Source organism: Rhodococcus sp. MS16, assembly GCF_013277795.1.
In the GTDB taxonomy this organism is placed as follows: Bacteria; Actinomycetota; Actinomycetes; order Mycobacteriales; family Mycobacteriaceae; genus Rhodococcus_F; species Rhodococcus_F globerula.
On the sequence record NZ_VBTM01000001.1, the window covers coordinates 286,052 to 343,722 of the forward strand.

49 protein-coding genes, 7 tRNA genes and 1 pseudogene (1 of these 57 cut by a window edge) are annotated in these 57,671 nt (G+C 61.6%); 42 read left to right on the top strand and 15 right to left on the bottom strand.

Features of this window, described 5'->3' with window-relative positions:
* The 11 genes in view from FEZ60_RS01325 to FEZ60_RS01375 are tightly spaced (at most 43 nt apart) and all read left to right on the top strand, a layout consistent with a single transcriptional unit that may run on beyond the window.
* A protein-coding gene (locus tag FEZ60_RS01325) for an ABC transporter permease (RefSeq protein ID WP_095887814.1) crosses the window boundary here: on the top strand, positions 1-206 show its 3' end. Its footprint begins 859 nt before the window's first position; the window shows 206 of its 1,065 coding nt (coding positions 860-1,065); the start codon falls outside the window, past its left edge; its stop codon occupies positions 204-206.
* Entirely contained in the window at positions 203-1,117 is a 915-nt protein-coding gene (locus FEZ60_RS01330; protein ID WP_095886097.1) for an ABC transporter permease, read from the top strand. The genes FEZ60_RS01325 and FEZ60_RS01330 overlap by 4 nt, the downstream gene beginning before the upstream one ends.
* Positions 1,114-2,730: an ABC transporter ATP-binding protein gene (locus tag FEZ60_RS01335; protein ID WP_172935359.1), complete on the top strand. Its 1,617-nt coding sequence runs from the start codon at positions 1,114-1,116 to the stop codon at positions 2,728-2,730. The genes FEZ60_RS01330 and FEZ60_RS01335 overlap by 4 nt, the downstream gene beginning before the upstream one ends.
* Positions 2,727-3,977, top strand: a complete 1,251-nt coding sequence (locus tag FEZ60_RS01340) for an acyl-CoA dehydrogenase family protein (protein WP_172935360.1) — start codon at positions 2,727-2,729, stop codon at positions 3,975-3,977. The genes FEZ60_RS01335 and FEZ60_RS01340 overlap by 4 nt, the downstream gene beginning before the upstream one ends.
* On the top strand, positions 3,974-5,218 hold the full coding sequence (locus tag FEZ60_RS01345) for an LLM class flavin-dependent oxidoreductase (RefSeq protein WP_172935361.1): 1,245 nt from the start codon (positions 3,974-3,976) through the stop codon (positions 5,216-5,218). Before FEZ60_RS01340 ends, FEZ60_RS01345 begins: the two co-directional genes overlap by 4 nt.
* Positions 5,219-5,228: 10 nt before the next feature.
* Complete coding sequence (locus FEZ60_RS01350) at positions 5,229-6,149, top strand: LLM class flavin-dependent oxidoreductase (RefSeq protein WP_172935362.1); 921 nt, start codon at positions 5,229-5,231, stop codon at positions 6,147-6,149.
* A complete protein-coding gene (locus tag FEZ60_RS01355; RefSeq protein ID WP_116104037.1) occupies positions 6,146-7,384 on the top strand; it encodes an acyl-CoA dehydrogenase family protein in 1,239 nt (412 codons plus the stop codon). The genes FEZ60_RS01350 and FEZ60_RS01355 overlap by 4 nt, the downstream gene beginning before the upstream one ends.
* Positions 7,385-7,425: 41 nt before the next feature.
* Positions 7,426-8,457 carry an aldo/keto reductase gene (locus FEZ60_RS01360; protein ID WP_172935363.1) on the top strand — a complete coding sequence of 344 codons (1,032 nt, stop codon included), beginning with the start codon at positions 7,426-7,428 and terminating at the stop codon, positions 8,455-8,457.
* Positions 8,458-8,500: 43 nt separating this feature from the next.
* Entirely contained in the window at positions 8,501-9,532 is a 1,032-nt protein-coding gene (locus FEZ60_RS01365; RefSeq protein ID WP_033234740.1) for an aldo/keto reductase, read from the top strand.
* 1 nt (position 9,533) lies between these two features.
* Positions 9,534-10,607: an LLM class flavin-dependent oxidoreductase gene (locus FEZ60_RS01370; RefSeq protein WP_172935364.1), complete on the top strand. Its 1,074-nt coding sequence runs from the start codon at positions 9,534-9,536 to the stop codon at positions 10,605-10,607.
* A 21-nt stretch (positions 10,608-10,628) separates the two neighbouring features.
* Positions 10,629-11,990, top strand: a complete 1,362-nt coding sequence (locus FEZ60_RS01375; protein ID WP_172935365.1) for an NtaA/DmoA family FMN-dependent monooxygenase — start codon at positions 10,629-10,631, stop codon at positions 11,988-11,990.
* Positions 11,991-12,083: 93 nt separating this feature from the next.
* On the opposite strand, the gene FEZ60_RS01380 is transcribed toward FEZ60_RS01375, so the two are convergent.
* Positions 12,084-12,157 (bottom strand) — tRNA-Cys (locus tag FEZ60_RS01380).
* 234 nt (positions 12,158-12,391) lie between these two features.
* Between FEZ60_RS01380 and FEZ60_RS01385 the strand changes: the two genes are divergently transcribed.
* The 13 genes from FEZ60_RS01385 (at position 12,392) to FEZ60_RS01445 (ending at position 29,221) form a co-directional block, all read left to right on the top strand.
* The gene (locus FEZ60_RS01385) at positions 12,392-12,763 is read left to right on the top strand and encodes a rhodanese-like domain-containing protein (RefSeq protein WP_095886105.1); all 372 of its coding nucleotides are present in this window, start codon (positions 12,392-12,394) and stop codon (positions 12,761-12,763) included.
* Positions 12,764-12,774: 11 nt separating this feature from the next.
* Positions 12,775-14,643: an ABC transporter ATP-binding protein gene (locus FEZ60_RS01390; protein ID WP_172935366.1), complete on the top strand. Its 1,869-nt coding sequence runs from the start codon at positions 12,775-12,777 to the stop codon at positions 14,641-14,643.
* Positions 14,640-16,412 (top strand): ABC transporter ATP-binding protein, encoded by a 1,773-nt coding sequence (locus FEZ60_RS01395; protein WP_172935367.1) that lies wholly within the window; start codon positions 14,640-14,642, stop codon positions 16,410-16,412. The genes FEZ60_RS01390 and FEZ60_RS01395 overlap by 4 nt, the downstream gene beginning before the upstream one ends.
* A gap of 403 nt (positions 16,413-16,815) precedes the next feature.
* On the top strand, positions 16,816-18,459 hold the full coding sequence (locus FEZ60_RS01400; protein ID WP_172935368.1) for an ABC transporter substrate-binding protein: 1,644 nt from the start codon (positions 16,816-16,818) through the stop codon (positions 18,457-18,459).
* A gap of 3 nt (positions 18,460-18,462) precedes the next feature.
* Complete coding sequence (locus FEZ60_RS01405) at positions 18,463-19,479, top strand: ABC transporter permease (RefSeq protein WP_172935369.1); 1,017 nt, start codon at positions 18,463-18,465, stop codon at positions 19,477-19,479.
* Complete coding sequence (locus FEZ60_RS01410; RefSeq protein WP_172935370.1) at positions 19,476-20,357, top strand: ABC transporter permease; 882 nt, start codon at positions 19,476-19,478, stop codon at positions 20,355-20,357. Before FEZ60_RS01405 ends, FEZ60_RS01410 begins: the two co-directional genes overlap by 4 nt.
* Positions 20,354-22,099, top strand: coding sequence for an ABC transporter ATP-binding protein (locus tag FEZ60_RS01415; protein WP_172935371.1), 1,746 nt, complete (start codon positions 20,354-20,356; stop codon positions 22,097-22,099). Before FEZ60_RS01410 ends, FEZ60_RS01415 begins: the two co-directional genes overlap by 4 nt.
* On the top strand, positions 22,096-23,334 hold the full coding sequence (locus FEZ60_RS33035) for an acyl-CoA dehydrogenase family protein (protein ID WP_172935372.1): 1,239 nt from the start codon (positions 22,096-22,098) through the stop codon (positions 23,332-23,334). The genes FEZ60_RS01415 and FEZ60_RS33035 overlap by 4 nt, the downstream gene beginning before the upstream one ends.
* Before the next feature lie 168 nt (positions 23,335-23,502).
* Entirely contained in the window at positions 23,503-24,408 is a 906-nt protein-coding gene (locus tag FEZ60_RS01425; protein ID WP_033234734.1) for a LysR family transcriptional regulator, read from the top strand.
* Positions 24,409-24,483: 75 nt separating this feature from the next.
* Positions 24,484-25,830 (top strand): LLM class flavin-dependent oxidoreductase, encoded by a 1,347-nt coding sequence (locus FEZ60_RS01430; RefSeq protein ID WP_172935373.1) that lies wholly within the window; start codon positions 24,484-24,486, stop codon positions 25,828-25,830.
* Complete coding sequence (locus FEZ60_RS01435) at positions 25,830-27,149, top strand: NtaA/DmoA family FMN-dependent monooxygenase (RefSeq protein ID WP_172935374.1); 1,320 nt, start codon at positions 25,830-25,832, stop codon at positions 27,147-27,149. Before FEZ60_RS01430 ends, FEZ60_RS01435 begins: the two co-directional genes overlap by 1 nt.
* A gap of 162 nt (positions 27,150-27,311) precedes the next feature.
* Positions 27,312-28,901, top strand: a complete 1,590-nt coding sequence (locus FEZ60_RS01440) for an FAD-dependent oxidoreductase (protein ID WP_172935375.1) — start codon at positions 27,312-27,314, stop codon at positions 28,899-28,901.
* Entirely contained in the window at positions 28,898-29,221 is a 324-nt protein-coding gene (locus tag FEZ60_RS01445) for a ferredoxin family protein (RefSeq protein WP_095886115.1), read from the top strand. The genes FEZ60_RS01440 and FEZ60_RS01445 overlap by 4 nt, the downstream gene beginning before the upstream one ends.
* A 118-nt stretch (positions 29,222-29,339) precedes the next feature.
* Here FEZ60_RS01445 and FEZ60_RS01450 read toward each other — a convergent pair whose 3' ends face one another.
* A complete protein-coding gene (locus FEZ60_RS01450; RefSeq protein WP_172935376.1) occupies positions 29,340-29,855 on the bottom strand; it encodes a GNAT family N-acetyltransferase in 516 nt (171 codons plus the stop codon).
* 489 nt (positions 29,856-30,344) lie between these two features.
* On the bottom strand, positions 30,345-31,025 hold the full coding sequence (locus tag FEZ60_RS01455; protein ID WP_141485931.1) for a helix-turn-helix domain-containing protein: 681 nt from the start codon (positions 31,023-31,025) through the stop codon (positions 30,345-30,347).
* A gap of 233 nt (positions 31,026-31,258) precedes the next feature.
* Here FEZ60_RS01455 and FEZ60_RS01460 point away from each other — a divergent pair, with 233 nt between their 5' ends.
* From FEZ60_RS01460 to FEZ60_RS01485, 6 genes are all read left to right on the top strand, one after another.
* A complete protein-coding gene (locus tag FEZ60_RS01460; RefSeq protein WP_095886129.1) occupies positions 31,259-32,068 on the top strand; it encodes a TauD/TfdA family dioxygenase in 810 nt (269 codons plus the stop codon).
* A gap of 120 nt (positions 32,069-32,188) precedes the next feature.
* A complete protein-coding gene (locus FEZ60_RS01465) occupies positions 32,189-33,754 on the top strand; it encodes an ABC transporter substrate-binding protein (RefSeq protein WP_033234726.1) in 1,566 nt (521 codons plus the stop codon).
* 6 nt (positions 33,755-33,760) lie between these two features.
* Positions 33,761-34,720 (top strand): ABC transporter permease, encoded by a 960-nt coding sequence (locus FEZ60_RS01470; RefSeq protein WP_116104512.1) that lies wholly within the window; start codon positions 33,761-33,763, stop codon positions 34,718-34,720.
* A 2-nt stretch (positions 34,721-34,722) separates the two neighbouring features.
* Positions 34,723-35,577 carry an ABC transporter permease gene (locus FEZ60_RS01475; RefSeq protein WP_172935612.1) on the top strand — a complete coding sequence of 285 codons (855 nt, stop codon included), beginning with the start codon at positions 34,723-34,725 and terminating at the stop codon, positions 35,575-35,577.
* 30 nt (positions 35,578-35,607) lie between these two features.
* On the top strand, positions 35,608-37,245 hold the full coding sequence (locus tag FEZ60_RS01480; RefSeq protein WP_172935377.1) for a dipeptide ABC transporter ATP-binding protein: 1,638 nt from the start codon (positions 35,608-35,610) through the stop codon (positions 37,243-37,245).
* 653 nt (positions 37,246-37,898) lie between these two features.
* Complete coding sequence (locus tag FEZ60_RS01485) at positions 37,899-38,624, top strand: hypothetical protein (protein ID WP_172935378.1); 726 nt, start codon at positions 37,899-37,901, stop codon at positions 38,622-38,624.
* 226 nt (positions 38,625-38,850) lie between these two features.
* Here the strand turns inward: FEZ60_RS01485 and FEZ60_RS01490 are convergent, their stop codons facing one another.
* Positions 38,851-39,342: a DUF6301 family protein gene (locus FEZ60_RS01490; RefSeq protein ID WP_172935379.1), complete on the bottom strand. Its 492-nt coding sequence runs from the start codon at positions 39,340-39,342 to the stop codon at positions 38,851-38,853.
* Positions 39,343-39,608: 266 nt separating this feature from the next.
* On the opposite strand from FEZ60_RS01490, the pseudogene FEZ60_RS01495 reads away from it, so the two are divergent.
* Positions 39,609-40,131: pseudogene (locus tag FEZ60_RS01495) on the top strand (recombinase family protein).
* A 237-nt stretch (positions 40,132-40,368) separates the two neighbouring features.
* Here the strand turns inward: FEZ60_RS01495 and msrB are convergent.
* The 4 genes from msrB to FEZ60_RS01515 form a co-directional block, all read right to left on the bottom strand.
* Entirely contained in the window at positions 40,369-40,788 is a 420-nt protein-coding gene (gene msrB, locus FEZ60_RS01500) for a peptide-methionine (R)-S-oxide reductase MsrB (protein WP_033234722.1), read from the bottom strand.
* 9 nt (positions 40,789-40,797) lie between these two features.
* Entirely contained in the window at positions 40,798-42,081 is a 1,284-nt protein-coding gene (locus FEZ60_RS01505) for a glycosyltransferase family 87 protein (RefSeq protein WP_033234721.1), read from the bottom strand.
* 61 nt (positions 42,082-42,142) lie between these two features.
* Positions 42,143-43,699 carry an alpha/beta hydrolase gene (locus FEZ60_RS01510; protein ID WP_033234720.1) on the bottom strand — a complete coding sequence of 519 codons (1,557 nt, stop codon included), beginning with the start codon at positions 43,697-43,699 and terminating at the stop codon, positions 42,143-42,145.
* Positions 43,700-43,718: 19 nt separating this feature from the next.
* On the bottom strand, positions 43,719-44,477 hold the full coding sequence (locus tag FEZ60_RS01515) for a pyrimidine reductase family protein (RefSeq protein ID WP_172935613.1): 759 nt from the start codon (positions 44,475-44,477) through the stop codon (positions 43,719-43,721).
* A 34-nt stretch (positions 44,478-44,511) separates the two neighbouring features.
* Here FEZ60_RS01515 and zapE point away from each other — a divergent pair, with 34 nt between their 5' ends.
* Positions 44,512-45,528, top strand: a complete 1,017-nt coding sequence (gene zapE, locus FEZ60_RS01520) for a cell division protein ZapE (RefSeq protein ID WP_033234718.1) — start codon at positions 44,512-44,514, stop codon at positions 45,526-45,528.
* On the opposite strand, the gene FEZ60_RS01525 is transcribed toward zapE, so the two are convergent.
* Entirely contained in the window at positions 45,525-46,058 is a 534-nt protein-coding gene (locus tag FEZ60_RS01525; protein ID WP_172935380.1) for a GNAT family N-acetyltransferase, read from the bottom strand. The two genes, zapE and FEZ60_RS01525, sit on opposite strands and share 4 nt — an antisense overlap.
* Positions 46,059-46,124: 66 nt before the next feature.
* Entirely contained in the window at positions 46,125-47,321 is a 1,197-nt protein-coding gene (locus tag FEZ60_RS01530) for an MFS transporter (RefSeq protein ID WP_172935381.1), read from the bottom strand.
* A 118-nt stretch (positions 47,322-47,439) separates the two neighbouring features.
* Here FEZ60_RS01530 and FEZ60_RS01535 point away from each other — a divergent pair, with 118 nt between their 5' ends.
* Complete coding sequence (locus FEZ60_RS01535; protein ID WP_172935382.1) at positions 47,440-48,825, top strand: GH1 family beta-glucosidase; 1,386 nt, start codon at positions 47,440-47,442, stop codon at positions 48,823-48,825.
* Between the two features lie 161 nt (positions 48,826-48,986).
* Positions 48,987-49,469, top strand: coding sequence for an alpha-isopropylmalate synthase regulatory domain-containing protein (locus FEZ60_RS01540; RefSeq protein WP_172935383.1), 483 nt, complete (start codon positions 48,987-48,989; stop codon positions 49,467-49,469).
* A 141-nt stretch (positions 49,470-49,610) separates the two neighbouring features.
* Here FEZ60_RS01540 and FEZ60_RS01545 read toward each other — a convergent pair.
* The 5 genes from FEZ60_RS01545 to FEZ60_RS01565 form a co-directional block, all read right to left on the bottom strand.
* Positions 49,611-49,685, bottom strand: a tRNA-Val gene (locus FEZ60_RS01545).
* 17 nt (positions 49,686-49,702) lie between these two features.
* A tRNA-Gly gene (locus FEZ60_RS01550) sits at positions 49,703-49,778 on the bottom strand.
* Between the two features lie 92 nt (positions 49,779-49,870).
* Positions 49,871-49,945: transfer RNA gene (locus FEZ60_RS01555), tRNA-Val, on the bottom strand.
* Position 49,946: 1 nt separating this feature from the next.
* Positions 49,947-50,017, bottom strand: a tRNA-Cys gene (locus FEZ60_RS01560).
* Between the two features lie 25 nt (positions 50,018-50,042).
* Positions 50,043-50,115, bottom strand: a tRNA-Gly gene (locus tag FEZ60_RS01565).
* A 285-nt stretch (positions 50,116-50,400) separates the two neighbouring features.
* On the opposite strand from FEZ60_RS01565, the gene FEZ60_RS01570 reads away from it, so the two are divergent.
* The 8 genes from FEZ60_RS01570 to FEZ60_RS01605 all read left to right on the top strand — a co-directional run bounded on the left by FEZ60_RS01570 (position 50,401) and on the right by FEZ60_RS01605 (position 57,590).
* Positions 50,401-50,472: transfer RNA gene (locus tag FEZ60_RS01570), tRNA-Val, on the top strand.
* Positions 50,473-50,686: 214 nt separating this feature from the next.
* Entirely contained in the window at positions 50,687-51,088 is a 402-nt protein-coding gene (locus tag FEZ60_RS01575; RefSeq protein WP_165826376.1) for a TIGR02611 family protein, read from the top strand.
* A gap of 131 nt (positions 51,089-51,219) precedes the next feature.
* Entirely contained in the window at positions 51,220-53,277 is a 2,058-nt protein-coding gene (thrS, locus tag FEZ60_RS01580; protein WP_033234712.1) for a threonine--tRNA ligase, read from the top strand.
* Complete coding sequence (locus FEZ60_RS01585; RefSeq protein ID WP_080711748.1) at positions 53,274-53,828, top strand: HIT domain-containing protein; 555 nt, start codon at positions 53,274-53,276, stop codon at positions 53,826-53,828. The genes thrS and FEZ60_RS01585 overlap by 4 nt, the downstream gene beginning before the upstream one ends.
* A gap of 60 nt (positions 53,829-53,888) precedes the next feature.
* The gene (gene pgsA / locus FEZ60_RS01590) at positions 53,889-54,548 is read left to right on the top strand and encodes a phosphatidylinositol phosphate synthase (RefSeq protein ID WP_033234710.1); all 660 of its coding nucleotides are present in this window, start codon (positions 53,889-53,891) and stop codon (positions 54,546-54,548) included.
* Positions 54,545-55,447: a phosphatidylinositol mannoside acyltransferase gene (locus FEZ60_RS01595; protein WP_033234709.1), complete on the top strand. Its 903-nt coding sequence runs from the start codon at positions 54,545-54,547 to the stop codon at positions 55,445-55,447. Before pgsA ends, FEZ60_RS01595 begins: the two co-directional genes overlap by 4 nt.
* Positions 55,444-56,571, top strand: coding sequence for a glycosyltransferase family 4 protein (locus tag FEZ60_RS01600; protein ID WP_045067477.1), 1,128 nt, complete (start codon positions 55,444-55,446; stop codon positions 56,569-56,571). Before FEZ60_RS01595 ends, FEZ60_RS01600 begins: the two co-directional genes overlap by 4 nt.
* Positions 56,568-57,590: an NUDIX domain-containing protein gene (locus tag FEZ60_RS01605; protein ID WP_141485917.1), complete on the top strand. Its 1,023-nt coding sequence runs from the start codon at positions 56,568-56,570 to the stop codon at positions 57,588-57,590. The genes FEZ60_RS01600 and FEZ60_RS01605 overlap by 4 nt, the downstream gene beginning before the upstream one ends.
* Positions 57,591-57,671: the final 81 nt, after the last annotated feature.

The following is a 57,671-nucleotide window of genomic DNA, read 5'->3' on the forward strand; positions in this document are numbered from 1 at the left end:
CATACGTGGCAGTCAACCTCGCGGTCGACCTGGCGTACCCGTACATCGACCCGCGGGTTCTTGTCGACGGGCAAAACTCACGCGTCACCGCTCGTAGAACCCGAACGAAGCTGGTACTTCCCGGATTCGGCGTCAAGGCAACTGGCGTCGCCCCTGTACCCGTTTCGGTTCAGCGCCGGCTGCCGGCGGAGGTGTCGATGCCATGACCGTCATCATCGAGGACACAACGGTGCAGAATGCACCGCCGACGAGCGGTGCAGAGCCAGAAGCAACTGCGTCGATCGTTCGAGAAACGGTGCGATGGGCTGCCCGGAACTGGGGTTTGGTGCTGTCGACCGCCATTTTTGTACTCGCGGTGCTGTGGGCGCTCCTGCCAGGGGCGTTCACCAGCTTTGATCCGATTGCCGTCGACAACGGCCGTAAGTTGTTACCTCCGTCCGGCGAACACTGGTTTGGTACCGACCTTCTCGGTCGCGACATGTACGCACGTGTCGTCTACGGCGCACGGGCGTCGCTACTGGGCGCCAGCATGGCGGTCGCCGTCGCGGTGATCGTCGGTTCGGTGCTCGGCGCAGTTGCCGGTTGGTTCGGTGGGTTCGTCGACACCGTGGTGATGCGACTCATCGACGTTGTGCTGTCCGTCCCCGGTTTCTTGCTCGCTATCACGATCGTGGTGGTGTACACGGCAAAAGTGGGGCAGGCGGGCTTGATTCCCGCCGCGATTGCAGTGGGTCTGACCTCGGCGGCGACGTTCGCGCGATTGATCCGGTCCGAGGTACTCACCGTGCGGGCAAGTAACTACGTCGAGGCGGCGATCACCAGCGGCGCAACCACGTTCACGGTTCTGCGGCGCCACGTGGTTCCGAACTCGTTGGCGCCGACCGTATCGCTGATCGCCGTTCAACTCGGGATCGCCATCATCTGGATTGCCTCACTGAGCTTCCTCGGACTCGGTGCTCAGCCACCGAATCCTGAATGGGGACTGCTTGTTTCGGATGGGCGGCAGTTCATTGCCACTCGAGGATGGCTCACACTCTATCCCGCACTCACCATCATCGCGGTGGTTCTGGCGACCAACAACATCGCTCGTCACCTCACGACAAGGAGTTCGCGATGAGCCTGGATCCAGTCTTGTCCGTCAAAGGACTCACCGTTGGCTATCGGACGAATCGCACGCTTGCGCCAGTGGTGCACGATGTCAGCTTCGACGTCGGCCCCGGTCAGGTTCTGGCGCTGGTGGGGGAGTCGGGGTCGGGTAAGACCACCACCGGCCATGCGATCCTCGGCTTACTCCCCACGAACGGCGAAGTGATCTCGGGTTCGATCGTCTTCCGTGGTCAGGAGCTGACCGCGTTGAACCCCAAGGGGTGGCGCGAGATCCGTGGCCGGTCGGTGAGTCTGATTCCGCAGGACCCGACGGTGTCCCTCGATCCGGTCCGCCGGGTGGGGCATCAAGTCGAAGACGTGGTGCGTCTTCATACCGACCTCGGCGCGGATGCGCGGCGTGAGCGTGTTCACGAACTGTTCGGGCTCGTCGGTTTCGACGATGTCGAACGCCGATACGGGCAGTATCCGCACGAGTTGTCGGGGGGAATGCGGCAACGAGTGCTGGTTGCAGCCGCAGTGGCCGCGGAACCTGATCTGATCATCGCCGACGAACCCACGTCGGGACTCGATGCGACCGTGCAGAAACAGGTCCTCGATCTCATCGACAGCCTGCGGGCTCGATCGTCGACTAGCATGGTTCTGGTTACCCATGATCTTGGTGTTGCCGCAGACCGCTCCGATCTCATCGGAGTCATGCGCAACGGGCATCTGGTGGAAGTCGGACCGACAGCGGAGGTTCTCGCGAATCCACGGCATGCCTATACCCGGCATTTGTTGAACAGCGTGCCATCGCGGTTGTCGGTGCGCGAGAATCGAGGCTCTGTGCTCGCGGCACGGAAGACGGTTATCGAGGTCGCGGACCTGCACAAGGATTACGGCGAAGTCCCTGCCGTGGACGGTATTTCGTTCCACGTTCGGCAAGGCGAGACTTTTTCGATCGTCGGCGAATCCGGTAGCGGAAAGTCGACCACTGCCCGAATTCTCGCGGGATTGACCACTGCGACGTCCGGGCGCGCGTCCGTGCTTGGTTCGGACATCACTGCACTGAGCCGCTCGGAGTTTCGGCCACTGCGCCGTGACCTGCAAATCGTGTATCAAAACCCGTACTCGTCGTTCGATCCCCGGTTTACGGTCTTCGACGTAGTCGAAGAACCGCTGCGGTCTTTCCAGAAGGCGCACTGGGGACGACGCCGGGGAAACGTCGACCGCGTGGCGGCTGCGTTGGAAGCCGCGGCACTACCAGCTGACTTTGCGCGCCGTCATCCACGTGAACTGTCCGGTGGCCAACGCCAACGTGTGGCAATCGCCCGTGCGCTGGTGGTCGAACCGAAAGTTGTCGTGCTCGACGAGCCGATCTCGGCGCTGGACGTGTCTGTGGCCGCACAGATTCTCGAACTCCTACAGCGCCTTCAACAAGAGCGCGGGCTCACTTACGTTTTCATCTCGCACGACTTATCTGTTGTTTCCGCAATCTCAGATCGAGTTGCGGTGATGCAGCGCGGACGCATTGTCGAGCAAGGATCCGTGGAACAGGTCTTTTCGAATCCCACGGACGACTACACCGTCCGGTTGCTCGAGGCGATCGCCGGACGCGAACTCACCACTACCCGAGGAACCCCATGACTACTCGACCCGACACCCTCGATGCCGCTCTGATCCGGTTCAGGTCCATCTTCGGTGAACTGGCAAAAGGTGCCGGAGAACGTGATCTGTCCGGCGAACACCCGTATGAACTGGTACGGGAGCTTGCCGACGCCGGATTCGGCAAGCTGCGAGTCCCCCGCGAGTACGGCGGATTCGACGTCGATTTGCCGACCTTGTTCGCCCTGCTCGCGGAGGCCGGGCAAGCCGACGCCAACGTGCCGCAGATCTGGCGTGGGCACTTCACCACCACCGAGATTCTGCGGCTGGAAACCGATTCCGAGGTGAGGGGGTATTGGTTGACTACGGTCGCCGGTGGTGCGGTGTTCGGCAATGCGCAGTCGGAGCCGGCCGACCGTGTTGCCGGCCTTGATTCGGGCGGCGGATGGGGCACGATCACCACACGGGTCAGGCGCAGTGACGCGGGCGAGCGGGTTGTCTCCGGTACCAAGTTCTATTCGACAGGCTCCCGCTTCGCGGATTACATTCGGGCGGCGGTCGTGGACGGCGACGGGCACCGGGAGTTCGTGGTGCTCCCCGCCCGGCACCAGGGCGTTGAGCATGTCGACGACTGGGACGGTGTCGGACAACGCCAGACCGGTAGTGGTACAACAATTTTCACTGATGTCCCGGTGGAGTCCAACGGCGACATCGGCCGCTATACCGAATCTTTGCGTGGGCTGGACTCGTTCGTTCAGATCGTGCATCTGGCGAACCTGGTCGGGATTGCGCGCAGTGTCCTGGCTGAGACCATCGATATCGTCCGTAACCGAACCCGCACCAGTCGGCATGCCTTGACGCAAGATGCAGTCGCCGATCCGGACGTGCTCGGTGTTGTCGGAACTCTCTACTCCCGCGCGCTGACGGCGGAAACTCTGCTCGGTCACGCCGCGCGTCGGTTGGACGAGGCGCATGCCACCGGTGACGAGGCGGTGTATTCCGACGCCTATATCCAGGCCTCTGCTGCGCAGGTAGCAGTCATCGACGCTGTTCTGGCAGCCTCCAGTGATGCGTTCAACGCGGGCGGTTCGTCCACAGCTCGTAGGCGAGCGCACCTGGATCGACATTGGCGCAACGCGCGCACGCTCGCGTCACACAATCCGGTCATCTACAAGCCGCGGGTGATCGGCGACTACTACGTCAACGGAAATGCGCCGGTATCAGGCTATTACGCCGATCGGCCGTCGGCAGCCAACGCTGCGGACCAGAGCGAAAGGGTTCAGCTGTGAGCGGGCAACTGCATCTGAACGTCAACATCCTCAATGCCGGTGTCTTCGGAGGCTCCTGGCGGTTCCCCGATACCGACGCGCTGGCGAGCTACACGATCGAGCACTACACAGCAATCGCCAAAAAGGCCGAGGCGGCCAAGCTCGACGCGGTTTTCCTCGCCGACGGTCCTCTACTGGACCCGAGTATCAGGCACCGATCCGGCAACAACCTGGAGCCCACAACAGTATTGGCGCGGGTGGCCGCACAGACCGAGAAGATCGGACTGATCGGGACACTGTCGAGTTCGTACAACGATCCGGAGGAAATCGCCAGGCGACTCGGAGACCTCGATTACGTCAGCGGTGGGCGATTCGGTTGGAACGTAGTGACAACGGCGGGGCCGGTCGCAGCGCGCAACTTCGGCCATACCGGCGAGCCGGAGCACGGTCTCCGCTATCGCCGAGCCGCGAGTGTGGTCGACCAGGTGGTCACCAAGTGGGGAGCGCGAACTGAACTCGTATCACCGCAAGGACGGCCTGTCATAGTGCAGGCAGGAGGCTCCAGTGACGGAAAGCGGTTGGCCTCGCAGATCGGTGAAGTGATCTTCTCCGCGGAACAGGACCTGGACAAGGCGCGAGCATTTCGCACCGAGATCCGCGAAGGTGCAAGGAAGTTCGGTCGTTCCCCGGACGAGGTGGTCGTTCTTCCCGGGCTGTCGACAGTGTTGGGCAGCACGGAGGCGGAGGCTAGAGCGCGGCGCGAACTCCTCGACGAGTTGCTGCCCGATGCGTACGCCCGCGATCGGCTTGCCGGACAACTCGGATTCTCCCTGGACGGACTCGACGACAATGCGCCGATTCCTCCTGAGCTACTGAGAAATCCGGATCACGCCGGCGGATCTCAGACGTTCTACCGGGTTGTCCTCGGCATCATCGAGCGCGAGAATCCGACCCTGCGTCAACTGTTGAAGAAGCTGTCCGGAGGTGGCGGTCACCGCATAGTCGTCGGCACTCCGGAACAGATCGCCGACGACATCGAGCGGTGGTTCCGCCATGGCGCGGCCGACGGATTCAACGTGATGCCGGATGTATTGCCTTCGGGGTTCGACGATTTTGCCGACCATCTCGTGCCGGAGTTGCGCCGGCGAGGCCTGTTCCGCACCGATTACGAGGGGACCACTCTGCGTGATCACCTCGGGCTCGGTGTGCCTGGCGTCCCATACACCACCACAGACGAGTACCCGCTCGTGAGCGCGGAATGAGGAGAAACAAATGACCGTGTTCGTGGAGTTGGCGGTGGGTGAGTCGGCGGGACAAGTATCAGTCTCCGCCGCAGATGCAATCGCACGAGTTGCCCAGAGCGTGAACGCAAGTGGCATCAGACTTGTCGACGAGGTCGAGAGCCTGCGCACGATCGATCCTTCGATTGTCGGCAGCTACCTCGCTGGTCGGTACGGACACCTCGGGTACCTGATCGATGCGCGGACAACGCACAATGCGCCGTACAACCTGGCTCGGCGCGTGCTGTCGCTGGATCGTGCGACAGACGGCCGCGTGGGTGTTGTCCTCGCGCCGGGGGAGGGCGACGAGGTCAGCGATGCGACAACCCCAGACCCCCAGGCATCGGATACATCCGAACGGTGGGTCGAGTACGCGGAGATCGTCTCGCGGCTGTGGGAGTCGTTCCCGCGCGCGGCACTGCTCGGAGACCAGGAACGTGCCACCTTTGTCGACGACACGTTGATCGCACCGATCAATCACGAAGGTCGGTTCTATCGCGTGGCCGGACCGTTGGACGGACCGGCGTCGGTGCAAGGTCGCCCCGTGGTCGTGGCTGCCGATCCCGACGCTCTGGGATGGTCGCGGATCGCAGCGGTTGCGGACGTGGTCATCGTGGAGCGCAACAACATCGACGGGGCCGACGCTGCCCTGTCGGGCGCACTTCATTCCGTTGGACGCCGGCGATCCGATGTTGCGCTGCTGGCCCGGTTGACCGGTGCCGTCAGTGCGGTAGAACTCAAGCAGTGGGCGCCTGACAACGGTGTCGACGGATTTGTCCTCGCGACAAGTGGACGTGACGAAGCTGCGATTGTGGACCTTGTCAGGGACGTGGTGCCTCAACTTGCGGGACCGATAGGGCGCACGCTGCGTTCGACACTCGCGCTGCGTGAGAGCGCAGAGGTGTTTGCATGACCGCCGTACATGTGTCTCCGGCACCCGTACCGGAGCACGGCGTGGAGCGTCGGGAGGAATCTTTGACTGTCGCCGGGATCCGAGCAGCTGCCGCTCCGGTGTTGACCCGCCTCGGTGCCACTGCTCGGGCTCGCGAAGAGACACGTGACTATGCGTTCGATGATGTCCGTGAACTTGCCGATCTCGGAATTGCCCTTACCGGCATCGCCACTGCCGAAGGTGGCGGCGGAGGAACCGTCAGAGATGTCGTGGAGCTGGTCATCGACATTGCCCGTGCGGATTCCAATGTCGCGCAGGCGCTTCGGCCGACATTTTTGGCTGCGAACCAGGTTGCCAGTCGTGAGGACGTTCCGCTTCGGGAGATCAATCTGGAGCGTTTGCGTCAACGCGCGTTGTTCGTGGGTACCGGCAACGAGCGCAACGGCGGGGCGAGTGGAAGCGTATCCACCACAGCCCGGCGTCACGGTGATGGTTATGTCGTCAACGGACGAAAGTTCTATTCGACGGGCGCGTTGTACGCGACGTACTTCTCGTCACAAGCAGTCACCGAGGACGGCACCATCATCCGATTCACGGTGCCCGTTGATCGCGCGGGCGTAGACCGACGTGACGACTTCGACGCTATCGGCCAGCGGCTGACACAGAGCGGTTCCACCTGGTTCAACGATGTGTGGGTCTCGGATGACGAGGTTGTCGTCGCGGAGGACTCGCGTCCGGACAATCCGTGGCAGGGCTCCTTCGCGCAGCTCTATCTCGCGGCGGTACAGGCGGGCATTGCGGCGCGCGCGCTCGATGATGCGGTGTGGTTCGTGCGGGAGCAGGCTCGTCCCATCAAGCACAGCTCGGCGACACAGAGCGTCGATGATCCGTACGTGCGGGCGACCGTCGGAGAACTCGGTGCGCGGGTACGGGCAGCACGCGCGGTGGTGTTGTCGGCTGCCGAAGAGCTCCAGAACTTGCGGGGATTGGCGGGCGAGGATGCGCGGCGGGCCGGCGCGAATGCCGCCGTTGTCGTCGCAGAATCAGGCGTCATCGCGATCGAGTCTGCGCTTCGCGCTTCGGAATTGCTCTTCGATGTCGGTGGCGGTTCGATTACGAACCGCGAGTGGGGTTTCGACCGTCACTGGCGTAATGCCCGTACGGCTGCGAACCACAATCCGCGTCAGTGGAAAGCGGCAGTCGCCGGCGCCTATCACCTCACCGGGGAAGAGCCCCCTCTCACGGGGTTGTTCTGAAACAGATTTGTGCACAGCACCATTCATGTGAAAGGAAATCAATGACCATCGAGGTTGACCGTGTACTCGGCCGAACCGGTGTCCGGATCACTCCACTGACGCTCGGGACGATGAACTTCGGCCGCTGGCAAGAGGATGGGGAGAGCCTTCGGATCATTTCGTCCGCTCTGGATCTCGGTGTCTCGGCTATCGACACCGCGGACGTGTACGCCCAGGGTGTTTCCGAAGAGATTGTCGGGAAAGCGCTCACAGGTCGGCGCGACGACGTGTTCCTCGCGACGAAGTTCCACGGCCAGATCGGGACCGACCCTCGTCACGCGGGCAATTCACGCCGCTGGATCACGCGGGCGGTCGAGGACAGCCTGCGCAGGCTGCGTACCGATTACATCGATCTCTATCAGGCACATCGCCCGGATCCGGATACGAGCCTGCTCGAGACGTTGCAGTCACTCAACGACCTGATCCGTCAGGGCAAGATCCGGTACTACGGAACCTCCGCGTTTCCGGCACATCTACAGGTCGAAGCCCATTGGCTTGCCGAGAAGTACGGTCTTGTCGCCCCTCACGCCGAGCAGCTGCCTTACTCGCTGCTGGTGCGTGGCGTCGAGCGTGAGGTGTTCCCAGTGGTGAGGAAGTACGGCGTTGGCGTCCTCTCCTACGGCCCGCTTGCCGCCGGGTGGTTGTCCGGCAAGTATCGGTTGGGCGCGCAGCAACCGGAATCGGCTCGTGCCGAACTGATCCCGGGTCGCTTCGACGTGAGTGCCGAGCGCAACCAACGCAAACTGGTGGCAGCTGATGCACTTGCCCAGCTTGCGGAGGACAACGGACTCACACTTGTCGATCTGTCGATCGGATTTGCCCTCAATCATCCGGCGATCAGCAGTGTCATCATCGGCCCCCGAACGCAAGAACATCTCGAAGCGTATGTGAAGGCCGCGGCGGTGCAGCTGAGCGATCAGATCCTGGATCGCATCGATGAGATCGTCGACCCGGGTACACAATTCTCCGAGCGAGACACCGGGCGAGACACTCCGTCGTTGACACCGGCCGAGCTTCGCCGCGACCACCGCTGACCTACTGAAAACTACTGAAAACTACCGAAAGACATTCACACTCATGAGCTATGGCACTTTCGAAACCACCTACACTGCTGATGCCGAGCGCTACACCAAGATTCCGTACCGCAGAAGCGGTGCGTCGGGGCTCGACCTTCCCGCGTTCTCTTTCGGGCTGTGGCAGAAGTTCGGTACCGACTACGCGTTCGAAACGCAGCGGGAGATCATCCTGCACGCTTTCGACCTGGGGATCACCCATTTCGACAACGCGGACCGGTACGGCCCGCCGCACCGCGCCGCGCAACAGAACTTCGGAAGGGTTCTGGCGAAGGATCTGGCGTCCTACCGCGACGAGATCATCCTCTCGACGAAGGCAGGCAACGCGATCGGGCCCAGCCCGTATCTGAAGGGTGGATCCCGCAAGTCCTTGCTGGCCTCGCTCGATCACAGTCTGCGTGATTTCGGCACTGACTACGTCGACATCTTCTACAGCCACAGCCCAGACCTGTCGACTCCCATCGAAGAGACTGTCGGAGCCCTGGTGTCAGCTGTGCAGCAGGGCAAAGCGCTCTATGTCGGACTCTCGAACTATCTACCAGAGCGTGCGCACGAAGCCGCAGTGTTGCTCCGCGAGGCCGGCGTTCCGTTGCTCATACACCAGCCGAGGTATTCGATCTTCGATCGGCGTATCGAGCAGAACGGATTGCTCGAACTGGCGCAAGAGGACGGCTTCGGGCTGATCGTGTATTCGCCGCTGGCTCAGGGTCTGCTCACGAACAAGTACCTCGAGACGATCCCCGCCGATGCCCGAGCAGTCAACAGCACCTTCCTCAGTCCCGATGTCCTCACCGACACCTATCGGCAGCGTGCATCCGAGCTCAACAAACTGGCGGAATCACGTGGACAGTCGTTGGCGCAGTTGGCGCTTCAGTGGGTCTTGCGGCAGCCAGCAGTCACGTCGGCGTTGGTGGGGGCCAGCTCGACGTGGCAGCTCGACCACAATCTGCAGGCACTGAGCTTCCCGGAGTTGACCGACGAGGAACTCGCCATCATCGAAGAGCACGGTGTTCACGGCACCGGGCTGAACCTCTGAGATGACGTCCGTCGCAGCGCCGATCGGTGCGGGCATCGAGGATGGACGACCGTTCCGGCTCAATTTCCTCCTCCATCTGGACCGGGATCTGTCACCAGCGCAGGCCTACCGCGAGGCGATCGAATTGTTCGTTGCCGCTGAGGAATTGGGATACGACTCCGGGTGGGTGATCCAGCGTCATTTCCGTCAGGGCAACGAACATATCTCCGCTCCGCTGGTCACGCTTGCGGCGATCGCCCAGCACACCAGCAGAATTCGTTTGGGCACCGGGGTATTGGTGCTTCCCCTCGAGGATCCGCTGAAGGTTGCCGAGGACGCTGCGACGCTTGACGTACTCAGTAATGGACGGTTGGAACTCGGTCTGGGTTCAGGGCCTTTCCCGGGGGCCTGGGAAGCGTTCGGGCGAGATCTCTCCGACAAACAGCGGTTGGTTGACGAGTCGATCGATCGACTGCACGGCGCACTCGAGGGGAAGTCTCTCAACAGTGCCGGGGAGGTCCTGTACCCACCTGGTCACGGCGTACGGGATCGATTGTGGCAGGCCACGACGAGTGAACCCACGCACGCTCACGATGCGGCGAGAGCAGCAGCTCTCGCCGGCGACGGCTTGCAGTTGTCCAGGGCCACAACGTTCCGTGGTGGGAGCGCGCGAGAGGCACAGGAACGACAGGCAGCGTGGATCGACAGCTACCGCGGCGCCTGGAATGACCCCGTGCGCTCACCACGGGTACAGGCGTCGCGCGCGGTGTATCCACATCCGGATCGGGAAGCGGCAACACGATTGGTGACCCCGGGTGTGCAGCGTTGGCAGAGTTGGAGCACGTCGGGAAAACAGACCCGCAGCCAGAGCGTCGAGGACTATCTGGCGGCTGACAACGCACTGATCGGACCCAGCGAGACACTGGCAGCTGAACTTGCCGCCGACCCGGCACTGCGTGACATCACCGATTTGCTGGTGAGCTTTGTTCCCGGGGTGCCAGACCGGGATGAACATCTCCGATTGCTCGAAACCAGCGCCCGGGAGCTGGCCCCTTTGCTGGGCTGGCGATCGGCCGCTGCGTCCGTCCCTTCATAACCCGATTGTGAGACTTCTGCGATGACTGGATTGCACCTGAACTTGTCCCTCATGACGCCGGGTCATTTCCGGCACGCGTGGCGGTTACCGCACGCTGATCCACTGGCCTATCTCGATATCGATCATTTTGTGCGGCTCGCTCAGATCGCAGAAGCGGCCAAGATCGACGCCGTCTTCCTCGGCGATGGGCCGGCGTTGCGCGGCGAGATCGAGGAGGCACCTGGAACCGGAATCGATCCGCTGGTGCTACTCGGCCATCTGGCGGCGATCACCGAGAACCTTGGTGTCGTAATTACCAGTTCGACGACCTATAACTCGCCGTACAACTTGGCACGTCGATTTCAAGCACTCGACCATGTCACCAAGGGGCGTGCCGCCGTCAACATCGTGACCACCGGGACACCGGCGGCAGCTGCGAACTTCGGCCTGTCCGAGCACCCGGACAAAGAATCTCGTTATCGGAGGGCGTGGGAGTTTCTCGAGGTGGTGACTGGTCTGTGGGACAGCTGGGGCCCGGATTGGCTTGTCGCGGACAAGAAGTCAGGTCAATACGCGGACGTCTCCCAAATCCGCTCCAGCGACCATGTCGGGGAGTTCTTTTCGGTGGCCGGCCCGCTTCCTGTCCCGCCGGGGCCACAGGGTCGTCCGGTATTGGTGCAGGCAGGCGGGTCGGAAGGCGGGTTGAAACTGGCCGGAGATTTTGCCGACGTCGTATTCACGGTGGCACAGACGCAGTCGAAAGCGGTTGCCTTTCGAGATGACATCCGGCGTCGGGCCGTCGCTGCCGGTCGCGGGCCCGATGACGTGAAAATCTCACTCGGAGTTGTTGTGCTGGTTGCGGCGACCGAGGAGCAGGCCCGAGCTCGAGAAAAGGAACTGTATGCGACATTGCCGATCGAACGATTGACTGCAGTTCTGCTTGCGAATCTGGGCTTACCCGAAGGCTCGTTCGGTCCCGACGACGTGATTTCCGAAGCCGACCTGCCGGGAACGATTCCGACAGGTGCGTTCTCGACCGGGTTCAGTGTGTCGACGCGCGCCTTGATTCACGAGGGTCCGCTCACGCCGCGTGAACTGGTGACGCGTGGCGCAGGCGGTTCGGGGCATCGCCTTGTGGTGGGTTCGGCTGAGCAGGTTGCCGACGATCTGCAGGAGTGGTTCGAGGCCGGAACAGCGGATGGTTTCACCATCATGCCTGCGGATACTGCCGTCGACCTCGAGAACTTCGCAAACCTGGTTGTACCGATCCTGCAATCACGCGGTCTGTTCCAGCGTGAGTACACAGCACCAACTCTGCGAGAGAGATTTGGCCTGTCCTTCGGGGACCGTCGACGCCCGCAATCGCATCGGTCCGGAACCGAGTTGGTTGCAGTCCCGGTGTAGACGGCGGACATCGCAACGAGCGCGTGATCTGTTGTTATCGCGGCAAATCTCAACCCGATGGGCACCGACTTCGAGGTCGGTGCCCATCGGTGATGGAGCGGATGGCAGGATTCGAACCCACGTGGACGGTTTTGCAGACCGCTGCCTCGCCTCTCGGCCACACCCGCGCTGGTAATCAATTATGTTTGTAGAAAACAGCATTCGCCAGAGTTGTGATCACGAAGAGTTGATCGGACTGAAGTGTCGAGTATCTTTGAGCCGCAACGAGTTGAAGCAAATCTAAACAATCTTCGTAGATCAGCTTGCTTGTTCTTCGGGCAACCGCTGTGCAGACTCAATTGCGTGCACGTGCATCTAACTGTGCATCTATTTTCCGTACCCGCGAACCATGAAGGACCACTATGTCGCCGCAGAACGAACCAGCGTTGGTCACTCCGGTAATCGCAGCAGCAGCAGTGGCCGGAGGGGCGTTGCTCATCGATGTGCGCAGCGCGAAGGGCCGCAACGAGAATGGCGCAATTCCAGGAGCCGTGGTCGTCGACCGCAATGACCTCGATGCCGAGTTCGGACTCGACTCGCCCGCCAAGCACTCGGAGGTGAACTCGCTCGATCAACCGATCGTCGTGGTGTGTGGCTCGATTGCCGGTTCCGCGCCGGTTGCCGAGGGGCTTCTTCAGCGCGGGTTCGCGAACGTGGTCCACGTCGACGGCGGTTTCCCGGCGTGGAAGGCGGCGGGTCTGACCGTTGCCGAACCTGTTTCGCCGCAGTCGTAATTCGTTTCTCGATGTCGATGCGTGGAGGTTCGGCCATTTCGTTGCCTGGCGACGATCTCGATTCGATGGAAACCGGTACCGTGCTGCGTGCCGGCGTGCGGGTCATGGCCAGGGGGAGCCTGGGGTATCGGATAGCGACTCCACTGTCGATCATCGCCGGACTGATCAACGGTTCCACGATGGTTTTCAGTGCTGTCGCCATCGGCTGGGCCACCGATCATCTGATCATCCCGGCCTTCACGGATGCCGAGGTTCCGGCGCGGTCGTGGTGGATCGCTTTGGGCGCCATCGCCGGAGTGTCACTTCTTCGAGTGATCACCATCGTCACTCGAGCGGTTGCGGCCGCGTACGTGCAGTTCGGCAACCAAGCGTCGACCAGGCGTGCGTTGATACGGCAGTATGCCAAGCTCGGCGTTCCCTGGCATCGGCGGCACTCCACCGGGCAGTTGCTTTCCAACGTGGTCTCCGACGTCGAAGTTCAGTGGGCGCCCATGCAATTCTTCGCTTTTGCGATGGGCAGTGTGTTCATGCTCCTGGTGGCGCTGGCGAACATAGCGCGCTCGGACCGGTACCTCGCGGTGGTCGCGCTGATGCTGGTGTTCGTCGTGCTTCTGGCTAATTTCGTGTACCAGCGGGTGATGTCACCGCGTGCTCGTGACGCGCAACGAGCCAGAGCCGCGGTCAGTAGCGTCGCGCACGAGGCCATCGAGGGCGAGCAGGTTATCCGCACCCTGGGGATCGTGGACAGTGAGTCGGCACGATTCGTGCGCGCCGCCGAGAACACCCGCGTTGCGAATACTCGGATGTCCTTTGTCAGTGCGGCCTTCGATCCCTTCGTCGAACTTGCCCCGACGGCAACGGTATTGGTGGTGCTGCTCATCGGTTCTGGCCGAGTGTCCGCGGGCGAGCTGACTGTCGGCACGCTGGTCGAGACCATCTATCTGTTCCTGACGATGGCCTTGCCGCTGGGCATGATCGGCCGGTTCCTCAGCATCCTGCCGCTGGCCGTGGTGGGCAACAAACGCACTGCTTCGGTACTCGATTCCGTCGACTACACGCAGTTCGGAACCGAAACGCTGGCCGGTGAGAAGGCTTTGGGGGTGCACGTAGAGGCGGTGCGTTTCACGTACGACGGGGCACTTGGTGAAGCCATCGGCCCGGTGGAGTTGCGTTTCGACGCCGGTGATGTCGTTGCCGTCGTCGGCGCCACCGGATCCGGGAAAACGACGCTCGTTCGCATCCTGGCCAGGCTTGCCGATCCTGATACGGGCATTGTGCGCTACGACGGTATCGACGTGAGAAGCCTCGCGGACGGAGAAATCGAAACCCGGGTAGCAGTGGTGAGCCAGACGTCCTTCTTGTTCGACGACACGATTCGAGGGAATGTCACGTTGGGTCGCGATATCGACGATCTCCAGGTTTGGCGGGCTCTCGACGTGGCCGAGGCCGCAGAGTTCGTCCGAGGCATTCCCGGTGGGCTGGACGCCGCGGTCGGGAAACGAGGTGCCTCACTCAGCGGTGGCCAACGTCAACGGATCGCGCTGGCCCGCGGTCTGGCCGGCTCGCCGTCCTTGCTGATCCTCGACGACGCGACCAGCGCACTCGATCCCACAGTCGAGCGCGACGTGCTCGACAACATCCGTCGCGAATTCGTGAGCGAACGCGGCGGCGACCGTCGATGTACCGTCGTGATGACAGCGGCGCGCAAGAGCACGGTTACTCTGGCCGACCGCGTCTTGTGGATGAACGGCGGTGTGATCACCGCTTCCGGCACTCACACAGACCTTCTCGCGCAGTACGACGGCTACCGGCAGATAGTCGACGCCTACGCCGACGGAATGGACATCGACGAGTTGGACGCGGCCGGCGGCCGCTCATGAGTGAGTCCCTGGCGTCGAAAGTCCGAGCGACTCGAGTGCTGTACCCCGGTCTCCTCCGCGGAATGTGGTTGACCGTTCTACTGGCGTTTGTCGCTGCCAGCGGACGAATCGTGGTTCCGCTGACGGTGCAGTACGCCCTCGATCACGCACTGCTGCACGGCAATGCCGACAATGACAATTCGACTGTGCTCCTCGGCGCGGTGGGGGTGGGTGCACTCGGCGTCGCGGCAGCGGGAACGGCGTCGTGGTTGCTCAACCGCCGGTTGATCCGCACCAGCGAAAACGCGTTGGCGGCACTGCGCACAGCTGCATTCACTCACATCTTCAGGTTGCCGCCCGCGAGATTCGACGACACAGCCCGCGGATCGCTGGTCGCCCGCGTCACCAGCGACATCGACACGGTGTCGCAGTTCGTCCAGACCGGCGGTGTCACACTGGTTGCGAACTGCGCACAGATGTTGGTCGCATCGTCGATCATGCTGGTGTACAGCTGGCAGTTGGCACTGTTGGTGATCGGTGTCTCCGTGATCGCGGTGGTGACCATGCGATTGATCCAACGAGTGATCGCCCGCCGATTCGGCGAAGTCCGAGTAGCCGTGGCGAATCTGTACGACGGTGTGTCCGACATGGTGAACGGCGCCGAGGTGACTCGTTCGCACGGAGCCGACGCACGTATCCAGGCGCGAGTGGACGGACTGATCGACACGACGAGGAAATCGCTGTTGCACACCCAATTGCCGTTGGGCGTCAACATGTCTCTGGGTGAAGCCGCCAGCGGAACCATCACAGCTGCGGTCGTGCTCTTCGGCGCCGCCGTGGGTACCGGTCACATCGAGTGGATGGATCTGACTGCGGGTCAGTTGGTCGCATTCCTGTTCCTCATCACGTTCTTCGTGCGCCCGCTGCAGTTCTCCGTGTCGATTCTGGGGGAGTCGCAGAGTGCGGTAGCAGGATTGCGCAGAGTGTTCCACTTGCTTTCCGAGCCTTCGGTCACCGTGGGAGCGGGTGCGGGTACGCCGCTCCCCGTCGGCGGCGTCGGCGTCCGGATGCGCGCGGTCGATTTCTCGTACAACCCGAGCAGGCGCGCGATCCGCAGCCTGGACCTCGACATCGAGCCACATGAGCACGTGGCTGTGGTCGGCGAAACCGGCTCGGGAAAAACGACTTTCGCGAAACTGTTGACCCGTCAACTCCTGTCGACCAGCGGATCGATCGAGCTCGGCGGAGTCGACATCCGCAGGATCACCGACAGTTCGTTCGCCCGTCGTGTCGCCATCGTCCCGCAGGAAGGGTTCCTGTTCGACCGCTCGGTGTTCGAGAACATCGCAATGGGGAGTCCCGGCGCCACCCGTACCGACGTCATGGACGTGTTGTGCGATCTGGGCCTCTCCGAATGGGTGCAGGGTCTCGGTTCCGGGCTCGATACGCTCGTGGGAACGCGAGGCGATGCGTTGTCCGCAGGCGAGAGACAACTCGTGGCCCTGGCGCGGACTGCTGTGGTGGATCCCGATCTGCTGGTACTCGACGAAGCAACCAGCGGGGTGGATCCCGCCATCGATGTCACCGTGCAGCGCGCACTGGCCCAGCTGACCAAGGGACGCACGACGGTCACGATTGCTCACCGCATGATCACCGCGGAGACCGCAGACAGCATTCTGCTCTTCCACGACGGTCTATTGGTGGAACGAGGATCGCACGCCGAATTGACTGCAGCAGGTGGGCGGTACGCTGCCCTCCATCAGGCATGGAAGACCATGAACAGTCTCTGACCCGCTATCCCGGCCCCGGCCGTCGTCGGTGAAGTACTTCTTAAATGATTGCGTAGCCCCGATGGGTTGTTGTGACGCGGAATTACTTCGATAGTGGACGTGACAGCAGTGCATGCGTTCGGCATCGCACATGATCGGCTCGGTTATCAGGAGTTAGACGTGTCCAACAACAACGACGGCGATCTCGGTCGCCACAGCAGCAGCGACGGCGTGGTCCACGCACGTCCGCTGCTGTGTTGTCTCAGTTGTTGACCCACTCCTGATCGAGATTCACCTCGTTGCGCCCCGACTCCGGGCGCACTTCGTCCACTCACATGATGCCCACGGCAGTCAGTCCCCTTGGGTGTCGTCTGCCGTTTCGCGCATCGGTGTATTTGAAAAACCGCACAATAGGAGCACTTTCGTGAAATCTATCCGCCATTGGCGCGCTGTCGGCGCACTTCTTCTTGCAGTCGGTATCGCGGCCACCGGATGCTCTGCGCAGGCGAAGGTCGCTTCGGCGCAGGGAGGTGATCCGGTCTCCGGTGGAACACTGCGATTCGCGGTTCTCGATGCCCCGGCCAACCTCGATCCACATTCCGGGAGTAGCTATCCGGAGTCGTTGATCACCAGCAACACCAGCGACAAACTGACCTACCAGAACCCCGAGACAGGAGAGATCGAACCGTGGCTCGCGACGTCGTGGGAGTACAACGACGATCTGACCGCGTTCACGTTCCACCTGCGTGACGATGTCACGTTCAACGACGGAAGCAAACTGGACGCTGCGGTGGTGAAGGAGAACTTCGATATTCTCGGGCTCGGCAACGAGGCACTCGGCGTTCCCGCGGTGACCGCGTACTGGGTCGGGTTCGTCAGCAGCGAAGTGATCGATCCACTGACGGTGAAGGCCACCTTCAATCGGCCGAATGCCGGTTTCCTGCATGCACTTTCGCACTATTTCTCCGGAATAGTCGGACACTCGACGCTCCAGCTGAGCAAAGCGGACCGCGCGCTCCCGCAGAACATCGTCACCACCGGTCCGTACACCGTGACCGAGCAGATCTACCAGGAGAAGACGGTGCTCACCAAGAGGGCAGGGTACGACTGGGCGCCGGCAAGTCGAGCGCACAGCGGCGAGGCCTACCTCGACACGGTGGAGATTGCGGTGATTCCCGAGGCAAGCGTTCGGACGGGTGCGCTGAAGTCGGGTGAGGTCGACGCGATCCTCGATGTCAATTCGACGGACGAGGCGCCGCTGAAGGCGCAGGGGTATCAGATTGTCTCCCAACTGATTCCCGGACGCGACATCGCCTTCGACTTCAAGACCGACGTCTTTCCGACCGACGACATCGCTGTGCGCAAGGCAGTCAATCTGGGCTGGAGTCGTGACGCCCTGAAGAAGACCGTGCTCACGGACAGCTACGCGGTGTCGACCTCGGCGATCTCCTCGCGGGTTCCCGGATGGAAGGACTTCAGTGCCGATCTGACCGAGAACCAGGACGAGGCGGCGAAGATCCTCGATGCGGCTGGCTGGAAGTCGGGTGCCGACGGTATCCGTGAGCGTGACGGAAAGCGGCTCACTCTCGAGCTTCTCGGCATCGACAATCTGGTGGTCAACAAGCCCGCGTACGAGCTGATTCAGCAGGACCTGGCCAAGATCGGTATCGAGCTCGATCTGGCGGTTCTCCCGATCCCCGACTTCAGCGCGGAATCGAAGAAGTCCGGCGTCTACAACATTCAGGTCGCCAACACGAGTCGCGCCGATGTCGCAGTCCTCGAACAGACGTACTCTCCGCTGTTCTCCAACGCCGGCAAACTCGCGAAGGACAATCCGCTGTATCAGCAGGCAGTCGAGGTTCTGCTCGGAGTGAGCGCCACGCTCGATCCGACGGCGCGCGCGCAGGCGGCGGCAGATGCGCAGGAGTTCATCCTCGACACCGCAGCTTTGACCTCGCCGGTGTACAACCCGGCTCAGGTCACGGCGGCAGATCCGAAGGTGCACGGGATCAAGTACGAAGCGCAGTCGCGGAATGTCTTCTACGACACGTGGATCGAGAAGAGCTGAGCCATGACCCGTTACGTGCTGGCCAAACTGGGCCAATCGCTTTTCGTCATCTGGGCCGCCTACACTTTCACGTTCGTGCTTCTCTACGTACTGCCTTACGACGCTGTCGATGTCATGTTCAGTCCAAGTGACGGTGACCTGGTCAGTGATGCGCAGAAGGATGTGGTCCGCGATCAGCTGGGAATGAGCGGGTCGGTATTCGAGCAGTACTTCACTCGCCTGCTGCGCGCCGTGCAGGGTGACTTCGGACAGTCGACGCGGACGGGTGAACCTGTCTTGTCGATGATCGCCCAAGTCCTGCCGCAGACGGTGATCCTGGCCGCAGTTGCACTGACCATAGCGGTGGTCTTTGCTTTTGCACTGGCACTCGGTGCGGCCTACACGCGCAATCGATGGTTGGCCAACACCCTCGCAAGCATCCCGGCACTTGGAGTATCCGTCCCGGTCTTCCTGGTGGGATTGGTCATCTTGCAGGTGTTCTCGTTTCAGCTCGGCTGGTTTCCGTCGATCGGCAATGACGGCGTCGCTTCGCTGATTCTGCCGGCGGTGACCTTGGCGATCCCCGTCAGTGCTCCCATCGCCCAGCTGCTGGTGAAGAACTTCACCATCGGATTGGGATCACCGTACGTCGCGGTGTCGACGGCAAAGGGCGGAACGCGGCTCTGGGTTCTGGTCAACGACGTGGTGAAGAACGCCGCGCTTCCGGCTCTGACAATTGCCGGCATCACCCTCGGCAACCTACTGGCGGGAGCGGTGATCGTGGAGACGATCTATTCACGATCCGGTCTGGGCAGGTTGACGGAGACCGCGGTGCGGACCCAGGACGTGCCCTTGGTCCAGGCGGCAGTCGTGTTCGCAGCGTTGGTATTCGTGACGGTGAACTTCCTGGTCGACATCGTCTATCCGTTGCTCGATCCGAGATTGCGCACTGCCGTGCTCAATTCGAGGTCGGGCGTGTCAGCCAAGGAGGTCGACTCCGCGCAGAAGAAGCCCGTCGAACAGGAGTTGGTGCTCTCATGACCGCAGTAGTCGACATCCCCCGCACGGTGGTCACGGAGGAGCCGTCGCCGGGGTACTCGGCCCGGCTGCGCCGCCGAGCACGCGAGATCGTGTCTGCGCCTGGCCTGGCCTTGTCCTGGATTGTCATCGTCGTGGTGATCTTGTGGGCGCTCGTGCCCGGTCTCTTCACGAGCAAGAGCCCCTATGACGGTGACGTCGACGCGAGCTTTGCGCCGCCGAGTTTCGAGCACCCGTTCGGTGCCGACCGGCTCGGACGTGACCTGTTGGCACGCACCATCTACGGAACGTCGACGACGTTGACGGCGACGTTGGTCGCAGTGGCGGTCGGATTTGTCATCGGCTCCGCGACAGGTCTGCTCAGCGGCTTCATCGGTGGGCGCACGGACGGTGTCGTGATGCGTTTCGTCGATGTGCTGCTTGCCATTCCCGGTCTGCTCCTGGCGATGACCGTCGTGACTGCGCTTGGCTACGGAACACTGAACGTGGCGGTCGCCGTCGGAATCACCGCCATCGCAGCCTTCGCTCGTGTCATGCGCTCCGAGGTTCTCAAAGTAGCGCACACCGAATTCGTCGAAGCCTCTTACGGATCCGGGGCGAAGTTCGGACGGGTTGTTCTGCAGCATGTTCTTCCCAATTCACTCGCCGCGGTCCTTTCTCTGGCTGCGCTCGAATTCGGTGCGGCGATTCTTGCTGTCGCAGCGCTCGGCTTCCTCGGCTACGGCGCGCCGCCGCCGCAGCCCGAATGGGGGCTGGCGGTATCCGAAGGCCGCGACTATCTGGCCGTGTATCCGTGGATCGCGATCTTTCCGGGAATCGTGATCGCGGTAGTAGTCCTGTCCACCAATCGAATCAGCAAGTCGTTAGGAGAGTCGCGATGACCGAGCTTCTCGAATCACCTGTCGGTACCGAGCCGGCCCCGACGTCGACGCCGCTGTTGGCGATCGACAGATTGAGCGTCAGCTATGTCAGAGGTAGAGGTCGCTCCGTCGCGGCCGTGCGTGATGTGAGCCTGATCGTCGAGGCCGGCGAGTTCGTGGCGGTGGTGGGTGAGTCCGGTTCGGGAAAGAGCACCACCATTCATTCTGCGCTGCAGTTACTTCCGTCGTCGGCGCGGGTCGACAGCGGCACCATTCGCTTCCGCGGAGAGGACACCACCGGCTGGAACGACAAGCGACTGGCCAAGGTTCGGGGTCCGTTCGTCGGATTCGTTCCGCAAGATCCGGGTAACTCGCTCAATCCTGTCAAACGCGTCGGCACTCAGGTACTCGATGCTGTCGGTCTGCACCGACGTATAGGCAAGTCAGCAGCCAAGGCCGTGGCGTTGGAAAAGCTTCGTCTGGCCGGACTTTCGGACGTGGAGCGGTTGTACTCGCAGTTTCCGCACGAGCTGTCGGGAGGTATGAAGCAACGTGTTCTGATCGCCATCGCACTCGCGAACGATCCGGAGTTGCTGATCGCGGACGAGCCCACATCGGCGTTGGATGTGACAGTGCAGAAGGTGATCCTCGATCACCTCGAGCACCTGCGCTCCACACTCGGCTTGGGCATTCTGCTCATCACTCACGATCTGGGGGTCGCCGCGGAGCGAGCCGACCGTCTGATCGTCATGCAGGGCGGAACAATCGTCGAGCAGGGCACTACCGAATCGGTGGTCGACGATCCGGCGAGCCCGTACACGCGGCAACTGCTCGAGGCCGCACCGTCGTTCCAACTCGGCCGATTGGCGCCAGACGTCGGCGTCGAACCGGCGAACGGCGACACGGTGAATGGCGACAGCGGGGAGGTGGTACTCCGAGCAGACGGGATCACCAAGTACTTCTCAGTGGTCGACGCGACCGGCGCGCGTGATGTCTTCACCGCGCTCGACGACGTCTCGATACGGCTACGCCGCGGAACGACGCACGCGGTGGTGGGGGAATCCGGCGCCGGGAAGTCGACGCTGGCCCGCGCCGTGGTGGGGTTGACGACTCCGGATCTCGGAAAGGTCTACCTGCACGACGACCCCATCTCGGGATTGTCGAATCGGGCACTGCACCCTGTTCGTCGACGGATCCAGCTGGTGTATCAGAATCTGATGTCCTCGCTCGACCCCAGATTCACGATCGAGCGCACCATCGCAGAGCCGTTGCGAACCTTCGGGATCACCAAGGACCGCAAGGAGATCCGCGCGCGGGTGACCGACCTGCTGACAGCCGTTGCACTCGGCCCTGAGTATCTGCTTCGCAAACCGGCGGAACTGTCGGGTGGTCAGCGTCAGCGAGTTGCCATCGCTCGCGCACTCGCCGCCGACCCGGAAGTGCTCGTCCTCGACGAGGCGGTCTCCGCGCTCGACGTGTCGGTGCAGGCCCAGATCCTACGACTACTCGTCGATCTTCAAGCCGAACGTGGGCTGACCTACCTGTTCGTCACACACGATCTGGGAGTCGTGCGTCTGGTGGCCGACGATGTCACGGTTATGCGGGCCGGTCGCACCGTGGAGTCGGGAGCCGTCGAGCAGGTACTGGGGAATCCGAGCAGCGACTACACCCGTGCACTTGTCGCCGCCGTACCGCATGTTCACCGGCAGGAACTGCTCGACGATCACAGGACCCACAGCCGTACGATCGGAGTTGCGTCGTGACGTCCACGCTCGAAACGCCCACCAATCCGCTTCCACCTGGTCCGATCGATCCAGGTCCGGTGACACGCAGACTCGGGTTGGCCGAACTCTTCTCGAAGATACGTGTCGGGGCATCCGACCGAGATCGTGACCACGACATCCCCTACGGTTTGGTGGACGAACTTAAACAGGCAGGAATAGGCGCGTTGCGTCTACCTGTCGAGGCGGGCGGCCACGGCATCAGTCTCGTCGAATTGTTTGATGTGGTAGCTGATCTGGCCTCCGCGGACCCATCCATCGCGCATGCGCTGCGCAACCACTTCGGCTTCGTCGAGAATGCACTCTCCCTGCCGGTCGTCGGAATCCGAGGACGACTCCTCGAAGAGACAGCGCGCGGTAAGTTGGTGTTCGGATCGTACGGTGAACGGACCACGCCCACGTCAGGCGACGCCCAGGCGGACTTCACAACCACCGTGCGTAAGCGGGACGGCCAACTTCTTCTGCGTGGTGAAAAGTTCTACTCCACTGGCAACCTGTACGCGGACTATCTGGTCGTGAAGGGGAATTGGGAGACCGGAAAACCGGTGACCGTGGCGATTCCCGCCACGCGGGTGGGTATCGATCGGACAGATGACTGGGACGGAATCGGCCAGCGACTCACCGGAAGTGGCTCGACCAGATACTTCGACGTGATCGTGCGCGACGACGAGGTCCTTCCTGAAGACGGTCCGTCCGTCGACAAATACGAGGCATCGTTTGCGCAGTTGTATCTCACGACGGTCATCGCCGGAATCGTTCGCAGCATCGTCGCGGATTCCGTGGAGGCAGTCAACGCCCGTAGTCGCAACTATTTTCACGGTCAAGCCGACCACCCATCGGGGGAGGCGGTGGTGCACCATACGATCGGGCAGATATCGGCGTACTCGTTTGCCGTGACATCGGCAGTGCGCGCCGCAGTCCAGGTGCTGGACGCGGCGGTGCGGGCAACCGATCCGGACGAGCGCGCCGAACTGAGACTGGCTGCTGCTCTTGATGTCTCGAAGGCGAAGGTGATCGCCGACGAACTCGCCGGCAAGGCCGGATGGTTGTTGTTCGAAACTGGCGGTGCATCCACCACCAGCCAGTCGAAGAATCTCGACAGACATTGGCGAAATGCCCGGACGCTGTCCTCGCACAATCCCGGAAGCTACAAACTGCGCTATCTCGGAGCTTACGAGGTCAACGGGGAGTTGCCGCCGCCGATCAGCTACTTCTGAAATCTCAACTGCAGCTGTAGCAATCTGAAACTTCGGTCTGTTGTTTTCGAGTGTTTCGCGCTGAGGTTGCTCGAATCCCGGTGATCCCAACTCTGTGGAGGCGCCGGGATTTCCAGCACAATGTGTTATCGGGCGCTCCGCTCAATTGCCTGGCCGCGAGGACACATCATGTATGACATACGACGATTGATTCTGCTCCACGACCTCGCGGAACTGACGACGATGACCTCGGTCTCCGAACGTCACGGAATCACGACATCTGCAGTTTCCCAGCAGATGCGTCTCCTCGAAGAGGAGGTCGGCACAGTTCTCACGCGTCGGGAGGGACGAGTCCTGCGCCTCACCCATGCCGGCCGGGTTCTGGTCGACCACACCGCACGCATCATCGCTGCGCTCGAGGAGGCTGAAAGCGCTGTCGCGGCCACCGGTGAATCGGTCACGGGTGTCCTCACCCTCGCGACGTTTACCACCGCTCTCACCCGACTCGCGATTCCCGCAGCAACCCGTCTTCATCGGGAACATCAGGGTCTGCGAGTCCGATTGGTGGACGCGGTACCGGTCGATTCCGTACCGGCAGTGAGGCAACAAGAAGTCGACCTTGCGATCACCTACACGTATTCGTTTCGTACGAGCGAACTCCCCGTCGGATTGAGCTCGGAGTTCCTGTTCACCGATCCGCTCGTGCTGTTGGCGCCGGCACCGCTGCGTGAGCGGGCTCAGCTGTACGGTCTCGAAGCAGTTGCCGATGCCGACTGGATTGCGGCCAAGGACGGTGCTCCGTCGATTGCGTCGATCATGTTCTCCTGCAGGCAATCCGGGTTCACCCCACGAATCGAGCATCGTTCGGCAAGCTTCAGTGCCATGGCGGAGATGGTCGATCACGGTTTCGGTGTGACGGTGCTGCCGGAGATGGCTGTGCCGGAGTCGGCCAAGCACCTCGTTGCCTGCCCTGTCGCCAACGGAGCCCGCGAGATCGGCGTGACGTATCGTCAGGCCTCGCTCGAGCGACCGGCGGTGGCTGCGGCGATCCGCGCGCTGAGGATGGCTGCGGTACCGCTGCGTCTCGCGTCGTGAAGTCTGCCGCGATCGGTACCCATGTCCTTCAGGTCGCGGATTTCATGTATTCAGTTACGAAGGAGGCGAACATCGATGACCCGTCAGGTCCATCTCAACGTCAACATCCTCAACGCCGGTGTGTTCGGTGGTTCCTGGCGACTTCCGGGAACCGATCCGCTGGCGAGTTTCGGCCTCGCACACTATATGGACATCGCGTGCAAGGCCGAGGCCGCTAAGTTCGACGCAGTATTTCTCGCCGACGGTCCGGCGATCCGGGAAGATTTGCGCTATCGGCCGTTCAACAGTCTCGAACCGTCGGTGGTGCTCGCTGCGGTGGCCGCGTCGACGTCCAGGATCGGATTGATCGGCACCCTGTCGTCGAGTTACAACGATCCGTATGACGTGGCAAGACGCTTTGCAACGCTCGATCAACTCAGCGGCGGACGGTCAGGGTGGAATGTCGTCACCACGGCGGGCCGGGAATCAGCGCGCAATTTCGGTTTCGACGACGAGCCCGATCACGGCCGGCGGTACGAACGTGCGGCAGAGTTCGTCGAAGTGGTACGAAAGCTTTGGAACAGTTGGGAACCCGACGCGTTGGTGGGGGATAAATCTGGCCAGGTGTTCGCGGACACCACACGGATTCACCGCACCGACCATCACGGCGAACACTTCGACGTGGCAGGCCCGCTCAACGTTCCGCGGTCACCACAGGGTGAGCCGGTGGTTGTGCAGGCGGGTGCCTCGCGTGACGGGCGGGCACTGGCGGCCAGGGTCGGCGAGGTGATCTTCACAGCGGCGCAGACCGAGGACGAGGCTCGGGAGTATTACCACGATGTGAAGGCGAGGGCGCGCGGATACGGCCGAGGGCCCGAGGACGTCATCGTCCTGCCTGGACTGTCGACCGTGATCGGCAGTACGGAGGCCGAGGCTCGTGAGCGTCGTGAACTGTTGGCCGAATTGGTGCCTCCCGAGTACGCGCTCGAACGGCTTGCGGGTCAGTTCGGGGTTCCTCGCGAGAGCTTGGTTCTCGACGGCTCGTTGCCGTGGGAGCTCCTGGCCGATCCGGACGACGCGGGTGGATCGCAGACGTTCTACAAGATCGCGGTCAGTCTCGCCCGGCGCGAGAGCTTGACCGTTCGGCAGCTGTTGAGGCGACTGGGCGGAGGTGCCGGACACCGGATCGTCACCGGCACTCCGGAACAGATAGCCGATGCCATCGTAGATTGGGTGGACAAAGGCGTTGCCGACGGATTCAACCTGATGCCGGACGTGCTCCCGAGCGGATTCGACGATTTCGTCGATCACGTCGTGCCGGAGTTGCAGCGCCGCGGTGTTTTCCGCACCGACTACGACAGCACCACGCTTCGTGGACATCTCGGGTTGGCCGCTCCTCACCATGCGATTCCGTCGTCGCACGTCGAACAGGTGGTGGCGTGATGAGTCGTTCGCTGCACTTCTTCGTCAACGTCGGTAGCGCGGGCTACCACTCGGCGGCCTGGCTCGACCCGGAACTCGATCCCAGCGCCTTTGTCACTCTCGACCACTACCGCCGCGCCGCCGAGACCGCCGAGCGCGGCAAACTCGATGCGTTGCTGTTCCCGGATATCCCGGTCCAGCACCCGGGCATCGGCCGTGGACCGGCGGCCTCCCTCGACCCGGTGCTACTGACCAGTGCGCTCGCGGTGTCCACCACCCGGATCGGTCTGATTCCCACTGTGTCATCCACCCTGAATCTGCCGTACAACCTTGCTCGTCGAATTCTCTCGCTGGACCGCGTGAGCGGTGGTCGTGCCGGATGGAACGTGGTGACGACGTTCGAGCCGAATGCGGCCAAGAACTTCGGAATCGACCACCTTCCGGAACGCGACGAGAGATATCGCCGTGCAGCGGAATACGTAGAACTTCTCGAAAGATTGTGGGACAGTTGGGAGTACGGCGCTCTGATCGGTGATCAAGAGAACGCGCGCTTTGCAGATCCGGATCTGGTACACGCTGTCGAGCACCGAGGCGAGTTCTACTCCGTTGCCGGCCCGCTCAACGTCACGAGGTCGCCACAGGGACGACCGGTTCTGGTCCAGGCAGGATCCTCCTCTCGAGGGCGGGAATTCGCCGCAGCCCATGCCGAGGCGATCTATGCCACCCAGTTCGGACTCGACGCTTCACGAGAGTTCTCCACGGAGATCAGGTCGAAAGCTGCTGCACTCGGCCGCGATCCGGATCAGATCAGGATTCTGCCCGGACTGGTGCCGATCGTTGCAGAGACCGAACACGCGGCGCGAGAGAAGTTCGACGAACTTCAAGCGCGCCTTCGTCCGGAGAGTGCACCCGTTCGCCGGCTCGCGTCGTGGTTGGGATTCCCGGACGAAGAGTTCGACCTGGATTCGCCGCTCCCCGCGCATGTGCTGGACCTGCCGTCCGGTCGTGTCGGCCCCCAAGGATTCTTCACGTCGCTCGCCGATTATGCAGCATTGACCGGCCACACTGTTCGTCATCTGTTGACCGAATTCTTGGGCGGTCATCGTGTGGTAATCGGTGATCCTGTACAGGTGGCTGATCATATCGAAACCTGGTGGCGGAGCGGCTCTGTGGACGGATTCACGATTATCCCCGCTGTCCTGCCTCGGTCACTGGAGGACTTCGTCGACCTTGTCGTTCCGGTTCTTCAGGAGCGGGGCATTTTCCGGTCCGAATACGGCGGTGTCACGTTGCGCCATCACCTCGATCTGCGTGAACCTGCGAATTCCTTTGCGTCCTAAAGGTGACTCCGTCCGTGCGAACGCGTTTTCGTCCACAATGCGTCGATGTAAGCGCAGAGCCGGTTGCATTCACGATGATCCTGATTGTGGCACTGCAGCGTTCGCTGGAGAAACATAGCGGTATCAGGTTCATTCGTGTAGACCTTTGACAGGAGCAGACCAGTGACGGACGTCCTCGAAGTTTCCACCGATGTGCTGGTAATAGGTGGTGGTCCCGCCGGCGCCTGGGCAGCGTTGCGTGCCGCCGAGGCCGGTGCGGACGTCGTCCTGGTCGACAAAGGGTATTGCGGGACGAGCGGGGCGACTGCGCCGTCGGGCACAGGTGTCTGGTACGTCGAACCCGAACCTGCGGCGCGCGCAAAGGCCAAAGCAGGGCGTGAGGCACTCGGCGGATTCCTCGCCGATCACCATTGGATGGACCGCGTCCTCGAGCAGACGTATACCAACATGGACCTCCTGGCGGTAGAAGGCAGATACCCGTTCCCCGTCGACGCGCGTACCGGTGAGCAGATTCGCACCGGCCTGCAGGGGCCGGAATACATGCGCAGAATGCGCGCCTGGATCCGCCGCGCCGGAGTGCGAATTCTCGACCATTCGCCCGCGCTGGAGTTGTTGGTGGACAAACAAGGTTGTGTGCGGGGCGCCAGCGGATATCGGCGTCACGAGCATCACGACTATCGAGTGTCCGCAGGTGCTGTCGTGGTCGCGAGCGGCGGATGTGCCTTTCTCTCAGGCGCATTGGGTACCAACGTCGATACCGGTGACGGCGCACTGATGGCAGCTGAGGTGGGGGCCGAGTTCTCCGGAATGGAGTTCTCCAACGCATACGGAATTGCTGCGGCCGGATCCACCATCACGAAGACGGCGTACTACGCCTACGCAACCTTTTTCCATGCTGACGGGAGCGTACTCGAAGGGGCCGGCTCGGCGAAGGGGCGATCTGTCATCGCGAGAACCTTGAAGTCCGAACCCGTCTTCGCGCAGATCGACCGTGCGGACGTCGAGGTGCAGCGTCGAATGAGGATGGGGCAGCCCAATTTCTTCCTGCAATTCGATCGCCGCGGAATCGACCCCTTCACCGAAAGGTTCGAGGTCGGGATGCTCGCCGAGGGGACCGTGCGCGGTACTGGTGGAATCAACGTCGTCGACGACGATTGCGCCACGACTGTCCCCGGACTGTTCGCTGCTGGGGACGCTGCAACTCGCGAACGTATATGCGGAGGTTTCACCGGCGGTGGCAGCCACAACGCGGCCTGGGCGATGTCGTCCGGTTCATGGGCAGGATCGGGTGCCGCGAGGTACGCGCGGTCGGTGGGGCGTGGATCAAGGATCGGTCTCCGCGGAGCGGGGACGGTAGGGCTACGTCCCTCGTCCAACTCTCGCCTGACTGCTGTCGACGTGGTGAAAGCTGCTCAGGAGCAATTGCTTCCCTTCGACAAGAACTACTTGCGGAGCGGAGATCGAGTGTCGGCGGCGCTCGATGAACTCGAATTGCTCTGGGGTGCAGCGAGCGTGGGTCTGGGTGGCGCGCCCGCTGAACGGATGGCAGCTCGTCAGGCGGCGGCGATCACTGCCGTGGGTCGGTGGATGTATCACTCGACCTTGGTGCGGACTGAAACTCGGGGGATGAACAAGAGAGACGACTTCCCGGAACTCGACGTCGCGCAGCATCATCACATCTTGACCGGAGGACTAGACGCGGTGTGGACCACTACGGCCGATCCCGCCGGTGCAAGTTTGGTGGCGTCGTGATCGAACTGGTGTCAGCACAGGACTGCATCGGGTGCGACAAGTGTGTAGAAGTCTGTCCGACAGATGTTTTCGATCGCACGCCATCAGGTGTTCCCGTGATCGCGCGCCAATCGGACTGCCAGACGTGCTTCATGTGCGAGGCATACTGCCCGACCGATGCCTTGTACGTGCATCCGCAATCGGCACCAGTGGGAAGTGCCGATGTGATCGAGCGCGATCACATCGGACGCTACCGGGAGAAGATCGGGTGGGGAAAGGGGAGGACACCTGGGGCGCTTACCGCAGTGGGACCCGAGGTGCCCCGCCCGATCACAACCTGACGACAATCGTTGCAGCCGTTCCGAGATCGTCTCTTCGAGCGGGAGCCGGCCGGTGATGAACGGCGCCAGGTCTACAACCAGCTCGTGATCGCGGACGTGATCGTCAGCGAAGCCGAGCTCAGTCGCGGGGTTGTACGAAGGCCTTCTCGAAACAGTTCGAAAACGGCATTACTTCATAGGGCGAGAAGATCGGGATCCGCGAGTATCCGCTCTTTTCGTACAACCTGACTGCATCGGGTTGACGGTCCCCGGTCTGGAGAATCAGCCGTGGCCGACCAGCCTGCTTGGCCGCATCCTCGACTGCGTCCAACAGGAGCGTGGATACGCCGGAGCCGCGATGCGAGGGCCTGACGTACATCCGCTTCAACTCCAGATCGGCGCCGTTCCAGCGAAGCGTGGCATGACCTACTGCTTGTGGTTCTTCGGCTTCGCTGCCGTCGGCGTACGCCACCACAGTCAGGTGAACTGATTGTGGGTCAACCGAATTTGCGGCGGCACGGTCCGTGGTGGATACGCGATCGGAGTAGCGTGGCCCCACTTCGGCAGCCATTTCGCCGCGTAATGCCTCGGCATCAGGATGGGACCACGACACCTCACGAACATGAAGGGATGAAGTCTTGATGTCGTGTGCCATGTGTAGTGTCCATCCTGACGCAGACGATGAGATCAATTCGACACGAATAGTATCGGCAAGCGCATGCCGCGGGGTGTGGAGTGCGACAACAGGAAGTCAGGATTCGGGGTCTATCCCGAGTTTCGTATGAAGGGCGTTGGAGTAGTCTCCCGCATCGAACGCCGCGACCCACTGGCTTACGGGACCAGGCCCGTTAATGCGGTAAATATCGCTTGAATATATTGTGGCAGTGTTGGATTCGATTTCATATGTGCTCGGCGAGTGGCCGTCGCTGCGCACGGTAATGGAATGCGGGATCGACGAAAGTGACCGCCCAGTGACGGTCGAATCACGGCATATGGATCGGAATGGATCCGTTTCGATCCGAGTGATTTCAACTGGCCGCCGACAAGCGTGGAGTGAGTGTCACGAGAAGGCGGCACTGTTAGTGGGCCTGCAAGAGACTTCGGGGTGCAGCGTTTGACGCTGCGCACCGAAGCATCAACGCCTTCAGTGACTCGATGAAGTCGGGTTCAGCTGGGCTTCCTTCTGGGCGTCGAGAGTTTCCTGGGAAACCGGAGCTCGCAGTAGTGCTTCCCATCCGTCGATCAGAGCGGACAGTTCAGCATGGGTGGGTCGGGTGCCGCGTCTGTCGTAACCCGCCAATACCCGGAGATAGCTGGTGTAAACGATCTGAATGCGCTGCAGTCGAACATCTTCCGCAAGTTCGACAAGGCTGTCGTTGAGGCTCTGGTTGACGGCGGATCCGCTTGTTGTCACAGTCGGATCTGCGGTGGTGAAGACGCGGCCGAGGATTTCCGTCTCCATCAACCGATCGAGTAGTGCGACGTAGTGGTTGTCGGGGCTGATGCTGTTGGCCAAGGGTTGCACAATTGCCCATAATGCCTCGCGCGTAGTCATATTCGCGCCCTGTGAGCTTGTTCGGAGCATCATTGCTTGTCTGTCTGCGTTGATGTCGGGCAGGCGGTACGCGAATATCGCGTGCAGCAGATTTTCCTTCGAACCGAAGTAGTAGGCGATTACCGATGCATTCTGCTGGCCTGCCGCGATGCGGATTTCAGAGATGGAGACGCCGTCATAACCGCTGAGTGCAAAAAGCCGCTCCGCGGTTTCGATGAGTTGTACGCGTGTCTGTTCTCCCGCGCGGTATCGGCCACGTTTTGAGGTCACACTGGTCGACCCTACCGGCGACAGTGTTGTGGCTGGACTCGTCGGGTCGAATATAGCCGGACTGCAAGAGCATTGGTGAATTCTCTGCGTGAGTTGCTGGCAGGATATCGACCAAGCTGACGTCTGTCAATGCTTAAATCATCGAAATTTTAACGATGCTCAAAATAAGAAACATTGATTACTTTGAACGCAGTCCGATTTGCACACCCACGTCTATGTTTCGAGGAAGATTGATGACCGCAATCGCAGAACCCACGACAACTACAATCGTGCCCCTCGCCGGCAAGATCGGCGCCGAAGTCCGGGGCCTGCGAGTGGACTCACTGACAGACGCCGATGTTCAACTGGTCAAGGACGCGCTGTACCGCTACAGCGTGCTCTTTTTTCCGGAACAGGGCCTCGATCCGGCGATCCACCGCGCGTTTGCGCAGCACTTCGGTGAGGTTGTTCTCCCACACGAGCACTTGTTGAACCTTGGCGACGAGGGTTACCGCGAGATCAGCGTGATCGGCACAGAGAACGGAAGCGCGTACCAGGCCAACCGTTGGCACTGCGACGTGTCCTGGCGTGACGCGCCGTCCAGGTTCAGCGTTCTGCACATGCAGGTCCTTCCGGAATTCGGCGGTGACACCATGTGGTCCAACCAGTCCGACGCACTCGACGCTTTGTCGGAGCCGCTGCGTGAACTCCTCTACGGCCTGACCGCAAAACACCGCATCGCACCGAGGGAGAATGTCCCCGAAGCCGACCACCCGTTGGTGATCCGGCATCCCGAGACCGGACGCGAAGCGCTTTTCGTCAACGACCTGTTCACCAGCTACATCAACGAACTCGACGCACAAGAGAGCGCCGCGATCCTGGGTGTACTCAAGGCAGTGTCGATCCGACCGGAATTCACCGTCCGTCGCCGCTGGACTGTTGGCGAAATCGCTATCTGGGACAACCACTTCGTCCAGCACAACGCGATCTACGACTACGCGGATCAGCCGCGCCGAATTCATCGCATCGAGGTTGCTCCGGAAGCTCCCATCCCGGCTCGCTGACTCTGACGTCACCTCGCGCTTCTCCAAGCTGCTCACGAACCACTGTCCGCGAGCAGCACGATCTTTCATCCCGATCAACAGCAGCACCTGCCCGTGCAGGGCCCCTCGAAAGGTTTCTCCGTGAACAGCCGCTCCGTCCTCAGACGTCCCTCCCTGCGGGGGATAGTCGCCGTTGCTCTCTTCGGTGCACTCACCGTGACGGGATGTAGCTCGGCAGTGGATCAGGCGGCCGCCGGCACGGAGGTCGTAGATGGCGGTGTGCTGCGGATCGGCGACAGTGGGGATCTGACCCCGGCCTCGTTCTTTTCGGGCGTACCGGTAAATGCTGCGCTCTCCGGGCTTGTCTACGACACGCTGATCACCTACCCGGCGGGAAGCCTCGACCCCCAGCCGGCGCTTGCCGAATCGTGGCAGGTGTCTGATGACGGGTTGACGATCACGCTTACGCTGCGACCCGATGTCACGTTCCACGACGGACGCCCGATGACGTCCGACGATGTGCAGTTCAGCCTCGAAACCTATGCGGACCCAGCGCGTTCCGGACAGCTCGCGCGAACTGCGCAGCTGATCACCAACTACGCCAGGCCTGATGATCACACGATTGTGCTTACTCTCGCGCATCCGGCGGGTAACTTCTTCGATCTGCTCGACGTCGTGCCCGTCATCGACCGCAACACCATGGCCGACTTCGATTCGGGGAAGGGCTACAACGGAACCGGAGCTTTCACCTTCGCGAACTGGCAACCCGGAAGCGGAATGACCTTCGAGGCCAATGAGCAGTACTGGGGTGGTGCGCCCAACCTCGACGGCGTCGAGTACGTCATTGTTCCCGACGCGCAGACACGGGTGTCGCAACTTCGGTCAGGACAGCTGGATTTGCTGCTCAATGCAGCTCCGCGTGACGCCGATATGCTCGCCGCCGACTCCAATTTCGAGGTCGTGGACCAGACCGGCGTGCTGCGCACGTGGTACATCGGCGCGAACGTGCAGGCTCCGGGTCTGGGTGATGTTCGCGTCCGCCAGGCAATCGCGAATGCCGTGGATCGCGAACGCCTACTCGAAGACGTCTATCAAGGGCATGGCAATTCCGACAACCTGCCGTGGCCGGAGTACTCGCCGGCGTTCGACGCGAGCCTCAACTCCACGTACAACCATGACGTCGACAAGGCAAAGGCCCTCGTCGCCGAGGTCGGCGCCATCCCGGTCATTCCGATCAGTTACACCGCGGGATCGAGTGAGTCGGAATCCATCGCGCAAATCATTCAAGCGGACCTTGCCGCAGTTGGTATCACGACGGTTATCGAACCGATCGATGCTGCGACATCGGTCAAGAACCTGATCGGTGGCACGTACGGCGGACTCTGGATCACCTCGCACGTATTTGCGCAGTACACACCCTCAACCTTGCCAACCAGTGCCTACCCGTTCAACGCCTACAAGAACACGTCCAATTTCATCGATGCGGATTACCAGGCTGCCACCGAAGCGGTGTGGCGGATCACGGATCCGAAAAGCCCGGAAGCGTCTGCGGCATACCAGGTTCTGAACCACGAACTGCTCGACAACGCAGTCGTGATCGGACTACTCAACGCAGACAACACCCTCGCAATGTCCGCCGCGGTCCACGATGTGGACTGGTCGAAGAGGGCGGAACTCGACCTGAGCAACGCCTATCTGAGTGAGTGATCGGTCATGCTCTCGTATGCACTTCGGCGCCTGCCCTCGGCCCTGCTGGTTCTGGCAGTGGGTTCGGTGCTGATCTTCACCCTTTTGCGGCTAGTACCTGGTGATCCGGCCAGTGTGTTGGCCGGTGCAGATGCCACTCCGGAAGCTCTGGAAGCCCTGCGTGAGGAGTTGGGACTGAACGGTTCTCCACTCGGTCAGTACTTTTCGTGGCTTGGCGGAATTCTCACCTTCGATCTCGGTCGGTCGTTGATTCTCGGCGGTGAGATCTCCACGCTGATGCTCGACGCACTTGGCAATACCTTGCTCCTGTCGGTCACCGCCCTGGCGATTGCGATTGCTGTAGCGCTCACCTCGAGCACGGTGTCGGTCATCATGGATCGGCGGTGGCTCAACAGCATTGTGACCACATTCGGTACGGTCGCCGTCGCGATCCCGAACTTCGTGACGGGCGCGCTCCTGGTGGTGTTGTTCGGTGTGGTCTGGGCGGTCTTGCCGGCCGGCGGGATTCCCCGCAAAGGCTTCCTGGACGACCCGGGCATCACGGTGCAGTATCTGATTCTCCCCGCGGTATGTCTCGGGCTTCCGATTGCGGCCGCGCTCACCCGGTTTCTTACCGAGTCGCTTCGCAGTCAACTTGCGGAGCCGTACGTCACAACGGCACGTGCCCTTGGTATTTCGCGTCGACGGATCATTCTGACTCAGGTGCTGCCCAACGCTCTGCCGTCGACCGTGACGGTATTGGGGATGCAAATCGGTCATCTACTCGGTGGAGCCGTACTCGTCGAGGCCATCTTTGCCTGGCCAGGCCTCGGAAACCTCATCGAACGCGCGATCTCGAGCCGGGATTACCCGGTGGTTCAAGTGATGCTGCTGTTCTCCGTGGTTCTTTTTGTCATCGTTCAGCTCGCCACGGATCTCGTCAACGCGTGGCTCGACCCTCGAATTCGATTGGGGAGTCAGTCGTGACCATGTCGCTCGAGAAGTCCGCCGACGGAACCGGCGCAGATCGCGACGATCGCTGGGCGGCACTGCGAAGCGGTCGCGGACTGATCGGCGCCGCGTTGGTCGGGGCTGTTGTCCTTGCCGGACTGCTAGCCCCGTGGCTCGCTCCGTTCGCGCCGGACGAACAGATACGTGGAGCGACTCTGCTCGGCCCGAGCAGTTATCATTGGTTCGGTACGGATTCGGTTGGCCGCGACGTATTTTCGCGGACTCTGTACGGCATACGGATCGATTTGCTGGTGATCTTCGTTGCTGTCCCGTTGGGAGCTCTGATCGGCTCCTTTCTCGGTCTGGCAGCATCGCGCGCCGTCTGGCTCGATACCGCGCTGCAACGCTCGTTCGACCTGATTCTCGCGTTTCCGACCATCGTTCTTGCTATCGCATTGACGATGGTTATCGGCCCGGGAATCATGACGATCTCGGTTGTCATCGTGCTCGCCGAAATCCCGGTGTTCGGCAGGCTCATGCGCACGTCAGTGCTGACGGTGCGCGAGCTGCCGTACGTCGAGTCCGCCCGAACCCTGGGTGCGAGCGAAGGCTGGATCCTGCGACGCCACGTACTGCCCAACTGCCTCGAACCCCTCACCGTTCAACTTGCGTTGGCAATGTCGGTCGGCGTGTTCATCGAAGGCGCGATGAGCTTTCTCGGACTCGGAGTTATCCCGCCGATGCCGTCGCTCGGTTCACTCATCAAGGAGGGAACCCAGAATGCCTATCACTCGCCGTATTTTGTCTTCGGTCCTCTTCTGGTCGTTGTTGTTCTGGTCCTCGGACTGCTCCTGATTTCGCAAGCGCTGGCAGCCCGGTCCCGGCGCCGGTAACCACTCTTCTCCCGAACAAGGACACCTCTCGTGCGCACTGCTCTCCTCTCCGTCCGCGACCTGCATATTGCCTTCGGGCAGCAGCCGCCCGTCGTCAACGATGTCACTCTCGAGGTGTGTCGGGGCGAGGTCGTGGCTCTCGTGGGAGAGTCCGGTTCGGGTAAGTCGATGACAGCCCGTGCGATCCTCGGCCTTCTCCCTGATGGAGCCGCGGCGGGCGGTTCGATCGGTGTTGACGGCACATCCGTACTCGACGCGACCGAGGACGAATTGAATCGGCTGCGTGGCTCTACGGTCGCGCTGATCTTCCAGGAACCGCAGAGCGCGCTCAATCCAGTCCGTCGTGTCGGATGGCAGATCCGAGAGGCGATTCGCGCCCATCGCACGGTCTCTTCCCGTGATGCTCGCGTCCGCGCGATCGAACTTCTCGAGCAGGTGGAGATTCCAGATCCGCAGCGCCGCGTCGATTACTTTCCGCACCAACTCTCGGGTGGCCAGAAGCAGCGCGTTGCGATCGCGTTGGCCCTGGCCAACGACCCCGATCTACTGATCGCCGATGAACCGACCACCGCGCTCGACGTCACCGTGCAAGCCGAGATCCTGGCGCTGCTCGACCGGATCCGTCAGCGGACCGGAATGGGAATCCTGCTCATCACCCACAACATGGGAGTTGTTGCGCAGCATGCTGATCGGGTGATCGTCCTCCGAGATGGCGAAGTTGCCGAGACTGGTGACACGCACACACTGTTTGCCGCGCCGGCCCACCCGTACACCCGTCGACTGCTGGCCGCAGTGCCGCGCCTTCCCGAGGGTGTCGCAGCGGCTGCGATCACTCCGGAGTCGACCGAGGGTACTGTGCTCGAATTCGACAGCGCCACAGTGCAGTTCCCGGCCAGGCGCGGTAGTCCCGCCTTTCTGGCAGTCGATGGCGTGAGCCTGACGGTCAGCAGGGGAGAGGTCCTCGGTCTTGTCGGTGAGTCGGGTTCCGGGAAGACCACGCTCGGCCGCGTTGCTGCCGGTCTGGTGCCGTTGGCGGCGGGACGTGTTCTGTTCGGTGGCCACGATCTTGCTGAAACGCCGTCCCGTCAGCTGCAGGAACTGCGCCGTGATCTGGCATTTGTTCACCAGGACCCCGCCGCGTCTCTCGACCCGAAACTGACGATCGCAGCAACCATCCGTGAGCCGTTCGACGTCCACAAGATCGGTACGGCGGGGGAAAGGCGCGCTCGCGTACTCGAACTGCTCGACGCCGTTCGATTGCCCAGTACGTTGGCCGACCGTTTCCCACATCAGCTCTCCGGTGGGCAGAGGCAGCGCGTTGCACTCGCCCGCGCACTGGCGCTGACGCCCAAGCTGGTGATTGCGGACGAGCCGACCAGCGCGCTCGACGTCTCGGTGCAGGCCGAGGTGCTGGAGCTGTTCACCGAGGTGCAGCGTGATCTCGGGTTTGCTTGCCTGTTCATCAGCCACGACCTTGCCGTTGTCCACCAGGTCGCGGACCGGGTTGCAGTGCTGCGATCCGGCTCCGTTGTCGAGATCGGCAGCGTCGACGCAGTCTTCACCGCACCGCGTGATGCCTACACGAGGGCCTTGATCGACGCCGTTCCGGTGCCTGACCCCGCGCACGCCCGCGATCGCTCGACTGACTTGGCCTCGCTCGCTGTGTAATCGGCGTCCCATGTCAGTTTCAGAAGGCGACTGCATTTTTCAGAAGACGACTGCACTCTCGGCGAAGGCATCATCACTCCAGCCGTTCTCTGTCTGTCGATCGTTCTGACGCAGTGCAGCAGAACATCCGAGGACTCAGTCAGTGGTTCAGCACCGATTCTGCGATTCGATGTGCAGCCTCATCCGCAGTCTTGAGCCGCTCGAACCGGTGGAGATAGTTGTGGCCCGCGCCCTGTGCCTGCAACGTCGGTGGCCACGACTCGGTGCGGTGGGCCAGCGGATAGCCCCACAGCCCGGCCTGCACCGCCACTTCAGCTCGCGACCGCAGTGGCGACCTGGAATCGATCCCTTCAAGTGGTACGACGAGGGCTATCGAATCGTTCACAAGATGCGGCTGCAATTCCCGGATGTACACGTCAAGCCGAAATTATCGTCACCGACCGCGCACAAATCTCGAGTGAGCCAGGAAAAGGACTCCGGCACCGAATTTCAGTGGGCATGGAGGGATGAATTATGTGACTAGGCCTCGCGTATCGGACGCCAGGTAACCTCCCTGAGGTGGCTACAGATCCGGCAAGGTCGTGGTGGGAGCGCTACAACGACGGGATTGGTGAATCGATGTGGTGGGAGCTCTCGCCTGAAAGGAGTTAGTTGTGGCTGCTCGAAAAAGAGACCGTGTTACCAATATGGTTAAGGGAGAATTGACCGATGCAATGGTGCGCGCGGGATATATGCCGTATGAACCCTTAGTGGAGAGTAATGACGGTGCCTTTTGGTTCAAGAGTGATGCTGTTGGCATTCCGAATACCATCGCTGCCGTGCAAGCACTTATCGGCTATTCGAGGGACGGTGCCACAAGGTGCACGGGAACTGCATTCCTGATATCTCCGAGGGTAGGTGACGCACTACAGTCAATTCCATCAGACGCACTGCTGAAAGGCGATAGGCCGGACAGCCCCTTCCATGAGCGCGTTGACTATCGGGTTTTCAACGAACTGCCGGGTCTGGAGTTGATGGGGAAGGCACCGTGGGTGATTACTGAAGCGGACGTCCCGATTGCCGTGCAGTGGTTTGAGAATCGCGTATCCGGTGCGGTTGTGAAATGGTTCGACGATCGCAACTCGATTGAGAAGTTGATCCGGGTGGCGGAGGAGCCGATCCCGGGAACCTCGCACGACCGGATTAACCCCCGCGTTCTACGGGCGACAATTACTTTGTGCATCGTCAATGGTTACTTCACTGATGCAGCAGGATTGATGACGGCGCACCTTGAACGCGATCACGTGCAGCCGAATGTTGATTCATTCGATCGTGTTGCCGCGTTTGATAGAGCTCTAGCGGATAGATTTCCAGAATATCGGCGTGCTCGAGGCCGCTGACCTTGCCATATCCCAGACGGCGGGATATCCGCTGTGGGTGTCCTCTGGATCGGTGGCCATGAGCTGAATCACTTCTCGGTGTGGCAAGTCCGTCGGGCACTATGAGTTCTCTGGGGAGAATTCGAACAGGATTGGAGGCTCTTCCGGATCCGGAGTGCATGAGGCCGGGGCCGCGCGGTGACTAGTACTGTTTCCGCACCGGATGCGATCTCGCCGACCTCGATCGCTAGTCCTCGTACTCGTCCTCGTACTCCGGTTCGGGCTCATCCGCCCATGCCTGATATCCCGGACTCTTCAGATGCAGGTGGATCGCACTGACACCCCGGTTCAGTGTGATGACCGCTTTCGGCAGATCCCACCGGATAGTTGCCTCAGGTTCGGCGCTCGTGGCTGTCCCCAGGAGTGCAGTAAGTGCCACATCGAGGTTCGTGAATCCTTCGACCAGCAACGGACGCACCACTGTCATGGGCGTAGCGTCATCTGCCAGATCCGTGACTAAGATCGAGATCGAATCCATTCTGTGTTGCCGCCCGAACATGTTCGCCGTCGGCCGGCTGACATGAAAGTTCGTCCGAATCGAGCCGCCAGCATGCCTGAGTTCGACGAGCTCCCATCCAGCTTGTGCGCAGAAGGGTTCCAGGTCGTCGACGGCCCAGGTCCAGTCGAATTCTGCAGCGAGGCGGGCGATCTGGGTGGCGCCTTCGATGTCGACGTGCATGTGTGGATGCTACTTCCTTCTCGACGCAGCCAGTTCCGCCGCAGAGGGAACCTACGATTCATTGATCGAAGCGCTCGCGGCTAGCTGAGCCGAAGGGTCGGTGCCAGCAGAACGTCGACCGCCAACTCGCCCGGCGGGGCCTCACCGTGCCAAATAATTCGGGGAAAAACGTGCCAAATAATTTCGAGAGTCACACGCAAAACCCGTCCGAAAACCCACTGTCTCTCAATACTTACTGTCGTTGAGTTCTGCAACACTGTGCCCTTGTGAGCACACTTTTGGGGTGCGCGAGGGTATCGACGGCAGATCAAAACCCAACTCTGCAGACGGACGCTCTGACGGCCGCGGGCTACTACAAGATCTGGACCGACGTCGCATCCGGCTCGAAAGTCGACCGCCCGCAACTGGCCGCAGTCATCGAACACCTTCGACCGGACGACACGCTGGCCGTGTGGCGCCTGGACAGGCTCGGCCGAAGCCTTCCTCACTTGCTGGAAACGGTTGCCCACCTCGAAGCTATCGGCGTCGGGTTTGCCTCCCTCCCCGAAGAAATCAACACCACCAACTCCGGCGGCCGGTTGATCTTCACAATTTTTGGAGCTCTCGCCGAATTTGAGCGAAATCTTCTGAGGGAGGGAACATTTGCTGGCTTGGAAGCGGCGAAAAGGCAAGGACGAACCGGTGGCCGACCACCTGTGCTTCATGAGAAACAGAAGGGCAATCGCCCGCAAGATGAAAGGTGCCGGCGTTTCCATGACCGCAATAGCCGACACGCTCGGAGTCGCCTGATCAACCCTGTACCGCAACGTCAGTTAGACGGTTGGTGCACAGCACTTCTGAACACGGAATGTCAGAAGACGACTGCACGCGACACCAAAATCGCAGGTCACCGTGCAGTCGTCTTCTGAAACTGACACCCCAGTTTCAGCTTGGGGCCGGGACGCACACAAGTCTCCCTCGGATGGCTGATCCAGCCACGCAGGGGAGACTTGTGTGCACTTGTACCTGTCTCAGGGACCCCGAGGACTACTTCGCGGGATTCAGTACCAGTGAGATTGAGTTGATGCAGTACCGCTGATCCGTCGGAGTGGGGTAGCCCTCACCCTCGAAGACATGGCCGAGGTGGCTGTGGCACTTCTTGCAGATAACTTCGACGCGTCGCATTCCCAGGCTCACGTCTTCCTTCAGGATGACGGCGTCGGAGTTGGCCGGATCGAAGAACGACGGCCACCCGCAATGCGATTCGAACTTCTCGGTGCTGCGGAAAAGTTCGGCGCCGCACGCCCGGCAGGAGTACACACCTTCGGTGGTGGTGTCGGTGTATTCGCCCACGCCGGGCCGTTCGGTACCGGCCTGACGCAGGACCGCGTACTCGGCCGGGGTCAGTTTTTCGCGCCACTGCTCGTCGGTGAAGGTGACTTCGGGGGCGTTATCTGTAGAACTCATGCCTACACGCTAATCCTTTACTGCAGGTTCGGCTTTGCTTGCAGGTGGGACGGCATCGACAGGAGGATCGAGGAGGTAGGCGGGATCGATTCCGCGGTCCAGGCGTCCTTCGCGTCGGGCAACCAGATACCGGTAACCGAGGACGCAGAAGATCACGATCAGCAGCAGGCTCCACCCGAGAGTGCTCTTCATGTACTCCGCTGCCCGGCCGAAGGCGGGCCAACGGAAGGACCACCAGTCGTCGAATGTCATGCACCCGTACACGGCAAGCCAGGCCGGCCAGTTCCGCATGACGGAGTTCTTGAGGATCACCGACATCAGGAGCGGGAACAGCATCATCGAGTAGTACATCTGCCCGAGCGACGGCAGGAGGAACGACGCGGTCATGATCACGCCGGTCGTGGTAGTGAGGAAGAACAGATCGTCATTGCGGTAGTACCGGTAGAGCAGCCACAGCGAGATCAGGACCATGGCGGCGAAGACCGCGCGCAGGGTGAGGACCAACCAATCGGGCAGGCCGAAGTAGGCGCCGTTACCGACTATCGAGCTGTTGAAGTAGTCGCGTGATTCCAGCAGGTACGGAACCGTGCGTTCGACAAATGCCATCGGATCTGCCGAGAGAGGCACCGCGACGACGGTGAGGATGAACGGGATGCCGAGTGCTGTGACAAAAACCTTCCACTGACCACGAACCAAGGGGAGCAGCAGCAGCGGCGCAAGTGTGGGTTTGACGGCCAGAGTGATGCCGATCGATGCGCCTGCCCATAGATCTTTACGGCGCATCAGGAGCAGCAGGAACGCCATCTCGCTGAGCAGCACGATGCCGTTGATGTTGGTGAACACCAGAGTGTTGGTGACGGTCTCCGACGAGAACGCGGCCAGTACGAGAATTGGCGCGGCGATGGAGCTAATTGTCAGATCGAACAGCCGTAGCAGCAGATAGAGCGCGACCAGGATCGCAATCGCGTTGGCGCCGATGAACAGCCAGCGCGAGCGCTCGGGATCGAGGATGGCCAGTGGTGCCATCAGCAAGGATCCCGATGGGGGATACAAGTAGTGCGGATCTACCGTGTTGAAGTCCGCGGTGTAGACCTCGCGGCCGTTCCAGAATGCCAGCGCGGCGTTGTAGACCGGCCGGAAATCATCGGTGATCGACCCGTTGACGGCTTTGACGACAACGCGATTGATCACGGTCATCACGGCGATCGGCCACAAAACGTAGTTGACGACTTGTTGGGTTGTCCGCCCGGTGCGAGGCTCGATTTGTCTAAGGAACACTTCGGAACGGTACACCGAGACGCAAACAGATCTGGGGATGCACCCTGCAATGGTGGGTGACGGCCGTCATATTCGGCTAGGCCGGGCACACATTGCCGTTGGCCGGCAGGCTCTGATTGTCCAGGTAGGACACCGCGGCCTGTTGCACGCAGGCAGATTGCATCGCGGGGTGTCCGGAGCCTTGCCAATCGAGGCTGGCGAACCGGGCGCCGGCGTTGGTGACAACTCCGGTGACGGTGGCCAGCCCGGTGTTGCCGACGGCGGGGTCGGCTTGACCGCTGAGGACCAGAACAGTCGGTTTCAACGCGGTGGGCAAGGGTGTCGGAGCGGTAGTCGGCCAACTTGCGCAGGCCGACAATCCGAGTGCGGCTTCGTTCCCGAACACGGGGTAGGACTTACCCCACGTTTGTTGCAGTTCGCGGATGCGCCCCACTCCCGGCCACTGAACGCCGTCGGTGCAGCGTCCGACAAACTGACCGTCACTGGCGAGGGCTTTCTCCGCGGCTGCGGCACGTTCGCGCATGGGTACGGGGTTTCCCGTTCCGAGTGCGCTGAGAGCATCGGCCAGAGACGTTGTGTCCAGCTGGCGATTCTGGCTCGCGATGGCAAGACTTGCCGAGATTGCGCGGGTGATGGACGCCGCGGACAAGGGCCGGAACTCACCGGCTCGCGCGCGTTCGGTCAATGCAACGACGGCCGCGCGGGGGTCGGGTCCGAGTGAGCAGGACAGCGCCGCGCAGCGAGTGGCAAACGCCGTCAACGCTGCTTCCTGGCCTTGGACTCGGCTTTCTTCCTCGGTGGTGGCGTCGGTGGCGATCGGTGCGGGTGAGTCGAGGATCAATCGTGCGATGTTGTCGGGATATGTTGCGGCGTAACTCAATGCGATGTCCGAACCGGAGCCTGCAGCCCACAGTGCGATGGTGTCGACGCCCCACCTCGTGCGCAGTGCGTTGATGTCGTCGGCCGCGGCGTCGGCTCCGAATTCGAGTTCCTGCGGATCGAGATAGTCGGTGCAGGAGATTGTTGCGTCGTGCCCGAGGGTGGCGACGGCGTCGGCTGCGTCTCCGCTGAAACTCGGCTCGAATTGGCCGAGATCGGCGAGTCCGCGCCGAGTATCGGGTTCCATGCATTCGATCGGCGTCGAGCGGTCGATACCGCGGCGATCGAGAGCCACAACCGGGTGGGCTGCGAGGACGGCCGTCAGTCCGGTGGCAGAGAGCATGGCCAAGGTGCTTCCCGACGACCGATCGGTCCCGGATGTGAAGACAATCGGGTAGGCGTCAGCAGGAGTAGCTGACGTTCGGGCCCGGGTCGCCGCAGCCGTGAATGTTCCGTCGATGCGGCCGCTGGTGTCGATGGGAGCGCTGAATTCGGCGCATTCGACGATGACGCCCGTGCTGGCTGCAGCCAACGCGGCGTCGGCAAGAGATGTCCCGCTGCAGTCGCGCCACGGGAGATCGCTGGTCGGGACGGCCGGAGCGGGAACCGGGGGAGGTGTCGCCTGTGACGTATCGGAACTCCCGGGGGTGCCACCGGTGTGACCTTCGACGGCGACGTCCGGGCGAATGGAGGGCCCTGCGCCACAGGCGCAACAGGTCGCCAGGACAACTGCAATCAAAGCCGCTCTGCGCATGCCGACCAGAGTGCCAGGTTCAGTGCCGAGGACGTTGACGAACCCACCGCGACAGCACCGTGCCGTCGGAGTCCGTGAGGATATGTGCAGGCATCATCGGGGTGGGAAGGGACTGTGCGGAGAGGGAAATCCGCCCCGCGTTGCCGCCGACCAATTGCGGAGACGTCGTCACGCATAGTTCGTCGACGGCGTTGTCCGTGATCAGTTGGCCGAACAGGGACGGTCCGCCTTCGCACAGAATTCGCGGCAAATTCAGAGTGGATGCTGTGTTCTCGATGTCGACACTGCGCACAGCCGCGCCGACGCTTCGGTGAACGTCGGCACCGGCATCGTTCAACCTCGATACGGCAGCGGCGTCTGCGTCGGAGCCGACCAGCAGAATCGGTGGGACTTCGGCGTCACGGAAAAGCCGGCTTTCGGGGTCGATCGACGCGCGTGACGAGACAACCAAGATCGGAGGCACAGGGGCGAGCCCCGACGCGACCCGGCGTGCCCGAGCGTCGTCGTTCATCACGGCGCCGCCGTAGTTCTCCGCGCGCGCGGTTCCGGCTCCGACGACAACCACGTCGCAGAGTTCGCGCAGCGTGTCGAACACCGTCTTGTCCGCCGGGGTGCCCAGACCGCCGCTGAGCCCACTGACGGAGACGGCACCGTCGATGCTGGACACGAAGTTCACCCGAACCCACGGATGCTGCAAGTTTTCCGGATATGAATAGAGCTCTCGGAGCCGCTGCGGCTGATCGGGTGTGAAGTAGGTCGCAAAATCCAGATGGTGCATATGAGAGATCACACCACGTAGATACCCTTGATGGATGCCTCAACGTCTTGTCGATCGCAGTCCGGTGGTACCCGCCGATCAATTGGTCGCTCAAATGGTTCCACCCGCAATGTTCGACGACGTGAGCTTCGCGTCCTACATCCCGGATCCCAACGAGCCGAGTCAGGCAGCTGCCGTTGCCAAGACCGAGGAATTCTCCAAGCGTGTAGCCAAGATTCGGGCCGGCGGTCGTCGCGGATTGTTCGGCAAGAAGACTCAGGCCACGGGCGCCGGTCTGTACCTCGACGGCGGCTTCGGTGTCGGTAAGACGCACCTTCTCGCGTCGATCTTCCACAGCGTTCCGTCGCCCAAGGCTTTCGGCACGTTCGTCGAACTGACGCACGTGGTCGGCGCACTCGGCTTCAACAAGGCCGTCGAGGCATTTTCCGAGCACAGCGTTCTGTGCATCGACGAATTCGAGCTCGATGATCCGGGCGACACCATGCTGGTCTCTCGCCTGTTGTCCGAGCTGTCGACGCGCGGTGTGTCCATCGTTGCGACGTCCAACACACTCCCGGGTCAGCTCGGTGAGGGCCGCTTTGCTGCGCAGGACTTCATGCGCGAGATCAAGAAGCTCGGCTCGATCTTCGAGACCATTCGCGTCGACGGTCCTGACTACCGTCACCGCGATCTGCCGCCCGCTCCCGAGCCGATTTCCTCCGAAGAGTTGGTTGCGCGCGCAGAGTCCGTCGACGGCGCAACGCTCGACAACTTCGACGAGCTGTGCAAGCACCTCAGCACGCTGCACCCGTCGCGATACAACAAGCTGGTCGAGGGTGTTCGTGCTGTCTACATCGACGGCGTCCACCCCGCGACAGACCAGTCGGTTGCGCTTCGGTTCGTGGTTCTTGCCGACCGCCTGTACGACGCGAGCATTCCGGTGACAGTGTCCGGCGCTCGCCTGGACGAGATCTTCACCCCGGAGATGCTTGCCGGCGGTTACAAGAAGAAGTACCTGCGTGCCATGTCGCGTCTGCTCGCGTTGTCTCGTTTCGAGGTCGCCGCGACCTAGTTCACCGGTCGCTCCATCACAAAATCGTGATGGAGCTGGGTGCCCACGACAAAGGTCTTGGTCCCTACCCGTGTGAAGCCCTGCTTTGCGTAGAACTTCTGCGCTCGCGCATTTTCCTGGTTCACTCCGAGCCAGATTCCCGCACTGCCACTTTCGTGGGCGTGAGCGACCACCGCGGCCATCAATGATGCTGCGGCGCCGCTTCCGTGATTTCCGGGAAGCACGTACAGCTTGCTCAATTCTGTTGTCGGGCGAAGCGTGAGTGCTGCCCGCACGTCGGGATCGGACGGTTCGGCGTCGATGAGCATCGCGTAGCCGACTATGGCGTCGCTCGAGATCACTTTGAGAACCGTGCGCGTCGGGTCGGTCAGGTATTCGGAGAACTTGTCGACCGAGAGCACGTTGTCGATGAAGGCATTGATGTCGTCGTCGGATGCATCGGGTGGGCAGGCGAGCGGAAACGTCACCGCGGCCACGTCGGCGATTGCTTCGGAATCCCAGATTCCGGCCCGGTCAACGGTGATGCTCACGTCACTTCGTCCTTCCCTGCACGTGCAATGGTCGCTCAAGTACACCACTTGCCGTGTCAGTGACGGCTATCCGGCTTTCTCAGCCGCCAGGCTCTCGGCGCGTTTCGGGGCAAACGCGGGTGCAAGCGCAATCAGAATCACGCAGAACGCCAGCGGTATGAGGAACCCGATCCGCAGGTCGCTGAATGCGGCGACAGCTCCGACGATTCCGCCGCCGACAACGGTGCCTACATAGTTGAAGAGGTTGATGCGAGCGATGACGGTATCCACCTGATCGGGTGGCGCCATCCGACCGGCAGCGCTGAAGCAGATCGGGGCGATCACCGGAAGGCCAAGACCGACGATCAGGAACCCGGCGATCGCAATCGCAGGAGATTGCGCCGTCACGACAATCGTCATGCCGATCACGCCGATCACTGATCCCATGCGGACGACGGCAGTTTCACCGAACTTGCCCACCCAGTAGTCGCCGGTCAATCGCGCAACCAAAGCTGCGATTTGGTAGGCAGCCATCGACAGAGCGGCAGTGCTCGCGTCGGCAAGCAGGACGTCTTCGAGGTACAGGGTCGACCAGTTGCCGATGCTGAAATCGACTGCGTAGAACAGTGCCATCGCGATGCCGAGCAGGACAAACGCTCGCATCGGGACCGTGAGCGTGACGGAGCCACCGGTATTCGTATCCGCGACGGAGGTTGCGCTTCGATCGAGCAATGACGGTCCGAATACCAGAAGCAGCAGGGCCACAATCACTCCCGCGACCACCTGGGTAACCCGTACCGAGATGTCGAGTCCTGCGGTTGCCGAGATGTAGAGCGCGCCGGCGATGGCCCCGACGCTCCAGGCTGCGTGGAACGAGCTGAGAATGAAGCGTCCCTTGGCGTGCTGGATCGAGACGGCCTGCATGTTTGCTGCCGCATCAACGATGCCGAGGCCGATTCCGTAGACAGCGAGGCAGACAAAAAAGAGTGCAGAGTTGGGGGCCAGTCCGGTGGCGCCGCCGAAGACCGCGATGACGGCCAGTCCGGTGCGGAGCGTGGTCTTGCTCGACGTTCGAACTGCGAGTCGCTCGGCGAGAACGCTGCCGAGTCCGGCGATGACTGACACCGACACAACCGCAACGACCAGCAACGACTCGCTGAGCGCAAACAAGTCCCGGTACGCGGGCAGTTGCGTCAGAATCGACGCGAGAAGAAAACCCTGGAGTCCGAAAGCCACGGAGGTGGCGATCCGAGCCTTCTTCAGGCTGCGGGTGTGATCCGTCATCGAATGTGGCCTTGTCTGTGGTTGGGCACTGCCCGCCGAACGCTACTTGATACTTGTTACTGGTCGAGTGTCCAACAAAGTCGCGTGTCGCGCAGCATTCTTTGATTAACTGACGGCTATGAGTGCACATCCAACTGCAATGTTTCCCCCCGAGTTTGTGTGGGGAACCGCGACGGCTGCGTATCAAATCGAAGGCGCAGTTACCGAAGACGGTCGGGGACCGTCGATTTGGGACGATTTCTGCACTCAACCCGGTGCTGTGGTGCGTGGCGAGACCGGCGTCGTTGCTGCTGATCACTACCACCGCTGGGAATCCGACGTCGCTCTCATGGCGCAGCTGGGACTTGACGCGTATCGCCTGTCGCTGTCGTGGTCGCGAATCCTCCCTACCGGATCAGGCGAGGTGAACCAGAGGGGGCTCGATTTTTACGACCGAGTGATCGACAGGCTCTGCGCGTCCGGAATTACGCCCGCCGTCACGCTCTTTCACTGGGATCTGCCGTCAGCTCTGCAAGAGCAAGGGGGCTGGATGAATCGCGACACGGCGTTTCGGTTGGGGGAGTACGCGCAGATTGTGGGCGAACGGTTTGCCGATCGTGTCGGCCTGTGGATGCCACTCAACGAGCCTGTTGTCCACACTCTGTACGGCCACGCCCTAGGAGTTCATGCCCCGGGACTTGCCTTGGGATTCGCCGCCTTCCAGGCCGCACATCACCAGCTCCTCGGGCATGGTCTGGCAGTCGACGCGCTGCGGTCGGCGGGCTGCTCGGGGATTGGCATCGCGTCCAATCACGCTCCGGTGCGCGCCGCAACAGATTCGGCGGAAGACGTGATGGCCGCAGACATCTACGACCACGTTGTCAACTGGATGTTCGCCGATCCGATACTGCTCGGAAAATATCCGGCCGACGAATTTGCGCAGATCCTCACCGGACCGGTCGACGAGGATCTGACGATCATCAATGCGCCCCTCGACTGGTACGGCATCAACTACTACGAGCCGACGATGATCGCTGCCCCTGTCGAGGGACAGGGCACCGACGGCGTTCTCGAGATCGATCTACCGCCGGGACTTCCCTTTGCTCCGGTGGCGATAACCGGTTACCCCACAACCGATTTCGGATGGCCGATCGTTCCCGAAGGACTTGGCGAGATCCTGCGAACATTCCAGTCGCGGTTCGGTGAGTCCCTGCCGCCGATCTACATCACCGAGAGCGGATGTTCGTTTCACGACACCTTGAACAGTTCGGGCGAGGTCAGTGACACTGCTCGAATCGAGTACCACGACGCACATCTACGGGCCCTGCGATCGGCCATGGACGACGGTGTCGACGTGCGCGGCTATTTTGTGTGGTCGCTGCTGGACAACTTCGAGTGGGCAGCCGGCTACCAGGAACGATTCGGCCTGGTCCACGTCGATTTCGACACCCAGAAACGCACCCCGAAGGCTTCGTTCGAGTGGTATCGCAGCTTGATTGCGGCTCAGAAGGCAGCGCGGGTTTAGCGTCCAGGTTTGCGTTCTGGCGCCTGGCCGCCTAGCCTCACTCACATGAAGCGCATTCTCGTAGTACACCGCCGTAGCGGGGTCTGAATCGGACCGACCCCCCGCTGCGGGTCGTCGTGCTACCAGTTGGTCCTCCACTTCATTCCAGGAAGACCACGACAATGACTTACAACTTCGCTTTCGCTTCTGATTCTTCTTATTCCTTTGCCGGCGATCCTTTTGCTGCGCGTCATGGAAAATCCCTGCCTGCCGGCCTGCGTGCCGAATGCGCTGAGATGTCGTGGAACGAATTCGAATCCACCTACGCGGCAATGAGTGGCCCGATCCGTCTCGGTGCATGGTCGAGCGAGAAGATCGCCCCCGGTCGTTGGACGTACGAAGCAACTCTCGGTCTGGGGGAGCGCATCGCGACGGCCTCCGCCACCGCAACCGGAGCAATTTCTGCAATGACGTCGATGCTGCAGGACGCAGGAATCGCGCTGGAGATCCTGTCATTTCACCAGCACCAGATCGGCCACCGCACAGCCACCTTCATTTTCACGGAGTGCAATGGTCGTCGGAATTGGGCTATGGGCATCGGTGAGTCGGCAACAGAGTCGTCACTGCGCGCGATGACGTCAGCAGCAAACCGTTTCTCGAACTGAAGCGTCGCCTTTACTGCTCGCTCACGCTGATACGGGAACACTTGTCGGGATTCTGTATCAGCGCGAGTGGTGCAGCAAGTCTTAGTGCACAACGCAGAAAGCCGGAATCCCGTAAGGATTCCGGCTTTCTGCGTATTTCCGTGGTGCGCGATACTGGGATTGAACCAGTGACCTCTTCCGTGTCAGGGAAGCGCTCTCCCGCTGAGCTAATCGCGCGGGTCTGGAGATGAAAATGGAGCGGACGACGGGATTCGAACCCGCGACCCCAACCTTGGCAAGGTTGTGCGCTACCAGCTGCGCCACGTCCGCATGTGCATTGAACTCCGTTGCCGGCGCTCAGTGCGTGTCTAACCTATCAGACCCGCAAGCGGGTCTTGACCATCAGGCCCGAGGGCCTGACGTGGTGCGCGATACTGGGATTGAACCAGTGACCTCTTCCGTGTCAGGGAAGCGCTCTCCCGCTGAGCTAATCGCGCGAGGTGGAGACGGGAATCGAACCCGTGTGCACGGCTTTGCAGGCCGTTGCCTCACCACTCGGCCACTCCACCGTAAAAGGTTGAGTTACACCTCTCGAGCGGACGACGGGATTCGAACCCGCGACCCCAACCTTGGCAAGGTTGTGCGCTACCAGCTGCGCCACGTCCGCATCGCACCGTGTTGCTTGGGGAGTTGGTTGCTCTCCTCGGTGCGTTGAAAACATTAGCCGACGGTGTCGGATTCATACAAATCACCAGCTCAGTAGGCGTTTCGGTAGTGGAATCGCTCAAAATTGCGATGTTGCGGGCCGGTCGAGTGCGTTCGTGAAGTTCTTAAATGGGTGAAATTGGGCGTTCTGGGAGGAGAATGAATGCCAACCTGGTGATTCGTAATCGGTGCGCGAGCGTGTTAATGTTCCAACTCGTTCGAGCGCATGCGTTCGAACAGTTCGTAAGGTCCCGTGGCTCAGTGGGAGAGCGTCCGCTTCACACGCGGAAGGTCGCTGGTTCGATCCCAGCCGGGACCACAAGTACAGACTGAAGGCGTTCCCGAGAGATCGGGGACGCCTTCAGTCGTTTCTGCGCCCGACGTGCCAATCCGGGCGCACTCGAGATTTCGGTAACCTGGGTCGCAAAGACGTGCTCTTCTATGGAAACAGGTGAGGGAAGTTGACTACCAAAAAGGTCGACCCTCCCGTCGACGACTCCGACCTGACGCTCTTTCGCGAAGCCGAGTCTCGTATCCACGAAGCTGAGTCCCGCTGGTCGAGGTGGCGCGCGCACATTGCCGCCCGCCCGAGCTTGAATCTCGCGTATCGAATCGCGGTTGGTTTTGTCGGTCTCGTCGTATTGGCGGCCGGTGTACTGGCCATCCCTTATCCCGGACCTGGCTGGCTCATCGTCTTTGCCGGCCTCGGAATCCTGGCGTCGGAGTTTGCCTGGGCGCATCGACTGCTGCATTTTGCCAAGGCACGGTACGACCGTTTCATGACGTGGTTCGGCAAACAGTCCCTGTTCGTCAAGGGAATCGGCGTTCTGTTCACCACAGTGGTCGTCGTTGCAACATTGTGGCTTCTGGGCACCTTCGGCCTGATCGGGACTTGGGTTGGCCTCGACTACTCCTGGCTCGAGTCGCCACTCTGAGGTGAAAGTGGCTTGTTAACTTCAGTCGGTTGACTCGTCGGGTCGGCAGGGTAGATAACATGATCGTGCACGTGCTCGCTGTGGGTGCGATGCACGTCTTACTTGCCGCAATACATTAGGAGCACATCGCCGTGACCAGTCCCGCGCCAGAGCACTCAGCCGCCCCACTTCGGGTGCCCGCGGGGACGACCGCCGGGACTGCAGTGCGTGAGGCCGGATATCCCTCGAAGGGACCGGACGTCATTGTCGTCGTTCGTGACAGCGAGGGAACGCTCAAGGATCTGTCGTGGACCCCGGAAGTCGACGTCGAGGTTGAGCCTGTAGCCGCGTCCACCGAGGACGGCCGCAGCGTGATCCGCCACTCGGCCGCGCACGTCTTGGCGCAGGCAGTGCAGAAGGAATTCCCCGACGCGAAGCTGGGTATCGGCCCGCCGATCACCGACGGCTTCTACTACGACTTTGCTGTCGATCGGCCGTTCACCCCGGAGGATCTGGCCAAGCTCGAAAAGCGGATGAAGCAGATCATCAAGGGATCGCAGCGATTCTCCCGCCGCGTGGTCGATTCCATCGAAGACGCTCGCGTCGAATTGGCAGACGAGCCGTTCAAGCTCGAGCTCATCAACGACAAGTCGGGCATCGACGATCCGGAGATCATGGAGGTCGGTGGCAACGAACTGACCATCTACGACAACCTTGATCCGCGGACCGGCGACACCATCTGGTCCGACCTGTGCCGTGGTCCCCACATCCCGACCACCAAGCACATCCCGGCCTTCAAGTTGACCCGAAGCTCCGCTGCCTACTGGCGAGGCAACCAGGACAATGCCGACCTGCAGCGCGTCTACGGCACCGCATGGGAATCCACCGAGGCTCAGGATGAGTACTTGGAGCTCTTGGCCGAGGCCGAGCGCCGCGATCACCGCAAACTCGGTAGTGAACTCGACCTCTTCAGCTTCCCGGACGAGTTGGGCTCCGGTCTGCCGGTCTTCCATCCCAAGGGCGGAATCATCCGCACCGAGATGGAGAACTACTCGCGCAGCCGCCACATCGAGGCCGGCTACGAGTTCGTCAACACCCCGCACATCACCAAGGGGCATCTGTACGAGGTTTCGGGTCATCTCGACTGGTACCGCGACGGCATGTTCCCCGCGATGCACATCGACGCGGAACTGAACGAGGACGGCACCGTGCGCAAGCCGGGCCAGGATTACTACCTCAAGCCGATGAACTGCCCGATGCACAACCTGATCTTCCGTGCACGTGGTCGCTCGTACCGCGAATTGCCGTTGCGGCTCTTCGAATTCGGCTCCGTGTACCGCTATGAGAAGTCCGGCGTCGTCCACGGTCTGACACGCGTGCGCGGCATGACTCAGGATGATGCGCATATCTACTGCACCCGCGAGCAGATGCGCGACGAGCTCACCACCACGCTGCAGTTCGTGCTGAATTTGCTCAAGGATTACGGTCTCGACGATTTCTATCTGGAGCTCTCCACCAAGAACCCGGACAAGTTCGTCGGTAACGACGACGTCTGGGAAGAGGCGACCGCAACACTCGCCGAGGTCGGCGAAGCGTCCGGTCTGACTTTGGTGCCGGACCCGGGTGGAGCCGCGTTCTACGGCCCCAAGATTTCCGTTCAGGTCAAGGACGCGCTCGGCCGCACGTGGCAGATGTCGACCATTCAGCTCGACTTCAACCTGCCTGAGCGCTTCGACCTCGAATACACCGGCAGTGACGGCGTCAAGACCCGGCCGGTCATGATCCACCGTGCGCTCTTCGGTTCGATCGAACGCTTCTTCGGTGTACTGACCGAGCATTACGCGGGCGCGTTCCCGGCGTGGCTCGCGCCGGTGCAGGTTGTCGGCATCCCGGTCGCCGAGGCGTTTGTCGATCATCTCTTCGACGTCACCAAGAAGCTCAAGGCGGCCGGCGTTCGAGCCGAGGTCGATTTCAGCGACGACCGGATGCAGAAGAAGATCCGCAACCACACCACGCAGAAGGTTCCGTTCATGTTGCTCGCCGGTGAGCGCGACGTCGAGGCAGGCGCCGTCAGCTTCCGCTTCCGTGATGGAACCCAGATCAACGGCATTCCCACCGACGACGCGGTTCGGATCATCACGGAGTGGATCGCTCGACGCGAAAATGCCTCTCCGACTGCGGAACTGGTTCAGCCAAGCGTGGCGCCATGAGTATGCCCGGTAGCGACGGTCCAGGTTCGTTGATCGATCAGGGTGTCGGTGATCCAGACCATCTTCAGCGGATCTGGTCGCCCCACCGGATGTCGTACATCACGGAGGCGCCCAACACGCCCGGCACGACCGGTGAACCGTTTATCGACATTCCCAAGATGTCGGACGAAGAAGGGTTGATCGTCGCCCGCGGTGAGCATGTGTACGCGGTCCTGAACCTGTACCCGTACAACCCCGGCCATCTGATGGTGGTGCCGTACCGCAAGGTCGCGGCACTCGAGGACCTGACGCCCGAGGAAAGCGCCGAGTTGATGGCGTTCACGCAACGCGCGCTGCGGGTCATCAAGAGTGTGTCCAACCCGCACGGTTTCAACGTGGGTCTCAACCTCGGCGCTGCCGCGGGTGGATCGCTGTCCGAGCACCTTCACCAGCATGTGGTTCCGCGTTGGGGTGGCGACGCCAACTTCATCACTGTCTTGGGTGGTGTGAAGGTGATGCCGCAGTTGTTGCGCGAGACCAGGGGATTACTCGCTCGTGCTTGGCAAGAGTGAGCGAACCGAGTTGATTCGACGGGTCCCGCTTCGGGACTCACGAGGTGGAGGTTTCCAGAGGTGTTGAGCTTCTTCGGACGCGCATCGGTGTCCAAGGTGACGGCACCGATGGGCCAAGCTCTGATCAAGACCGGATTGACGCCCGATGCGGTCACGATCATCGGCACGGTCGCGAGCATCGCCGGCGCCGTGACACTGTTCCCGTCCGGTCATCTGTTCTGGGGAACCATCTTCATCTGGTTCTTTGTCATGTTCGACATGCTGGACGGTGCGATGGCTCGCGCCCGTGGCGGCGGAACCCGCTATGGCGCGGTTCTCGACGCCACGTGTGACCGTGTTGCCGACGGTGCGATTTTTGCGGGCCTGGCCTGGTGGGCCGTCTACCACGAGAACAACAAGTGGCTCCTGGTGGCAACACTGATCTGTTTGGTTACCAGCCAGGTCATTTCTTACGCGAAGGCCAGAGCCGAGGCGAGCGGTCTGACGGCTGATGGCGGTTGGATCGAGCGTCCGGATCGTCTGGTCATCGTCTTGGTCGGTTCCGGCCTCACCGGCCTCGGATTGCCGTGGGCGATCCACATCGCCATGTGGGTCCTTGCCGCGGGCAGTATCGTGACTGTTTTCCAGCGTGTGCTTGCGGTGCGGAATTCGCCTGGTGCACGGGAGCTTCTACCGATCGCACCGGCTGCATCCGACACCGAAGGTGAGTCCGACAAGTGAGTGTTGCCGAGCGCGCTACCGATTTGGGTTACGCCGCCGGGTGGAGACTGGTTCGCAGTCTGCCGGAGTCCGTCGCGGTCAAGCTTTTTGACGCCGGCGCGGATTTTGCAGTGCGCAAAGGTGGTCCAGAACAACTGCGCAAGAACCTTGCCAGAGTTCTCGGAACGACGCCGGCTGAGGTTCCGGATCAGCTGATCAAGGAGTCGATGCGCTCGTACGCGAGGTATTGGCGTGAGGCGTTCCGATTGCCGTCGATGGATTTGGCGGTGACGGGCAAGGCACTGAGCGATCTGGTCGAGGGTCAGGAGTACCTCGAGAAGGCAATGGCAGACGGCAAGGGCGCTGTGTTGGCCTTGCCGCACAGCGGCAACTGGGACATGGCCGGCGTGTGGTGTGTTCAGCAGTGGGGTGGCTTGACCTCGGTTGCGGAGCGGCTGAAGCCGGAATCGCTGTACGAGCGTTTTGTGGAGTATCGCGAGAGCCTCGGCTTCGAGATCTTCCCGCTGAGCGGCGGGGAGCATCCACCGTTCGTCGAACTGTCGAAAGATCTGCACGAGAACAAAATTGTGTGCCTGCTAGGGGAGCGCGACCTAGCGAAAAAGGGCGTGCCGGTGACGTTCTTCGGCGAACCCACTCGCATGCCCGCCGGCCCCGCAAAGCTTGCCATCGACACCGGAGCGGCCTTGTTGCCGGTGCACTGCTGGTTCACCGACGACGGTTGGGGATTCAAGATCGATCCGCCGATCGACGTGTCCGAAGGCGTCGGCCCGGCCACTCAAGCGTTAGCCGACCAGTTTGCGATCAACATCGCAGCGCACCCGGCGGATTGGCACATGCTTCAACCACTCTGGCGTTCCGACCTTTCCGAATCGCGGCTCGCCCGCATGGAGGGTGAATGAAAATCGGCATGATCTGCCCGTATTCGTTCGACGTACCCGGTGGGGTGCAAGCGCATGTGGTGGATCTGGCCGAGGTGTTGATCGAGCGCGGGCACAAGGTCAGTGTGTTGGCGCCGTCGTCGGATGACGACGAACTGCCCGAGTTCGTCGTCTCGGCAGGCAAAGCCGTCGCGATTCCGTACAACGGTTCCGTCGCGCGGTTGTCCTTCGGGCCTACCGCGAATGCGCGTTTGCGTAAGTTCATCGCCGAAGGTGACTTCGACGTTCTGCACATTCACGAGCCGAACGCGCCCAGTCTGTCGATGCTTGCGTTGCGCATTGCGGAGGGGCCGATTGTCGCGACGTTCCATACGTCGACCACGAAGTCGTTGGTACTGAGCACTTTCCAAGGCGTATTAGCTCCCTACCTCGAAAAGATCAGTGGCCGCATCGCTGTCTCGGAGTTGGCCCGTCGGTGGCAGGTCGAGTCCCTGGGATCCGACGCCGTCGAGATCCCGAACGGCGTCGACGTTGCTGCGTTTGCGGGGGCGGAACTTCTACCCGGCTATCCGCGCGAAGGTGGAACCATTTTGTTCCTCGGTCGCTACGACGAACCGCGCAAGGGGATGGCGGTGCTGTTGGGTGCATTGCCCGCGCTGGTCGAGCGTCATCCGAACCTCGAGGTCATTGTCGTCGGGCGCGGCGACGAGGACAAGCTCCGTAAGGAAGCCGGTCGGTACTCCCGCCACTTGCGTCTGCTCGGTCAGGTCAGTGACGAGGAGAAAGCGTCGGCGTTGCGTAGTGCCGACGTGTACTGCGCACCCAACCTCGGTGGGGAGAGCTTCGGGATCGTGCTGGTGGAGGCGATGGCAGCGGGGACCGCAGTCGTGGCCAGTGAACTCGACGCCTTCCGCCGGGTGCTTCGCGACGGACAGGCCGGATTGTTGGTTCCGATCGGGGATTCCGACGCACTTGCCGTGGCTATCGATTCGGTTCTCGGTGATCCTGACCGTCGTAGAGCTTTGGTCAATACTGCGACCGCGGTGGTTGCCGAATACGACTGGCCTGTTGTGGCCGAACAGATCCTGCGGGTCTACGAGACCGTGACCGTGGGCGGCGCCGGCGTGCATGTGGTGGGATCGTGACTTTTTCTGCACTGACAATTTTTGTCCTCGGGCTCATCGCTGCGGTTGTTCTGGTCATCGGGCTCTGGGCGTACGCAACGGCAAACCGGTTGGACCGCTTGCACGTCCGGTCCGATCAGTCGTGGCTGGCGCTCGATGCGGCGTTGTCGCGCCGGGCTGCTGTGGTTCGCGCTGCGGCGGTCGACATGAGTGCCGAGGACGCTCGACGGTTCGTGAAGCTGGCGGATGCTGCCGAACGTGCCGATCGGCAGGACCGTGAGCTGGCGGAGAACCGACTCTCCAATGCGCTTGCCGCATATGGAACGACGTCGCTGCGGCCGCAGTTGGTTGCGGAGCTGGCTGACGCGGAGGCTCGGGTACTGATCGCTCGGCGGTTCCACAACGACGCTGTCCGTGACACCCTCGCGTTGCGAACCCGTAGGTTGGTCCGCTGGCTTCACCTGGGTGGAACCGCGCCGCTGCCACAGTATTTCGAGATCACCGAACGGACCACCGCGGCCGCAGTTCCCGAGGGCATCACCGTGGATACGGCTCGGACGTCCGCACGAGTGGTGCTGCTCGATCGACAAAACCGCGTGCTGCTTCTGCGCGGACATGATCCGAAGATCCCGGACCGTCAGTTCTGGTTCACCGTCGGCGGGGGAATCGAGCGTGGCGAACAAATTCGGGCCGCTGCAGTTCGTGAGGTCGCCGAGGAAACAGGGTTGACGATCGCGCCGGAAGACCTCCGTGGACCGCTGTGGCGCCGCGTCGCGATCTTCCCGTTCGACGGCGAATTGATCCGCTCGGAGGAATTGTTCTTCACCACTCGTACCTCTGGCTTCACTCCGGTGTTCAAGGGCCACACCGAATTGGAACAACGTGCGATTTCCGGCTACCGGTGGTGCAGCGCTGACGTCATTCGTGAACTGACAAGGGCTGGGGAGCCGGTGTATCCGCTCGATTTGGCAAACCTGCTGGCAGAAGCTGCCACCGTCGCTGATGGCACCGAAGATCCGGAAGTACGCTCGATCCGCTGATCGTATTTAAGGCCAGCAATGGCAAATTGGCTACGGAATCAAAGGCCGGTTCGTTCTACAGTTCTGGGGTTCGATCATCAC

Coding starts and splice junctions, on each gene's coding strand:
- FEZ60_RS01330 (WP_095886097.1), top strand. CDS start 203: ATGACCGTCATCATCGAGGACACAACGGTGCAGAATGCACCGCCGACG.
- FEZ60_RS01335 (WP_172935359.1), top strand. CDS start 1,114: ATGAGCCTGGATCCAGTCTTGTCCGTCAAAGGACTCACCGTTGGCTAT.
- FEZ60_RS01340 (WP_172935360.1), top strand. CDS start 2,727: ATGACTACTCGACCCGACACCCTCGATGCCGCTCTGATCCGGTTCAGG.
- FEZ60_RS01350 (WP_172935362.1), top strand. CDS start 5,229: ATGACCGTGTTCGTGGAGTTGGCGGTGGGTGAGTCGGCGGGACAAGTA.
- FEZ60_RS01355 (WP_116104037.1), top strand. CDS start 6,146: ATGACCGCCGTACATGTGTCTCCGGCACCCGTACCGGAGCACGGCGTG.
- FEZ60_RS01360 (WP_172935363.1), top strand. CDS start 7,426: ATGACCATCGAGGTTGACCGTGTACTCGGCCGAACCGGTGTCCGGATC.
- FEZ60_RS01365 (WP_033234740.1), top strand. CDS start 8,501: ATGAGCTATGGCACTTTCGAAACCACCTACACTGCTGATGCCGAGCGC.
- FEZ60_RS01370 (WP_172935364.1), top strand. CDS start 9,534: ATGACGTCCGTCGCAGCGCCGATCGGTGCGGGCATCGAGGATGGACGA.
- FEZ60_RS01375 (WP_172935365.1), top strand. CDS start 10,629: ATGACTGGATTGCACCTGAACTTGTCCCTCATGACGCCGGGTCATTTC.
- FEZ60_RS01385 (WP_095886105.1), top strand. CDS start 12,392: ATGTCGCCGCAGAACGAACCAGCGTTGGTCACTCCGGTAATCGCAGCA.
- FEZ60_RS01390 (WP_172935366.1), top strand. CDS start 12,775: ATGTCGATGCGTGGAGGTTCGGCCATTTCGTTGCCTGGCGACGATCTC.
- FEZ60_RS01395 (WP_172935367.1), top strand. CDS start 14,640: ATGAGTGAGTCCCTGGCGTCGAAAGTCCGAGCGACTCGAGTGCTGTAC.
- FEZ60_RS01405 (WP_172935369.1), top strand. CDS start 18,463: ATGACCCGTTACGTGCTGGCCAAACTGGGCCAATCGCTTTTCGTCATC.
- FEZ60_RS01410 (WP_172935370.1), top strand. CDS start 19,476: ATGACCGCAGTAGTCGACATCCCCCGCACGGTGGTCACGGAGGAGCCG.
- FEZ60_RS01415 (WP_172935371.1), top strand. CDS start 20,354: ATGACCGAGCTTCTCGAATCACCTGTCGGTACCGAGCCGGCCCCGACG.
- FEZ60_RS01425 (WP_033234734.1), top strand. CDS start 23,503: ATGTATGACATACGACGATTGATTCTGCTCCACGACCTCGCGGAACTG.
- FEZ60_RS01430 (WP_172935373.1), top strand. CDS start 24,484: ATGACCCGTCAGGTCCATCTCAACGTCAACATCCTCAACGCCGGTGTG.
- FEZ60_RS01435 (WP_172935374.1), top strand. CDS start 25,830: ATGAGTCGTTCGCTGCACTTCTTCGTCAACGTCGGTAGCGCGGGCTAC.
- FEZ60_RS01450 (WP_172935376.1), bottom strand. CDS start 29,855: ATGGCACACGACATCAAGACTTCATCCCTTCATGTTCGTGAGGTGTCG.
- FEZ60_RS01460 (WP_095886129.1), top strand. CDS start 31,259: ATGACCGCAATCGCAGAACCCACGACAACTACAATCGTGCCCCTCGCC.
- FEZ60_RS01470 (WP_116104512.1), top strand. CDS start 33,761: ATGCTCTCGTATGCACTTCGGCGCCTGCCCTCGGCCCTGCTGGTTCTG.
- FEZ60_RS01475 (WP_172935612.1), top strand. CDS start 34,723: ATGTCGCTCGAGAAGTCCGCCGACGGAACCGGCGCAGATCGCGACGAT.
- FEZ60_RS01490 (WP_172935379.1), bottom strand. CDS start 39,342: ATGCACGTCGACATCGAAGGCGCCACCCAGATCGCCCGCCTCGCTGCA.
- msrB (WP_033234722.1), bottom strand. CDS start 40,788: ATGAGTTCTACAGATAACGCCCCCGAAGTCACCTTCACCGACGAGCAG.
- FEZ60_RS01510 (WP_033234720.1), bottom strand. CDS start 43,699: ATGCGCAGAGCGGCTTTGATTGCAGTTGTCCTGGCGACCTGTTGCGCC.
- FEZ60_RS01515 (WP_172935613.1), bottom strand. CDS start 44,477: ATGCACCATCTGGATTTTGCGACCTACTTCACACCCGATCAGCCGCAG.
- zapE (WP_033234718.1), top strand. CDS start 44,512: ATGCCTCAACGTCTTGTCGATCGCAGTCCGGTGGTACCCGCCGATCAA.
- FEZ60_RS01530 (WP_172935381.1), bottom strand. CDS start 47,321: ATGACGGATCACACCCGCAGCCTGAAGAAGGCTCGGATCGCCACCTCC.
- FEZ60_RS01535 (WP_172935382.1), top strand. CDS start 47,440: ATGAGTGCACATCCAACTGCAATGTTTCCCCCCGAGTTTGTGTGGGGA.
- FEZ60_RS01540 (WP_172935383.1), top strand. CDS start 48,987: ATGACTTACAACTTCGCTTTCGCTTCTGATTCTTCTTATTCCTTTGCC.
- FEZ60_RS01585 (WP_080711748.1), top strand. CDS start 53,274: ATGAGTATGCCCGGTAGCGACGGTCCAGGTTCGTTGATCGATCAGGGT.
- FEZ60_RS01600 (WP_045067477.1), top strand. CDS start 55,444: ATGAAAATCGGCATGATCTGCCCGTATTCGTTCGACGTACCCGGTGGG.